The organism is Cupriavidus necator, from assembly GCF_040578825.1.
Taxonomy (GTDB): domain Bacteria; phylum Pseudomonadota; class Gammaproteobacteria; order Burkholderiales; family Burkholderiaceae; genus Cupriavidus; species Cupriavidus necator_E.
Window position 1 is genome coordinate 1 of sequence record NZ_JBEFLI010000026.1, and the last position, 56,108, is coordinate 56,108.

General features: G+C 67.5%; 53 protein-coding genes and 1 pseudogene (1 of these 54 running past the window's edge). 22 read left to right on the forward strand and 32 right to left on the reverse strand.

All coding sequences use genetic code 11. From position 1 onward, the window contains the following. The first annotated feature begins 518 nt into the window (after positions 1–518). Entirely contained in the window at positions 519–2,756 is a 2,238-nt protein-coding gene (locus AB1I47_RS14810) for an NADP-dependent isocitrate dehydrogenase (protein ID WP_354684500.1), read from the forward strand. A 130-nt stretch (positions 2,757–2,886) separates the two neighbouring features. On the opposite strand, the gene AB1I47_RS14815 is transcribed toward AB1I47_RS14810, so the two are convergent. Further along, complete coding sequence (locus tag AB1I47_RS14815) at positions 2,887–3,129, reverse strand: hypothetical protein (protein WP_354684501.1); 243 nt, start codon at positions 3,127–3,129, stop codon at positions 2,887–2,889. Positions 3,130–3,465: 336 nt separating this feature from the next. Between AB1I47_RS14815 and AB1I47_RS14820 the strand changes: the two genes are divergently transcribed. From AB1I47_RS14820 to AB1I47_RS14835, 4 genes are all read left to right on the forward strand, one after another. Continuing rightward, positions 3,466–3,669: a cold-shock protein gene (locus tag AB1I47_RS14820; protein WP_012356438.1), complete on the forward strand. Its 204-nt coding sequence runs from the start codon at positions 3,466–3,468 to the stop codon at positions 3,667–3,669. A 183-nt stretch (positions 3,670–3,852) separates the two neighbouring features. Further along, positions 3,853–4,155: a hypothetical protein gene (locus AB1I47_RS14825; protein WP_354684502.1), complete on the forward strand. Its 303-nt coding sequence runs from the start codon at positions 3,853–3,855 to the stop codon at positions 4,153–4,155. 85 nt (positions 4,156–4,240) lie between these two features. Beyond that, positions 4,241–4,567 carry a hypothetical protein gene (locus AB1I47_RS14830; RefSeq protein WP_354684503.1) on the forward strand — a complete coding sequence of 109 codons (327 nt, stop codon included), beginning with the start codon at positions 4,241–4,243 and terminating at the stop codon, positions 4,565–4,567. Between the two features lie 56 nt (positions 4,568–4,623). Beyond that, positions 4,624–4,998 (forward strand): hypothetical protein, encoded by a 375-nt coding sequence (locus AB1I47_RS14835; protein WP_354684504.1) that lies wholly within the window; start codon positions 4,624–4,626, stop codon positions 4,996–4,998. 45 nt (positions 4,999–5,043) lie between these two features. Here the strand turns inward: AB1I47_RS14835 and AB1I47_RS14840 are convergent, their stop codons facing one another. From AB1I47_RS14840 to AB1I47_RS14855, 4 genes are all read right to left on the reverse strand, one after another. Beyond that, positions 5,044–5,298, reverse strand: coding sequence for a translation initiation factor 1 (locus AB1I47_RS14840; RefSeq protein ID WP_354684505.1), 255 nt, complete (start codon positions 5,296–5,298; stop codon positions 5,044–5,046). A gap of 84 nt (positions 5,299–5,382) precedes the next feature. Continuing rightward, positions 5,383–5,604, reverse strand: a complete 222-nt coding sequence (gene infA / locus AB1I47_RS14845; protein ID WP_008646230.1) for a translation initiation factor IF-1 — start codon at positions 5,602–5,604, stop codon at positions 5,383–5,385. A 73-nt stretch (positions 5,605–5,677) separates the two neighbouring features. After that, on the reverse strand, positions 5,678–5,926 hold the full coding sequence (locus AB1I47_RS14850; protein WP_354684506.1) for an isochorismatase: 249 nt from the start codon (positions 5,924–5,926) through the stop codon (positions 5,678–5,680). A 443-nt stretch (positions 5,927–6,369) separates the two neighbouring features. Beyond that, positions 6,370–7,278, reverse strand: a complete 909-nt coding sequence (locus AB1I47_RS14855; RefSeq protein ID WP_354684507.1) for a LysR family transcriptional regulator — start codon at positions 7,276–7,278, stop codon at positions 6,370–6,372. Between the two features lie 149 nt (positions 7,279–7,427). On the opposite strand from AB1I47_RS14855, the gene AB1I47_RS14860 reads away from it, so the two are divergent. Together AB1I47_RS14860 and AB1I47_RS14865 are read left to right on the forward strand one after the other, a co-directional pair. Next, entirely contained in the window at positions 7,428–8,105 is a 678-nt protein-coding gene (locus tag AB1I47_RS14860; RefSeq protein ID WP_354684508.1) for an isochorismatase family protein, read from the forward strand. Further along, a pseudogene (locus AB1I47_RS14865) lies at positions 8,106–8,219 on the forward strand (hydrolase); the annotation flags it as partial. Positions 8,220–8,420: 201 nt separating this feature from the next. Here AB1I47_RS14865 and AB1I47_RS14870 read toward each other — a convergent pair. The 4 genes from AB1I47_RS14870 to AB1I47_RS14885 all read right to left on the reverse strand — a co-directional run bounded on the left by AB1I47_RS14870 (position 8,421) and on the right by AB1I47_RS14885 (position 13,548). Next, entirely contained in the window at positions 8,421–9,782 is a 1,362-nt protein-coding gene (locus AB1I47_RS14870) for an MFS transporter (RefSeq protein WP_354684509.1), read from the reverse strand. 47 nt (positions 9,783–9,829) lie between these two features. Further along, positions 9,830–11,434, reverse strand: a complete 1,605-nt coding sequence (locus AB1I47_RS14875; protein ID WP_354684510.1) for a benzoate-CoA ligase family protein — start codon at positions 11,432–11,434, stop codon at positions 9,830–9,832. A 93-nt stretch (positions 11,435–11,527) separates the two neighbouring features. Further along, entirely contained in the window at positions 11,528–13,075 is a 1,548-nt protein-coding gene (locus AB1I47_RS14880) for a 3,4-dehydroadipyl-CoA semialdehyde dehydrogenase (protein ID WP_354684511.1), read from the reverse strand. Positions 13,076–13,083: 8 nt separating this feature from the next. Next, complete coding sequence (locus tag AB1I47_RS14885; RefSeq protein ID WP_354684512.1) at positions 13,084–13,548, reverse strand: DUF4863 family protein; 465 nt, start codon at positions 13,546–13,548, stop codon at positions 13,084–13,086. A 90-nt stretch (positions 13,549–13,638) separates the two neighbouring features. Between AB1I47_RS14885 and AB1I47_RS14890 the strand changes: the two genes are divergently transcribed. From AB1I47_RS14890 to boxA, 4 genes are all read left to right on the forward strand, one after another. Continuing rightward, positions 13,639–14,601, forward strand: a complete 963-nt coding sequence (locus AB1I47_RS14890; RefSeq protein WP_354684513.1) for a helix-turn-helix transcriptional regulator — start codon at positions 13,639–13,641, stop codon at positions 14,599–14,601. A gap of 159 nt (positions 14,602–14,760) precedes the next feature. Beyond that, positions 14,761–16,419, forward strand: a complete 1,659-nt coding sequence (gene boxC, locus AB1I47_RS14895; protein ID WP_354684514.1) for a 2,3-epoxybenzoyl-CoA dihydrolase — start codon at positions 14,761–14,763, stop codon at positions 16,417–16,419. A 45-nt stretch (positions 16,420–16,464) separates the two neighbouring features. Beyond that, the gene (gene boxB, locus AB1I47_RS14900) at positions 16,465–17,892 is read left to right on the forward strand and encodes a benzoyl-CoA 2,3-epoxidase subunit BoxB (protein WP_354684515.1); all 1,428 of its coding nucleotides are present in this window, start codon (positions 16,465–16,467) and stop codon (positions 17,890–17,892) included. 205 nt (positions 17,893–18,097) lie between these two features. Next, complete coding sequence (boxA, locus tag AB1I47_RS14905; RefSeq protein WP_354684516.1) at positions 18,098–19,375, forward strand: benzoyl-CoA 2,3-epoxidase subunit BoxA; 1,278 nt, start codon at positions 18,098–18,100, stop codon at positions 19,373–19,375. A gap of 75 nt (positions 19,376–19,450) precedes the next feature. On the opposite strand, the gene paaX is transcribed toward boxA, so the two are convergent. Beyond that, positions 19,451–20,374, reverse strand: a complete 924-nt coding sequence (paaX, locus tag AB1I47_RS14910) for a phenylacetic acid degradation operon negative regulatory protein PaaX (RefSeq protein ID WP_354684517.1) — start codon at positions 20,372–20,374, stop codon at positions 19,451–19,453. A gap of 128 nt (positions 20,375–20,502) precedes the next feature. On the opposite strand from paaX, the gene paaA reads away from it, so the two are divergent. From paaA to AB1I47_RS14955, 9 genes are all read left to right on the forward strand, one after another. After that, positions 20,503–21,489, forward strand: a complete 987-nt coding sequence (gene paaA / locus AB1I47_RS14915; RefSeq protein ID WP_354684518.1) for a 1,2-phenylacetyl-CoA epoxidase subunit PaaA — start codon at positions 20,503–20,505, stop codon at positions 21,487–21,489. Between the two features lie 55 nt (positions 21,490–21,544). Then, complete coding sequence (paaB, locus tag AB1I47_RS14920) at positions 21,545–21,826, forward strand: 1,2-phenylacetyl-CoA epoxidase subunit PaaB (protein WP_010809321.1); 282 nt, start codon at positions 21,545–21,547, stop codon at positions 21,824–21,826. Positions 21,827–21,839: 13 nt separating this feature from the next. Then, entirely contained in the window at positions 21,840–22,604 is a 765-nt protein-coding gene (paaC, locus tag AB1I47_RS14925; protein WP_354684519.1) for a 1,2-phenylacetyl-CoA epoxidase subunit PaaC, read from the forward strand. A gap of 5 nt (positions 22,605–22,609) precedes the next feature. Further along, entirely contained in the window at positions 22,610–23,125 is a 516-nt protein-coding gene (gene paaD / locus AB1I47_RS14930; protein WP_354684520.1) for a 1,2-phenylacetyl-CoA epoxidase subunit PaaD, read from the forward strand. 3 nt (positions 23,126–23,128) lie between these two features. Continuing rightward, positions 23,129–24,205: a 1,2-phenylacetyl-CoA epoxidase subunit PaaE gene (gene paaE, locus AB1I47_RS14935; protein WP_354684521.1), complete on the forward strand. Its 1,077-nt coding sequence runs from the start codon at positions 23,129–23,131 to the stop codon at positions 24,203–24,205. A gap of 55 nt (positions 24,206–24,260) precedes the next feature. Then, positions 24,261–25,925: a phenylacetic acid degradation protein PaaN gene (gene paaN, locus AB1I47_RS14940; protein ID WP_354684522.1), complete on the forward strand. Its 1,665-nt coding sequence runs from the start codon at positions 24,261–24,263 to the stop codon at positions 25,923–25,925. Between the two features lie 77 nt (positions 25,926–26,002). Then, the gene (gene paaK, locus AB1I47_RS14945; RefSeq protein WP_354684523.1) at positions 26,003–27,352 is read left to right on the forward strand and encodes a phenylacetate--CoA ligase PaaK; all 1,350 of its coding nucleotides are present in this window, start codon (positions 26,003–26,005) and stop codon (positions 27,350–27,352) included. Positions 27,353–27,522: 170 nt separating this feature from the next. Beyond that, entirely contained in the window at positions 27,523–27,831 is a 309-nt protein-coding gene (locus AB1I47_RS14950) for a DUF485 domain-containing protein (RefSeq protein WP_354684524.1), read from the forward strand. Then, positions 27,828–29,492 carry a cation acetate symporter gene (locus AB1I47_RS14955; protein WP_354684525.1) on the forward strand — a complete coding sequence of 555 codons (1,665 nt, stop codon included), beginning with the start codon at positions 27,828–27,830 and terminating at the stop codon, positions 29,490–29,492. Before AB1I47_RS14950 ends, AB1I47_RS14955 begins: the two co-directional genes overlap by 4 nt. 16 nt (positions 29,493–29,508) lie before the next feature. On the opposite strand, the gene fusA is transcribed toward AB1I47_RS14955, so the two are convergent. After that, positions 29,509–31,563: an elongation factor G gene (fusA, locus tag AB1I47_RS14960; RefSeq protein WP_354684526.1), complete on the reverse strand. Its 2,055-nt coding sequence runs from the start codon at positions 31,561–31,563 to the stop codon at positions 29,509–29,511. A 205-nt stretch (positions 31,564–31,768) separates the two neighbouring features. Further along, entirely contained in the window at positions 31,769–32,647 is an 879-nt protein-coding gene (locus AB1I47_RS14965; protein WP_354684527.1) for an oxidoreductase, read from the reverse strand. Positions 32,648–32,837: 190 nt separating this feature from the next. Here AB1I47_RS14965 and gcvA point away from each other — a divergent pair, with 190 nt between their 5' ends. Next, positions 32,838–33,737, forward strand: coding sequence for a transcriptional regulator GcvA (gene gcvA, locus AB1I47_RS14970; protein WP_354684528.1), 900 nt, complete (start codon positions 32,838–32,840; stop codon positions 33,735–33,737). A gap of 9 nt (positions 33,738–33,746) precedes the next feature. Here gcvA and AB1I47_RS14975 read toward each other — a convergent pair whose 3' ends face one another. The 12 genes from AB1I47_RS14975 to AB1I47_RS15030 all read right to left on the reverse strand — a co-directional run bounded on the left by AB1I47_RS14975 (position 33,747) and on the right by AB1I47_RS15030 (position 45,187). Next, the gene (locus tag AB1I47_RS14975; protein ID WP_354684529.1) at positions 33,747–34,982 is read right to left on the reverse strand and encodes a CaiB/BaiF CoA transferase family protein; all 1,236 of its coding nucleotides are present in this window, start codon (positions 34,980–34,982) and stop codon (positions 33,747–33,749) included. Position 34,983: 1 nt separating this feature from the next. Beyond that, positions 34,984–35,403 carry a PaaI family thioesterase gene (locus AB1I47_RS14980; RefSeq protein ID WP_354684530.1) on the reverse strand — a complete coding sequence of 140 codons (420 nt, stop codon included), beginning with the start codon at positions 35,401–35,403 and terminating at the stop codon, positions 34,984–34,986. Continuing rightward, positions 35,400–36,383: a tripartite tricarboxylate transporter substrate binding protein gene (locus AB1I47_RS14985; protein ID WP_354684531.1), complete on the reverse strand. Its 984-nt coding sequence runs from the start codon at positions 36,381–36,383 to the stop codon at positions 35,400–35,402. Before AB1I47_RS14985 ends, AB1I47_RS14980 begins: the two co-directional genes overlap by 4 nt. A gap of 32 nt (positions 36,384–36,415) precedes the next feature. Further along, entirely contained in the window at positions 36,416–37,219 is an 804-nt protein-coding gene (locus AB1I47_RS14990) for an enoyl-CoA hydratase/isomerase family protein (protein WP_354684532.1), read from the reverse strand. A gap of 9 nt (positions 37,220–37,228) precedes the next feature. Further along, the gene (locus tag AB1I47_RS14995) at positions 37,229–37,993 is read right to left on the reverse strand and encodes an SDR family oxidoreductase (protein ID WP_354684533.1); all 765 of its coding nucleotides are present in this window, start codon (positions 37,991–37,993) and stop codon (positions 37,229–37,231) included. 1 nt (position 37,994) lies between these two features. Next, entirely contained in the window at positions 37,995–39,140 is a 1,146-nt protein-coding gene (locus AB1I47_RS15000; protein WP_354684534.1) for a thiolase family protein, read from the reverse strand. Between the two features lie 28 nt (positions 39,141–39,168). Beyond that, on the reverse strand, positions 39,169–39,531 hold the full coding sequence (locus tag AB1I47_RS15005) for a Zn-ribbon domain-containing OB-fold protein (RefSeq protein WP_354684535.1): 363 nt from the start codon (positions 39,529–39,531) through the stop codon (positions 39,169–39,171). A 255-nt stretch (positions 39,532–39,786) separates the two neighbouring features. Next, complete coding sequence (locus AB1I47_RS15010) at positions 39,787–40,716, reverse strand: LysR family transcriptional regulator (protein WP_354684536.1); 930 nt, start codon at positions 40,714–40,716, stop codon at positions 39,787–39,789. Positions 40,717–40,824: 108 nt separating this feature from the next. Then, positions 40,825–41,268, reverse strand: coding sequence for a GNAT family N-acetyltransferase (locus tag AB1I47_RS15015; protein WP_354684537.1), 444 nt, complete (start codon positions 41,266–41,268; stop codon positions 40,825–40,827). Between the two features lie 237 nt (positions 41,269–41,505). Next, positions 41,506–43,620, reverse strand: coding sequence for a xanthine dehydrogenase family protein molybdopterin-binding subunit (locus AB1I47_RS15020; protein ID WP_354684538.1), 2,115 nt, complete (start codon positions 43,618–43,620; stop codon positions 41,506–41,508). After that, a complete protein-coding gene (locus AB1I47_RS15025; RefSeq protein ID WP_354684539.1) occupies positions 43,617–44,594 on the reverse strand; it encodes an FAD binding domain-containing protein in 978 nt (325 codons plus the stop codon). The genes AB1I47_RS15020 and AB1I47_RS15025 overlap by 4 nt, the downstream gene beginning before the upstream one ends. Beyond that, positions 44,591–45,187: a (2Fe-2S)-binding protein gene (locus tag AB1I47_RS15030; protein ID WP_354684540.1), complete on the reverse strand. Its 597-nt coding sequence runs from the start codon at positions 45,185–45,187 to the stop codon at positions 44,591–44,593. Before AB1I47_RS15030 ends, AB1I47_RS15025 begins: the two co-directional genes overlap by 4 nt. A 163-nt stretch (positions 45,188–45,350) precedes the next feature. Here AB1I47_RS15030 and AB1I47_RS15035 point away from each other — a divergent pair, with 163 nt between their 5' ends. Continuing rightward, the gene (locus AB1I47_RS15035; RefSeq protein WP_354684541.1) at positions 45,351–45,836 is read left to right on the forward strand and encodes an SDR family NAD(P)-dependent oxidoreductase; all 486 of its coding nucleotides are present in this window, start codon (positions 45,351–45,353) and stop codon (positions 45,834–45,836) included. Here the strand turns inward: AB1I47_RS15035 and pdeM are convergent. From pdeM to AB1I47_RS15075, 8 genes are all read right to left on the reverse strand, one after another. After that, a complete protein-coding gene (gene pdeM, locus AB1I47_RS15040; RefSeq protein ID WP_354684542.1) occupies positions 45,821–46,540 on the reverse strand; it encodes a ligase-associated DNA damage response endonuclease PdeM in 720 nt (239 codons plus the stop codon). The two genes, AB1I47_RS15035 and pdeM, sit on opposite strands and share 16 nt — an antisense overlap. 2 nt (positions 46,541–46,542) lie before the next feature. After that, on the reverse strand, positions 46,543–49,230 hold the full coding sequence (locus AB1I47_RS15045; protein WP_354684543.1) for a ligase-associated DNA damage response DEXH box helicase: 2,688 nt from the start codon (positions 49,228–49,230) through the stop codon (positions 46,543–46,545). After that, positions 49,227–50,900, reverse strand: a complete 1,674-nt coding sequence (locus tag AB1I47_RS15050; protein ID WP_354684544.1) for an ATP-dependent DNA ligase — start codon at positions 50,898–50,900, stop codon at positions 49,227–49,229. Before AB1I47_RS15050 ends, AB1I47_RS15045 begins: the two co-directional genes overlap by 4 nt. Continuing rightward, positions 50,897–52,018: a ligase-associated DNA damage response exonuclease gene (locus AB1I47_RS15055; RefSeq protein WP_407935845.1), complete on the reverse strand. Its 1,122-nt coding sequence runs from the start codon at positions 52,016–52,018 to the stop codon at positions 50,897–50,899. The genes AB1I47_RS15050 and AB1I47_RS15055 overlap by 4 nt, the downstream gene beginning before the upstream one ends. A gap of 210 nt (positions 52,019–52,228) precedes the next feature. Then, positions 52,229–53,671, reverse strand: coding sequence for an NAD(P)/FAD-dependent oxidoreductase (locus tag AB1I47_RS15060; protein ID WP_354684545.1), 1,443 nt, complete (start codon positions 53,669–53,671; stop codon positions 52,229–52,231). A 16-nt stretch (positions 53,672–53,687) separates the two neighbouring features. Further along, positions 53,688–54,107 carry a nuclear transport factor 2 family protein gene (locus AB1I47_RS15065; protein WP_354684546.1) on the reverse strand — a complete coding sequence of 140 codons (420 nt, stop codon included), beginning with the start codon at positions 54,105–54,107 and terminating at the stop codon, positions 53,688–53,690. A 128-nt stretch (positions 54,108–54,235) separates the two neighbouring features. Then, the gene (gene pdxR / locus AB1I47_RS15070; protein ID WP_354684547.1) at positions 54,236–55,789 is read right to left on the reverse strand and encodes a MocR-like pyridoxine biosynthesis transcription factor PdxR; all 1,554 of its coding nucleotides are present in this window, start codon (positions 55,787–55,789) and stop codon (positions 54,236–54,238) included. Between the two features lie 66 nt (positions 55,790–55,855). Further along, positions 55,856–56,108, reverse strand: the 3' portion of a protein-coding gene (locus tag AB1I47_RS15075) for an amino acid permease (RefSeq protein ID WP_354684548.1). Its footprint extends 1,184 nt past the window's final position; 253 of the gene's 1,437 nt are visible here — the last part of the coding sequence; its start codon lies off the right edge, out of view; its stop codon occupies positions 55,856–55,858.

Below are 56,108 nucleotides of genomic sequence, written 5' to 3' on the forward strand. Positions count from 1 at the left end.
CCCCCCCCGCCCCCCGCGCCCCCCGCGCCCCCCCCGGCGCGGGGGGGGGGGGGGCGGCGCCCCCCCCCCCCCCCCCCGCCGCGGGGGCGCCCCGCCCCCCCCCCCCCCGCGGGGCCGCCCCCCCCCCCCCCCCCCCCCCCCCCCCCCCCCCCCCCCGCGCCCGCGCGGGGGGGCGCGGGGGGGGCCCCCCCCCCCCCCCCCCCCCCGGCGCCGCGCCCCCCCCCCCCCCCCCCCCCCCCCCACCCCCCCCCGCCCCCCCCCCCCACCCCCCCCGCCCCCCCCCCCCCCCCACGCCCCATTGTGATTCATGGGGTGCACCTTTACGGTGCAACGAGCCGCCTGACCGGCCGGATGCGAACGCCGGTGCCCGTTTTTTGCCCGATTGCCGGCCGCAGCAGCCGGGTTTTCAGACTCCTGAAAGCAAACTGAGGCAAAATTCTATTTTTCGCCTAGTTTGCTGCCCTGCTGTGACCCAGCAGGCGGATATCCCCCCACCGTTCGAGGATCTGAGAGAAGCAATGAGTACCCAGCAACCCACCATCATCTACACGCTGACCGACGAAGCTCCGCTGCTGGCGACCAGTGCGTTCCTCCCGATTATCCAGACCTTTACCAAGCCCGCCGGCATCAACGTCACCACCAGCGACATCTCGGTGGCGGGCCGCATCCTGGGCGAGTTCCCCGAATTCCTGACCGAAGCGCAGCGCGTGCCGGACAACCTGGCCGAGCTGGGCAAGCTGACGCAGCTGCCGGATACCAACATCATCAAGCTGCCGAACATCAGTGCCTCGGTGCACCAGCTGGTCAGCGCCATCCGCGAACTGCAGGGCAAGGGCTACAAGGTGCCGGACTATCCGGAAGACCCGAAGAACGACGAAGAGAAGGCCATCCAGAAGCGCTATTCCAAGTGCCTGGGCTCGGCCGTGAACCCGGTGCTGCGCGAAGGCAACTCCGACCGCCGCGCCCCGGCCGCCGTCAAGAACTTCGCGCGCAAGCACCCGCACAGCATGGGCGAGTGGAGCATGGCCTCGCGCACGCACGTGGCGCACATGAAGCACGGCGACTTCTACCACGGCGAAAAGTCCATGACCCTGGACAAGGCGCGCGACGTCAAGATGGAACTGGTCACCAAGAGCGGCAAGACCATCGTGCTCAAGCCCAAGGTCTCGCTGCAGGACGGCGAGATCATCGACAGCATGTTCATGAGCAAGAAGGCCCTGTGCGCCTTCTATGAAGAGCAGTTCGAAGACGCCCGCAAGACCGGCGTGATGCTGTCGCTGCACGTCAAGGCGACCATGATGAAGGTGTCGCACCCGATCGTGTTCGGCCACGCCGTCAAGATCTTCTACAAGGAAGCCTTCGCCAAGCACGGCGCGCTGTTCGACGAACTGGGCGTGAACGTCAACAACGGCCTGGTCAACCTGTATGAGAAGATCGAGTCGCTGCCCAGCTCCAAGCGCGAAGAGATCATCCGCGACCTGCACGCCTGCCACGAGCATCGCCCGGAACTGGCGATGGTGGATTCGGCCAAGGGCATCTCCAACCTGCACGCGCCGAACGACGTGATCGTCGATGCGTCGATGCCGGCCATGATCCGCATCGGCGGCAAGATGTGGGGCGCCGACGGCCGTCCGAAGGACACCAAGGCCGTGATCCCGGAAAGCACCTTTGCCCGCATCTACCAGGAGATCATCAACTTCTGCAAGACCAACGGCAATTTCGACCCGACCACCATGGGCACCGTGCCCAACGTCGGGCTGATGGCGCAGAAGGCCGAAGAGTACGGCTCGCACGACAAGACCTTCGAGATCACCGAAGACGGCGTTGCCAACATCGTCGACCTGGCCACCAATGAAGTGCTGCTGACGCAGAACGTCGAGCAGGGCGACATCTGGCGCATGTGCCAGGTCAAGGACGCGCCGATCCGCGACTGGGTCAAGCTGGCCGTCACGCGCGCGCGCAACTCGGGCATGCCGGCCGTGTTCTGGCTGGACCCGTACCGTCCGCACGAGGCCGAGCTGATCAAGAAGGTCGAGGCCTACCTGAAGGACTACGACACCAGCGGCCTGGACATCCAGATCATGTCGCAGGTGCGCGCCATGCGCTACACGCTGGAGCGCGTGATCCGCGGCCTGGACACCATCTCGGTGACCGGCAACATCCTGCGCGACTACCTGACCGACCTGTTCCCGATCATGGAACTGGGCACCAGCGCCAAGATGCTGTCGATCGTTCCGCTGATGGCCGGCGGCGGCATGTATGAAACCGGCGCCGGCGGCTCGGCGCCGAAGCACGTCAAGCAGCTGGTGGAAGAGAACCACCTGCGCTGGGATTCGCTGGGCGAGTTCCTGGCGCTGGCGGTGTCGCTGGAAGATGTCGGCATCAAGACCGGCAACGCCCGCGCCAAGATCCTGGCCAAGACGCTGGATGCCGCCACCGGCAAGCTGCTCGACAACAACAAGAGCCCGTCGCCGAAGACCGGCGAGCTGGACAACCGCGGCAGCCAGTTCTACCTGGCGATGTACTGGGCGCAGGAACTCGCCGCCCAGTCGGACGACGCGGAACTGGCTGCCAGGTTCGCGCCGCTGGCCAAGACGCTGACCGACAACGAGCAGAACATCGTGGCCGAACTGGCCGCGGTGCAAGGCAAGCCGGTCGACATCGGTGGCTACTACCAGCCGGACGCCGCCAAGCTCAGCGCCGCGATGCGCCCGAGCCAGACGCTGAACGCCGCGCTGGCCGCCGTGGCTGCCTGATTGGCAACCTGAGCTGCAGCCTGATCGGCCCGGCCCGCAAGGCCGGCTGGCTGATCACAACCCCGGGCCCATGCCTGTGCCTTGCCTTGCCGGTTGATCGGCAGGCAGGCGCTGCAAGGTCCGGGGTTTTTTATTGCGGCGCCGTTGGCGGGGGTTCCGCTTCGCTTTGCATCTGCCAGCCCTGTTCGGACCCGGTCTTCTGGTCGCGATAGGTCCATCGCGTGTCGCAGTCCTGGCACACAAAGGTGCTGATGGTGACCGCGGCCTTGCCCGGCGGCTTGATACGCTGGGTATCGGTGATGCGCAGCGCCGCGTGCCCGGGCGCACCGCGCAGGTGAAGTTCGATGGCCTGGCAGGCAGTGCAGAGTGTCATCCGTATCTGATCCGTTTGATGGGCCACTGTAGCACGCGTATGCTTGGCGGCTCGCTGCAAGCCCCGATATGCGCTACGCATGCGCACGTGCGCCAGCGCGCCGTTGCCACAACCCTCAACCCGCACATTACGCACTGTTTTCTGCCGATTCGGCGAAGTTCGTTGACACGGTGGGGGAGGCACCTGTATAAGTGTGAGTGCAGGATCAATCAAGCAGCAACCTAGAAGTCCAGGTGCTTGCCCACACGGCGCCACTTTTTCTCCTTGTGTCTTCCTTGATCGTCATGCCTTCCCGACGCTTTTGTCGGGCGAGAAACAATTATTGAGGAATCCAACATGGAAACCGGTACCGTCAAGTGGTTCAACGATTCGAAGGGTTTTGGCTTCATTACGCCTGATGCAGGCGGCAACGACCTGTTCGCGCACTTCTCCGAAATTCAAGGCAGCGGCTTCAAGTCGCTGGCAGAAGGCCAGAAGGTTCGCTACGTCGCCGGCGTTGGCCAAAAGGGCCCGGCCGCGACCAAGATCGAGCCGATCTGAGTCGTACGCCTGAACTGAGCGCCACGGCGCCAGTGCAATGAGAAAAAGCTCCGCTTTGGCGGAGCTTTTTTCTTTCTGTTCCCGCCATTTGCCGCGATTTCCCGCGATGGTGAAATAAAGCCACTGCGGGCCCGGCAACAGGCGTAGAGTGGGAGCAACACCACCAAGACGGCGGAGGCTGCCATGGATATCTATCCAGCTGCGACTTACAAGGGATATGACCTTTATCCCCTGGTCTACAAGCATGCCGTCACCCGCGTATGGCCCGAACCGCGGCCCGACCGTTCGTTCGATGCCGCGGTGGTGATCTGCGCCGAGGGCGAATCGCCCGAAGGCGCCCAGGCGCGTACGTTCCGCCTGCAAGCGGCGCCCTGGGACAACGTCGGTGGCGCGCGCCGCGGCGCGCTGCGCTATGCCGAGGCCATCATCAACGGCACGGTGCCGGGGATGTCGGTGGCAGCGGCCGCCATGCCGATGACGCCCTGAGCGTCTGTCACGCGCTGGTGCCGGTGTTCCGGCGCCATTGAACAACCTTTTTCATCAGCGCGGCACGATGCCGCATGGAGCCGCCGTGAGCGACAGTAGTCCGAGCCGCAGTCCCGGCAACAATATCCCCGGCAGCACGCCGTTTGCCAGCTACAAGGGTTTTGACCTTTATCCGCTGGTCTACCGCCACCGGCCCGAGCAGACCTGGCCCCGCACCCGCCCCGACAGCAGTTTCCTCGCATCGATCGTGATCTGCCGTGAAGGCTATCGCCCCGGCGGCGATCATGCACGCGTGTTTCCCATGGCCGAGGCCCGCTGGGAGAACATCGGCACCGCGCGGCGCGGCGCGCTGCAGTTCGGCGAAGACATCATCAACGGGCTGGTTGCAGGGGAGTCGGTGGCGACGCTGTAGCGGCGCCGGCTGTCACGCGGCAACAGAGCATCCGTCAGACTGCAAGGAGTCCGTTCATGGACATGCGTACGGGATCATCCGGTTTTCTGTGCACGTTGCCCGGCGAGGGCAAAGGCATCACCTATCACGTGGCAGTCTGCTTTATCGATGCGGAACGTCCTACCGGCGTGCTGTTCACCAGCTTCGTGGGCGTGGGGCGGAGGTCGTTCGGCGTGCTTGCCGAGCCCGGCGCATTGCAGGGCCAGCTAGCCGCCAGTGGCGAGGCGCTGTGCCGCCTGGCCATCGGCCAGGTGGTGCGCGACCAGCTTCATGACAAGGCGCGCGAGGGCGACTATGTGCTCGACCTCGCTGCCGTGCCATGGGACGGCGAGCTGAGGACGGTCGGCGCGGGGCTCAGGACGGCCCGGCCGCATGTGCGCGTGCTTGGGTAAGGCGCCGGCCGCAACGGCCACGCTATCTTACCTGACTGCCGAATATCAGATCTTGAACACCGGGGCGCCGTGGCGCTCCAGCAGCGCTTCGATCAGCGCCATGTCGGCGATTTCGGGGGTGCGGTCTTCCACCGCGCGCGACGGCCCGCAATAGGTGGCCGTCACATGACGCCTGACGGTCAGCACGCCGGCCGCGGGCGGCGGCACTTCCACCGCTCGCCACGGTGCATGCCGGTAGCTGCCTTCCTGCCAGCCTTCCGGCGTCAGGTGCATGGCTTCCCATTCTTCGATGACGGACATGATCGGTTCTCCTTTGCTGAGAGATGAATCGTTGCGGGACGGCACGCGCCGGCGCGGCGCATGCCAGGACGAGGACGCGCCGGCTTACGACTTGTGCCGGTAATTGATGCGTCCCTTGGTGAGGTCGTACGGCGACATCTCCAGCGTGACGCGGTCACCGGCCAGCACGCGGATGCGGTTCTTCTTCAGTCGCCCGGACGAATACGCCCAGACTTCAAAGCCGTTTTCCAGGATCACGCGGAAACGGTTGTCGGGCAGGACTTCGGATACCTTGCCGCCAAATTCGACCAGTTCTTCTTTTGCCAAGGAGGCTCCTTGCTGTAGCCGCGCCGGCATGGCGCGAGCTGTTGTGATGGCCTTGCCGGCCAGGTGAGGGTGCTTACTGCTGGCGCAGGCGCGCCGCGGCATGTTCGCCGGCACGGCGTGCCGCCTGCCTGGCGCGCGCTTCGGAGCGGTGCGTATCGTGGCGCATGGCCACGTTGGCAACGATGCGCTCGGCGCCGTTGCGGTACTCCGCGATCATGTAGGTCGCGAACCAGAGGCCGGGTTCCTGCTGGATCGGATAGACGGAAACGGTGTACGGGCTGTGACTGCGGTGATGGCTGAGGTGTTGGTTGCTTTGCTTCAATGTGTTGCCTGTTCATGGGCGCGGCCGCGCGCGGCGCGGTGCATCGGTGCGATGCATGCGGCGCAAGGTGGCGACCGTTCGCCGTTGCTGTAGGCCAGCGTCGTGGCCGGCGCGAGGCGCGGGCGGGGAGTCTGGCGTGAAGTGGACCATGCCTGCGCAAGCCGATACGCCAGGTACAGGCGCGATCGTTGCGGAGCGGACGTGCCGCCGGTCGGAAAGGGTGGTGGGCCAATCGTGAATCGTGTCGTCGATCCGGCCCGTGAAGAATCGGGTGTACTTCCCCGATTTGCCGCGGCTGTATGTCTTGTTGGGGTGTTCCGCGGCTGACGCAACGGGGTCGGGCGTGCTGCCGATCCGTGCGGAGGAAGGCCGATGATACCACGTAGGGCGCTTTCCTGCCCGGGTGACGGGCGCTGCCCCTGTAGCGGTGCCCTGTGCGTGGCTCAGTCTTCGCGGATCTGCGCAAAGCGCACGGTCAGGAAATCGATCAGCTCGCGCACCGATGGCAGCAGGCCACGGCGCGAGGGGAACACGGCGTGGATCATGCCGCCCTTGACCGACCAACCCGGCAGGATCTTCACCAGCCGGCCGCTGCGCAGCTCGTCGCTGACCATCATCGTCGGCAACTGCACGATGCCGGCACCGGCGAGCGCGGCGGCGCGCAGCATGATCATGTCGTCGGTGACCAGCCGCGGCTTGTGGGGCAGCTCGGCGCTGGCGCCGTCGGGGCCCTGCAGCGACCAGGTGTGCAGCGCGCGCGGCGGGCCCGAGTCCAGCGTCGGCAGCGCATTGAGGTCCGCCGGCGCGGACACCGTGCCGCGTCCCGCCATCAGCGACGGACTGGCCACGATGCACCAGGCGCGCTCGGCCAGCACGCGCATCACCAGGTCGCTGTCCTCCAGTGGCGGCACCCGCACGCGGATCGCCAGGTCCACCCCTTCGGCAACCACGTCGACACGCCGGTTGGTGGCCTCCAGATGCACCGTGACCTTGGGGTTTGCCGCCAGGAAGTCCGCGATCATGTCGCCCACGCGCGTATGCAGCAGCGCCACGGGGCAGGTCATGCGCACCAGCCCGCTGGGCTCGGCGCGCGTGCGCTCGATCGCGCTCTCCGCCGCCTCCGCTTCCACCAGCATCGCCTTGCAGTGCGCGTAGTAGGTCTGGCCCAGCTCGGTCACCGAGAAGCGGCGCGTCGAGCGCTGGATCAGCCGCACGCCCAGCCGCTCTTCCAGCAGCGCCACGCGCCGGCTGAGCTTGGACTTGGGGATGCCAAGCACGCGGCCCGCGGGCGCAAAGCCCTGATGGTCGACCACCTGCGCGAAGTAGTACAGGTCATTGAGGTCTGGATGCAAGGCCGGGCTCCTGTCGTCCTGTCAGTAGGACGCTGAGGGCCGATTTTCCGGCCTAGCGGGGTGTTCTGCCAAGACCTAAGCTTTTGCCACGGTCGGCACCGCACTGCCGGAGCCGACGGATCGTCAACCTCTGCCAAGGAGAATGCGCAATGACTACTCCCGCCAATTTCGACGGCAACCGCCCCGTGCTTGACCCCGCCGATACGGCCATGCTGCTGATCGACCACCAGAGCGGCCTGTTCCAGACCGTGGGCGACATGCCGATGCCGGAACTGCGCGCCCGCGCTGCCGCGCTGGCAAAGATGGCCACGCTGTGCAAGCTGCCGGTGATCACCACGGCGTCAGTGCCGCAGGGCCCCAACGGCCCGCTGATCCCGGAGATCCACGAAAACGCGCCGCACGCAAAGTACGTCGCGCGCAAGGGCGAGATCAATGCCTGGGACAACCCCGACTTTGTCGCCGCGGTGCGCGAGACTGGCCGCAAGACGCTGATCATTGCCGGCACCATCACCAGCGTGTGCATGGCGTTCCCGTCGATCAGCGCGGTGGCCGATGGCTACAAGGTGTTCGCGGTGATCGATGCGTCGGGCACGTATTCCAAGATGGCGCAGGAAATCACGCTCGCGCGCATCGTGCAGGCTGGTGTGGTGCCGATGGATACCGCCGCTGTGGCCTCTGAGCTGCAGCAGACGTGGAACCGTCCGGATGCGCAGCAATGGGCCGAGGTTTATACGCAGATCTTCCCGGCGTACCGCCTGTTGATCGAAAGCTATACCAAGGCGCAGGAAGTTGAGAAGAAGCACGAGGTGCTGGATTCGCAGCGCTGATCCCTCGTGCGGGACATCGAGCCGGACAAGTTCAAGAACAACGTGCTGGCACTGGCCGACCTCGCCAAGTACTTCAAGCTGCCGACTATCCTGACCACCAGCTTCGAGGACGGCCATACAGCATACAGCGACACGGCATAGCGTGCCGCCGGTTTGCTCCCCTCTCACGCTTGCGAGAGAGGGGCAGGGGGTGAGGGCAGGCATGTCTGCTACGACGCAACACCTTGGTCCGCGAAGGCCCGACCCTCACCCTAGCCCTCTCCCACAAGTGGGAGCGGGGACCGGTTGGTGGCAGAGAAAGCGATTTCGCTTCGCTCAAGCCTCCTTTACCGCAGCCACAGGCACAGGCGCCGCGCTAATCCCCGCCTGCGCCGACGCCGACCTCCGATTGTCAATCAGCGACACCGCCAGCACCGCAATCACTGCCGGAATCGCGATCGCCATGAAGTTCTGCTGCAACGGCAGCGACATCCCCACAAGAACGCCGATCACGATCGGCGCCAGGATTGCGCCGCTGCGGCCCACGCCCGAGGCCCAGCCGATGCCGGTGCCGCGCACCGCCATCGGATAGAACTGCCCCGCGTACGCATAGGTAACGATCTGCGTGCCGATGGTCGAGGCACCGGCCAGCCCCACCACGACAAACAGCGCGGCACTCGGCATCGGATATCCCAGCAGCGTGATCGACACCGCGGCGAGCGAGTACATGCCGATCAGCACGTACTTGATCGGCAGCCGGTCCGCCAGCCAGCCGCCACCGATCGCACCGATCATCGCGCCGAAGTTCAGCACCAGCACGAAGGTCAGCGCCGAGCCCAGGCTGTAGCCGGCACCGGCCATCAGCTTGGTCAGCCACGAGCTGAGCGCGTACACCATAAACAGGCACATAAAAAACGCCACCCAGAACATCACCGTGCTGAAGCCGCGGCCGTCCTGGAACAGGCGGCGGATCGGCGCGCTGCCGGCCTTGTCGTCAGCGGCCAGCGTGAACACGTCGCCGGCCTGCGCGCGGTACGACGGCACCAGCCGCGACACCACTGACTGCAGCGCAGCGGTCTGGCCGGTGCGGATCAGGTAAGGCATCGACTCCGGCAGCGAGCGCAGCACCAGCGGGATCATCAGCACCGGCAGGCCCGCGGCAAGAAACACCGACTGCCAGCCATAGCTCTCGATCAGTCCCTTGCCCAGCAGCGCGGCCAGCATGCCGCCGACCGAATAGCCGCTGAACATCAGCGTCACCAGTGTGCCGCGCAGCTTGCGCGGCGAGTACTCGGTCATCTGCGCCACCACGTTGGGCATCACGCCGCCGATGCCCAGCCCTGCGAGAAAGCGCGTGATGCTGAATGTCACCGGGTCGCTGGTAAAGCCCGCCGCCGCGGTGAAGATACTGAACAGCGCAATGCAGATGGCGATCGCGCGCCGGCGGCCGATGCGGTCGGCCACGGTGCCGAGGAAAATCGCGCCGAACATCATGCCGAACAGCGCCGAGCTGACCATAAAGCCCGCGCTGGTGGCGGTCACGCCCATCTGTTTCATGATCGATGGCAGCGCGATGCCGGCCACGGCCAGGTCATAGCCGTCGAAGATGATGATCAGCGCGCACCAGAACAGGATGAGCGCGTGGAAGCGGTTGAAGCGGGCCTCGTCGGCCAGCTTGTGGACATCGATATGACGCATGGTTTGTCTCCGGTATGGTGGTATGGCGGGGCGGCCGGCGTTGCCGGTCATGCCACCGCGGCGGCGCGCTCTTCGGCGGCCTTCAGTTCGCGCTCGCGCAAGACGAAGCGCTGGATCTTGCCCGTGGCGGTCTTGGGCAGTGTCTCGACAAACTCGATCGCACGCGGGTACTTGTAGGGGGCCAGGCGCTCCTTGACGAAGGTCTTCAGCTCGCCATCGCCTAGCTGCGCGCCGGCCTTCAGCACCACGAAGGCCTTGGTCTTGAGCAGCCCTTCATGATCCGGCACGCCGATTACCGCGGCTTCCAGCACGGCGGGGTGCTGCACCAGCGTGGCCTCCACCTCGAACGGCGATACGTAGATGCCGCTGACCTTGAGCATGTCGTCGCTGCGCCCGGCGTAGCTGTAGCTGCCGTCGGGATTGCGCAGGTACTTGTCGCCGCTCCTGGTCCAGCCGCCGCGGAAGGTCTCGCGCGATTTCTCGCGGTTGGCCCAGTACATCATCGCGGCGCTGGGCCCCTGGATATAGAGTTCGCCGATCTCGCCATCGGGCACCGCGCGGCCTTCTTCGTCGCGCAGTTCGATGGCGTAGCCCGGCACCGGCCAGCCGGTGGTGCCGTAGCGCACCTGGCCGGGGCGGTTGGACAGGAAGATATGCAGCATCTCGGTGGAGCCGATGCCGTCGATGATCTCGCAGCCGAAATGCGCGGTGAAGCGCTGGCCGATGTCGGCGGGCAAGGCTTCGCCCGCGGACGAGCACAGCCGCAGCGCTACCTCGCCGCGCGCGGGCAGCGCCGGCGACGCCAGCATGCCGGCGTAGCCTGTGGGCGCGCCGAAGAACACGGTCGGCTTTTGCTCGCGCCAGCGGCGGAAGGTGGCTTCCGGCGTGGGCCGCTCGGCCATCAGCACTACCGTTGCGCCCACGCTGAGCGGAAAGCTCAGGCCGTTGCCAAGCCCGTAGGCAAAGTACAGCTTGGCCGCGGAAAAACAGATGTCCTGCTCGTGCAGGCCCAGCACCGGTCCCGCATACAGTGCCGCGGTCCAGTACGGATTACCGTGGCTGTGCACCACGCCCTTGGGCTTGCCGGTCGAGCCGGACGAGTAGAGCCAGAAGCCGGGGTCGTCCGCGCTGGTGGCGGCAGGTTCCGCCAGCGGCATTTGCGCGGCAAGCACCGCATCCAGTCCGACCATGCCGTCGGGCACGGCGCCGTGCGCGCGCGACACGAACACCTGCCTGACTTCGTGATCGGGGCGCGCCAGCGCATCCTGCAGCACCGGCAGCAGCGCGCCCGACACCAGCACCGCCTGCGCGCGGCTGTGCTGCAGCATGTAGGCGTAGTCGTCGGCGGTCAGCAGCGTGTTGACGGCCACGGGCACGATGCCCGCGTACATCGCCCCGAGGAAGCACACCGGCCAGTCGCTGCAGTCGTGCATCAGCAGCAGCACCCGCTCCTCGCGGCGGATGCCGGCGCCGAGCAGTGCGGCGGCCATGCGGCGCACCTGTTGGTCAAGTTCGCCGTAGGTGAGCTGGCCGTCGTCATCGATATAGGCAGTCTTGCCGGCGCGCTGCGTATTGCCTGCGAGCAGGTATGCGGCAAAGTTGAAAGGCGTGCCCGGTGGCTGGACGGTGCGTTCAGCAGTCGTGGCGGTCATGCGTGTCTCCCCGTTTCTGGTGTACGGTGCGTGTGCTGCGTGCCGCCATGCGGACGTGGCGGCGCGCGGATGTGGAGGCTGGGGCCAGGTCGCTCAGGCGAGGCCGCCGAGCACCGCGGTGCTGGCCTGGATCGCGCTGCGCCGGTGATAGAAGTTCAGCGCGCGCAGGCCGCCCAGTTCTTCGCCGCCGCCGGCGCGGCCGGGGCCGCCGTGCAGCGATTGCGGCATCACGTTGCCGTGGCCGGTGTGGAGTTGCGCCACGTCGGGCGAGATCACATGGACGCGGCCGTGGCTGTCGGCCAGCTCCACCGCGGCGGCGCCCAGCGCGGCAGCATCGCTGCCATAGAGCGATGCCACCAGCGAGCCCTGGCCGCGGCGCACCAGCGACAGCGCGTGGGCGGTATCGCGATAGGGCAGCAGCGTGGCGACCGGGCCGAACACTTCGGTGTCGTGGACGACATCGGCGGCGTCGGCATCGGTGACGCCAAACAGCGCCGGGCCGAGGCAGCAGGCCACGGCGGCATCGGCATCGACCAGCGGCTGCCGCGTGCCGTCATGCAGCACCTGCGCGTGCTGGCGCAGGTTCTCCAGGCCCGCTTGCACGGCACGGAACTGCGCGCGGCTGACCAGCGCGCCCATGCGCACCGTGTCGCTGCGGGGATTGCCGACGGTTACCTTGGACAAGCGCGCGCCGATCGCTTCGGCGGCCTGCCCATACAGCGCATCGGGCACGAACACGCGCCGGATCGCGGTGCATTTCTGGCCCGACTTGACCGTCATCTCGCGCACCACTTCCTTGACCAGCAGGTCGAAGGCGGCGCTGTCGGAGCCGTCCTGCGGCAGCAGCACCGCGGAGTTGATGCTGTCGGCCTCGATATTCACGCGCACCGAGCGTTGTGCGATGGCCGGATGCGAGCGGATCACGGCAGCCGTATCGGCCGATCCGGTGAACGACACCACATCGAACGGTTGCAGCTGATCGAGCAACCCGGCCGAGCTGCCGCACACCACCGACAGCGCCCCGGCCGGCAGCACGCCAGCCTCGACCACGTCGCGCACCATGCGCTGCGTCAGCCATGCGGTTGCCGTGGCGGGTTTGACGATCACCGGCACGCCCGCCAGCAATGCGGGCGCGGCCTTCTCCCACAACCCCCAGCTCGGAAAGTTAAAGGCATTGATCAACAGCGCCACGCCGCGCGTGGGCACCAGCACATGCTGCGACTGGAACAGCGGATCCTTGCCAAGGCGCGCGGCCTCGCCATCAAGCAGGTAATGCCGGTCACCGAGCGTGTCGCCCAGCTTCGCATAAGTGCCCAGCGTGAAGATGCCGCCATCGATATCGACTGCCGAATCGTTCTTCACCGTGCCGCTGTTGGCGGTGGCAATCTCGTAGTACGCATCGCGGTTGGCCTGCAGCACCTTGACCACATCGGCCAGCAGCGCCGCACGCTGGCGGTAGTTCAGCGCGCGCAGTGCCGCGCCACCTTGTTCGCGCGCAAAGGCAAAGCCCGCCGCAAGGTCCAGCCCGGTGGCATCGACGCGCACCAGCTCATCGCCCAGCACCGGGTCGAACAGCGCCGTGCCGGCACCGCTGCCGGTTTGCCACTTGCCGCCGAGGTAGTTGGAAAGCAATTCAGTCATGACGGATCTCAGCGCGTGAAGTCGATGCGGCCTTCCGGCAGCAGGTAGAGCACCAGCGCGCGGCCGTTGCTGACGGTGGGGCGATGGGCGCTGCCCGGTGGGCACACGAGCCACCCCGCGGGGCGACCGTCGAACCGCGCATCGCCTTCGAGCGGCATGATCAGGTCGATCTCGCCATTGGGATGGGTATGGTGCGGGCCGGCAATGTCCTGCATGTCGACCACGTCCACCGAGAAGCCGTGCAGGTCGTCGGCGGGCTTGAAAATGCGGCCGTAGCGGATGCCGCCGCCTTCGCGCTCGCACAGCCAGCCTTCGGCTACGCCTGCCTGGCAGGCTTGCTTCAGGTTTGCATAAGTGAGGCTGCCGGCGCCATGCTCGGCATTGAGCCAGGCGTCGAGTGCGGCATCGAGCGGGCGGCCGGCCAGTTGCGCGGTGAGCTGCGCGATCTGGCTGCGGAATTCGGTCGGTGACATAAGTGAGGGGGCTCCGTCTGATTCGCCAGTTGCTATCGCTGACGTCATGCATTATTGTGCATGTATGAAAAATAGGACCACCGAGAAATCATGTCAAGCACTATATTGCATGAATCTGGGTTAACCCGGGATGAACACCTGCAAGATGATGCCGGCGTCGCCGCCGCCAATGGCGCGGATAAAAACCCGTTCCTGGTCGCGCTGGGCGAGCGCGTACGCGAACTGCGCGCCCGCCGCGGCCTGACGCGCAAGGCAGCGGCGCAGGCGGCCGGGGTGTCGGAGCGCCACCTGGCCAATCTGGAATATGGCAGTGGCAACGCCTCGATCCTGGTGCTGCAGCACATCGCCGATGCCTTGCAGTGCTCGCTGGCCGGCCTGCTCGGCGACGTGACCACGTCCTCGCCCGAATGGATCCTGTTGCGTGAGCTGCTGGAACATCGTGATGAAGCCACGCTGCGGCGCGTGCGCATTGCCGTCGGCGAAATGCTCGGCACCGGCGGCGAGAACGCCGAACAGGCCGCGCGCAGCCCGCGTGTGGCGCTGATCGGCCTGCGCGGCGCCGGCAAGACCACGCTGGGCGGCATGCTGGCCGAGGATCTCGACTTTCCCTTTGTCGAGCTGAGCCGCGAAATCGAGAAGTTTGCCGGCTGCAGCATTGCCGAGATCCAGGGCCTGTACGGCATGAACGCTTACCGCCGCTACGAGCGCCGCGCGGTGGAAGAAGCCATCCAGATCTATCCCGAAGCCGTGATCGCTACGCCTGGCGGACTGGTGTCGGATCCGGCCACCTTTAATTTGCTGCTGGCCCACTGCACCACGGTCTGGCTGCAGGCCGACCCCGAAGACCATATGGAGCGCGTGCGCGCGCAGGGCGACTTCCGGCCAATGGCGGCCAGCAAGGAGGCGATGGAAGACCTGCGCCATATCCTGGCGGGCCGGGCGGCGTTCTATTCCAAGGCGGAGTTCTCGCTCAATACCAGTGCACAGCCGCTGGAGCCGACCTTTGCCGCGCTGCGCGAGCTGGTACGCAAGGCGCTGCAGATGCCGGTGTGATGGCTGAAACGCAATAGACCGGAAGAGTGGGCAGCGGCAGACACTTCTCAAGGAATCTGCACAATAGTGCTTGCAGGAAATCTGTTTGATGAACTATAGTTCGTCTCACCAGATTCTTGTCCATGCACGATAGTGCAGTTCCGCAGAGGAGACAACGCCGTGACCATCGCCCCCCGCGTCGACTACCAGACCGACCCTTCCCAATACAAGCACCTGAAGCTGAAGTTCGAGGGCCCCCTCGCCACGCTGGCGGTGGACATCGACGAGAACGCCGGCCTGCGTCCTGGCTACAAGCTCAAGCTCAACAGCTACGACCTCGGCGTCGACATCGAACTGAACGATGCGCTCAACCGCATCCGCTTCGAGCATCCGGAAGTGCGCACCGTGGTCGTCACCAGCGGCAAGGACAAGGTGTTCTGCTCCGGCGCCAATATCTTCATGCTGGGCGTCAGCAGCCATGCGTGGAAGGTCAACTTCTGCAAGTTCACCAACGAGACCCGTAACGGCATCGAGGATTCCTCGCAGCACAGTGGCCTGAAGTTCCTGGCCGCGGTCAATGGCGCCTGCGCCGGCGGCGGCTATGAACTGGCGCTGGCCTGCGACGAGATCCTGCTGGTGGACGACCGCTCGTCGGCCGTCAGCCTGCCGGAAGTGCCGCTGCTGGGCGTGCTCCCCGGCACCGGCGGCCTGACCCGGGTGACCGACAAGCGCCATGTGCGCCATGATCTGGCCGATATCTTCTGCACCACCACCGAAGGCGTGCGGGGCCAACGCGCCAAGGACTGGCGCCTGGTCGACGATATCGCCAAGCCCGCCGTGTTCGCGCAGAAGGTGCAGGAGCGCGCGCTGGCGCTGGCCGCGCAAAGCGATCGTCCGGCCGATGCGCAGGGCGTGGCGCTCCGGCCGATCGAGCGGACGATCGAAGCGGATGCGCTGCGCTATACGCATGTGACGGTCGAGATCGATCGCGCCGGCCGTACCGCGACCTTCACCGTGAAGGCGCCCGTCGGTGCGCAACCGCAAAGCATCGAAGAGATCGTCGCCACCGGCGCCGCATGGTATCCGCTGCAACTGGCGCGCGAACTGGACGACGCGATCCTGTCGATGCGCACCAATGAACTCGACATCGGCACCTGGCTGATCAAGACCGCCGGCGACGCCGCCGCGGTACTGGCCAACGACGCCACGCTGCTGGCGCACAAGGACCACTGGCTGGTGCGCGAGACCATCGGCCTGCTGCGCCGCACGCTGAGCCGCCTGGACGTGTCGTCGCGCAGCCTGTTCGCGCTGATCGAGCCGCAATCGTGTTTCGCCGGCACCTTCCTGGAACTGGCGCTGGCCTGCGACCGCAGCTACCACCTGGCGCTGCCGGACGACGAGGCGCGCGCGCCGAAGATCACCGTGGCGGAAGTCAATTTCGGCCTGTACCCGATGGCCACCGGCCAGAGCCGCCTGGGTCGCCGCTTCTATGACGAACAGCCCGCGCTGGATGCCGTGCGCGCCAAGGCCGGCCAGCCGCTCGATGCCGATGCCGCCTACGCGCTGGGCCTCGTCACCGCCAACCCCGACGATATCGACTGGACCGACGAAGTGCGCATCGCGCTGGAAGAGCGCGTGGCGATGTCGCCCGACGCGCTCACCGGCATGGAAGCCAACCTGCGCTTCAACGGCCAGGAAAACATGTTCACCCGCATCTTCGGCCGCCTGACCGCGTGGCAGAACTGGATCTTCCAGCGTCCCAACGCGGTGGGCGACAAGGGTGCGCTCAAGGTCTACGGCAAGGGCGACAAGGCCGCCTTCGACTGGAACCGCGTCTGATCCAGCCTCACACGACAACCGAATCGTCCCACGAAGGAGACCACCATGTCCGGCATCAACTACAGCGACAAGATCCCCAACAACGTCAACCTGAGCGAAGACCGCACCCTGCAGCGCGCGCTCGAGCAGTGGCAGCCCAACTACCTGAGCTGGTGGAACGACATGGGCCCGGAAGGCTCGCACAGCCATGACATCTACCTGCGCACCGCCATCAGCGTCGATCCGCAGGGCTGGGCGCACTTCGGCCACGTCAAGATGCCGGACTACCGCTGGGGCATCTTCCTGAACCCGGCCGAAGCCAACCGCAAGATCCATTTCGGCGACCACAAGGGCGAAGACGCCTGGCAGGACGTGCCCGGCGAATACCGCGCCAACCTGCGCCGCATCATCGTGACGCAGGGCGATACCGAACCGGCGTCGGTCGAGCAGCAGCGCCACCTGGGCCTCACCGCCCCCAGCATGTACGACCTGCGCAACCTGTTCCAGGTCAACGTGGAAGAGGGCCGCCACCTCTGGGCCATGGTCTACCTGCTGCACAAGTACTTCGGCCGCGACGGGCGCGAGGAGGGCGAAGCGCTGCTGGAGCGCCGCAGCGGCCAGCAGGACAATCCCCGCATCCTGCAGGCGTTCAACGAGCAGACGCCGGACTGGCTGTCGTTCTTCATGTTCACCTACTTCACCGACCGCGACGGCAAGTTCCAGCTGTGCGCGCTCGCCGAAAGCGCCTTCGATCCGCTGGCGCGCACCACCAAGTTCATGCTGACCGAGGAAGCGCACCACATGTTCGTGGGCGAGTCCGGCGTGTCGCGCGTGATCCAGCGCACCTGCCAGGTGATGAACGAACTCAAGACCGACGATCCCGCCAGGCTGCGCGCGGCCGGCGTGATCGACCTGCCGACGCTGCAGCGCTACCTGAACTTCCACTACAGCGTCACCATCGACCTGTTCGGCGCCGATGAGTCGAGCAACGCCGCCACCTTCTACAGCACCGGCCTGAAAGGCCGCTACGAAGAAGGCAAGCGCATGGACGACCACGTGCTCAAGGGCCAGACCTACCGCATCCTGCAGGCGCAGAACGGCCAGCTGACCGAGAAGGAAGTGCCGATGCTCAACGCGCTCAATGAAGTGCTGCGCGACGACTACATCAAGGACAGCATGGGCGGCGTGGAGCGCTGGAACAAGGTCATCGAGAAGGCCGGCATCCCGTTCCGCCTGAAGGTGCCGCACAAGGCCTTCCACCGCAATATCGGCGCGCTGGCCGGCGTCAAGGTATCGCCGGACGGTCGCGTGATCTCCGACGCCGAATGGCGCGACTTCCGCGACCAGTGGCTGCCCAGCGAAGGCGACCGCGCCTTTGTCGCCAGCCTGATGGGCCGCGTGGTCGAGCCGGGCAAGTTCGCCAACTGGATCGCGCCGCCGGTAATGGGCATCAACCGCCAGCCGGTGGATTTCGAGTACGTGCGCTTCAACTGATCTACAGGGCTTTTTTCCGCGCTGCCGGTTTGCTCCCCTCTCCCGCATGCGGGAGAGGGGCGGGGGTGAGGGCGGGAGTTTCAACGAAGCGCCGGTGCTTAAACCACCCCTCACCTGCCCTCTCCCCTGAGGGGAGAGGGGAACACCGAGGGCAGGGATGTAGGCCCTATGCCCTGGAAGCATGCTGAATCATCCGGAGACCGCCATGGACATGGCAGAAATTCAAGTCATCAAGCAGCACCTGATCGATCCCGAGATCTGCATCCGCTGCAACACCTGCGAAGCCACCTGCCCGGTGGGAGCGATCACGCACGATTCACGCAACTATGTGGTCGATGCCGACAAGTGCAACCTGTGCATGGCCTGCATTTCACCGTGCCCGACGGGCTCGATCGACAACTGGCGCGCCATGCCGCGGCTGCGCGCCTACAGCATCGAAGAACAGTTCGGCTGGGATGCGCTGCCGGAAGAGTTGTCGCCTGAGCAACTGGCTGACCTTGCGCCCGGCGCCGACGTGCAAACCGCAGCGCCCGAAGCCGCCGTATCGCCGCTGGCCGGCACCGGCGAAGAAGTGTTCAACAGCACCCGCTACGGCGCCACCGTACCGCCGTGGTCCGCCGCGCATGCCTACACCAACCTGTACGGCGCCAAGTCCGCGGACAAGACCATCACCGCAACCGTGACCGGCAATGTGCGCGTAACCGAAGTCGGCCGCGAGTACGACACCCACCATATCGTGCTCGATTTCGGCACCACGCCGTTCCCGGTGCTGGAAGGCCAGTCCATCGGCATCGTCCCGCCGGGCACCGACGCCGGCGGCCGCCCGCACCATGCGCGCCAGTACTCGATCGCCAGCCCGCGCAACGGCGAGCGTCCCGGCTACAACAACCTGTCGCTGACCATCAAGCGCGTGCTGCAGGATCATGACGGCAACCCGGTGCGCGGCGTGGCCTCCAACTACATGTGCGACCTCAAGGTCGGCGACAAGGTGGAAGTGATCGGACCGTTCGGCGCCAGTTTCCTGATGCCCAACCACCCGCGCTCCAGCATCGTGATGATCTGCACGGGCACCGGCAGCGCGCCGATGCGGGCCATGACCGAATGGCGCCGGCGCCTGCGCAAGGCCGGCAAGTTCGATGGCGGCAAGCTGATGTTGTTCTTCGGCGCGCGCACGCAGGAGGAGCTGCCTTATTTCGGCCCGCTGCAGAACCTGCCCAAGGACTTTATCGACATCAACCTGGCGTTCTCGCGCACCGCCGGGCAGCCGAAGCGCTATGTGCAGGACCTGATGCGCGAACGCGCGGCGGACCTGGCGGCGTTGCTGGCGAGTCCCGATACGTACTGCTATGTGTGCGGGTTGAAGAGCATGGAAGAGGGCGTGGTGCTGGCGTTGCGCGATGTGGCGCAGCAGGCCGGGTTGAATTGGGAGTCGCTGGCGGAAGGGCTGAAGCGCGACGGGCGGTTGCATCTGGAAACGTACTAAGCCGGTATCCATTCCCACAGACGCGCTCCCTCTCCCGCGCGCGGGAGAGGGAGCAGACAAGCGGGCTGCGGGACGTCAGGTGTGTGTAAAGCGCTTGTGCAGCTCACGCTTCGCGTCCAGCAGCACACCATCTGCGGCCTCAACCACCGCGTGCAGATGCGCCTCGCTCGCATCCAACAACGCCGCATACATCGCACTACACACGCCCCGCGCCGTCCGCCCCGGCCAGTCCTGCGGCAGCAGCGCCTCCGGCAAGTTGGGATCGCGCAGCAGCACGCGCCGATACTCATGCACCAGCAACGTCCGCACAAAGAACGCATCGGCCGGCGCGAACTGCGCCGCGTCCTCCGCCAGCGGTGAAAACCGCCGCAGCAGCGCCTGCCACGCGTCGGCCACATCGCCCAGCTTGAAAGTCTGGTGCATCAGCGCCTGCAAAGGCCGCAGCGAGAACGCCTCCAGGCTGCTGGCCTCCATCACCGCCACATATTCCTGCGCACGCGCCGCCTGGATGATCTCGCGCAGCGAGGCCAGGTCGGCATTGGGGTGCGCCAATACGCCGGGCGCGATCGCGCCGAATCCTTCCCACAGCAGTTCCCGCTTCAGCTTCTGCCGCACCGTGGCGCGTACATCACCGCGCACCAGCACCAGTGTCCAGCGCCCGTCCCATTCCGGCGCGTCGCCCGCATAGATGCGCTTGCCCGCGTGCAGCACGCGCTGCAAGCCGGCTTCGGACAGCCCGTAGTAACTGCGCCGGCCAATGCGCGTGGCGGCCAGCCAGTCGTCGGCGGTCAGGCGGAAGGTGGCAGTGCGCACCAGCCGGTCATTGATGCCGAACGGCGCCGCCAGCCGGATCAGGCTGCCCAGCCACACCGCCTGCGGCCGCGGCGCGACCACATCGCCGAACAGCGTGACCAGCAGCGAATTGGCGCCCAGCTTGAGCCCACGTGCCAGCCGCGCCACGCGGGGAGAAACCTGGTCGGTATCCGGGAGAGTCGGCATCGGGGTCTCGCAAAGTGATACACAAACGTCGATTGCTTGAATCAAATTGTATCACTACCATGCATTTCAACTTACGAGATTGACGCGGATCAAGCCCTCGAGCACGACCAAAACAAGTGGAGCAGGCGATGTACGCACAGCTGGTGGAAACAGGAGCAACAAGGCTCCGCGCGATAGAAGACATGGATCCGCAGGAGCGCGAGTTCCAGGCCCGCGTGGATGCCGGCATCAAGATCGAGGCCAAGGACTGGATGCCCGAGGCGTATCGCAAGACGCTGGTCCGCCAGATCTCGCAGCACGCGCATTCCGAGATCGTCGGCCAGCTGCCCGAGGGCAACTGGGTCACGCGCGCCCCCACGCTGGCGCGCAAGGCGGTGCTGCTGGCCAAGATCCAGGACGAGGCCGGCCATGGCCTGTACCTGTACAGCGCGGCCGAGACGCTGGGCGTGTCGCGCGACCAGATGCTGGGCGACCTGCACACCGGCAAGGCCAAGTACTCCAGCATCTTCAATTACCCCACGCTCGGCTGGGCCGATATCGGCATGATCGGCTGGCTGGTGGACGGCTCGGCCATCATCAACCAGGTGCCGCTGTGCCGCTGCTCGTTCGGCCCGTATGCGCGAGCCATGGTGCGCGTGTGCAAGGAAGAATCCTTCCACCAGCGCCAGGGCTACGACATCCTGCTGTCGCTGTGCAACGGCACGCCGGAGCAGAAGCAGATGGCGCAGGACGCGCTCAACCGCTGGTGGTGGCCGGCGCTGATGATGTTCGGCCCGTCCGACGGCGATTCGCCCAACAGCGCGCAATCGATGCAATGGCGCATCAAGCTGTTCTCCAACGACGAGCTGCGCCAGAAGATGGTCGACCAGACCGTGCCGCAGGCCGAATACCTGGGGCTGACCATTCCCGATCCGGCGCTGAAGTGGAACGAAGAGCGCGGCCACTATGACTTCGGCGAGATCGACTGGTCCGAGTTCTACAACGTGATCCAGGGCAACGGCCCTTGCAACCGCGACCGCCTGCGCACCCGCGTGCAGGCCTGGGAAGACGGCGCGTGGTTCCGCGACGCGCTGGTGGCCCACGCCGACAAGCACGCGCAGCAGGCCGCCGCCTGACCCCGCGGCGCCCGGCGCCGCTCCCCATCGAACACGTATGACACAGGAGGTTGCCATGAAAGAGTGGCCGCTTTGGGAGATCTTTATCCGCAGCCAGCACGGCCTGGCCCACAAGCACGTGGGCAGCCTTCACGCGCCCGACGGCGAAATGGCGATCAACAATGCCCGCGACGTCTACACGCGCCGCAACGAGGGCGTCAGCGTCTGGGTGGTGAAGGCCGGCGACGTGGTCGCCAGCAGCCCCGGCGACAAGGGCCCGCTGTTCGAGCCGGCCAACAGCAAGGTCTACCGCCACCCGACGTTCTTCCCGATGCCGGAAGCGGTCAAGCACATCTGATACGGCGCGCATCATGGACAACCACAAGCTCGCTCATCTTCACGAGTACCTGCTGCGCCTGGGCGACACCACGCTGGTGCTCGGCCAGCGCCTGTCGGAATGGTGCGGCCGCGGTCCGGCGCTGGAAGAGGACATCGCGCTGACCAACGTCGCGCTCGACCTGGTGGGGCAGACCCGCCTGTGGCTGGGCTATGCCGCCGAGGTGGAGGGCGCGGGGCGTACCGCCGACCAGCTTGCCTACCTGCGCGACGCGCAACAGTTCCGCAACCTGCTGCTGGTGGAGCAGCCCAACGGCAGCTATGCCGATACGCTGGCGCGCCAGTTCCTGTTCGACGCCTGGCATTACTTCGCGCTGGAGGGCCTGCAGCGCTCGACCGATGCGCGCATCGCCGAGATCGCCGCCAAGTCGCTCAAGGAAGTCACCTACCACGTGCGCCGCAGCGCGGACCTGGTCGTGCGCCTGGGCGACGGCACCGAAGAGAGCCACCGCCGCATGCAGGACGCCTTCGACGACCTGTGGATGTTCACTGGCGAACTGTTCGAGGCCGATGCGGCCGAGGCCGCGCTGGTGCGGGACGGCGTGATGCCGGATCCGGTCTCGCTGGCCGAGCCCTGGCAGCGCTACGTCACTGACGTGCTGGCAGAAGCCACGCTGCGCGTGCCCGCCAGCCAGTGGGCGCAGAGCGGCGGCCGCCATGGCCGCCATACCGAACACCTCGGCTATCTGCTGGCCGAAATGCAGTTCCTGCAACGCGCCTATCCCGGCGCGCAGTGGTGAGCGCCATGACCGCGCAAGCGCTGGCACGCCCCGCCCTCGAACAGGTCTGGCGCTGGCTCGATACGGTGCCCGATCCGGAGATCCCGGCGATTTCCGTGGTGGACCTTGGGATCGTGCGCAACGTGGTGTGGGTCGGTGAGACCTGCGTCGTCACCATCACGCCGACCTATTCCGGCTGCCCGGCGATGACGGTGATCCGCGAAGGCATCGAAAGCGCGCTCGCGGCACACGGCGTGGATTCCGTGCGGGTGCAGACGCAACTGGCGCCGGCCTGGACCACCGACTGGATGACCCCGCGCGGCAAGGCCAGCCTGACCGGCTACGGCATCGCGCCGCCGGCGCAGCAGGTGATCGACATCAGCGGTATCAGCCGCAAGGCGGCGTCCGCGCTGGTGGTGGCCTGCCCGCACTGCGGCTCGCGCCATACGCGGCTGGTCAGCCAGTTTGGCTCGACCGCGTGCAAGGCGCTGTACCGCTGCGGCGACTGCAAGGAACCGTTCGATTATTTCAAGGCGCATTGAGCCATGAGCAAATTCCATGAACTGACCGTGGCCTCGGTCACGCGCGAAACCCGCGACGCCGTGGCCGTCACCTTCGCCGTGCCGGATGAACTGGCCGACACCTACCGCTACGTGCAGGGCCAGCACCTGACGCTGCGCACCGGCATCGGCGGCGAGGACGTGCGCCGTTCCTACTCGATCTGCTCGGCGGTGCAGGACGAACAACTGCGCGTGGCGATCAAGCGTGTCGACGGCGGCCTGTTCTCCAACTGGGCCAACGAGCAGCTGCAGCCCGGCATGAAGCTGGAAGTGATGCCGCCGTCCGGCCACTTCAACGTGCCGCTGTCCGCCACGCACGCCAGGCACTACGTGGCCTTCGCCGCTGGCAGCGGCATCACGCCGATGCTGTCGATCATCAAGACCACGCTGCAGGCCGAGCCGGAAAGCCGCTTCACCCTGTTCTACGGCAACCGCGCCTCGTCGTCGGTGTTGTTCAAGGAAGAGCTGGAAGACCTGAAGGACAGCTACCTGCAGCGCTTCAACCTCGTGTTCGTGCTCAGCCGCGAGCAGCTTGATATCGACCTGTTCAATGGCCGTATCGATGGCGAGAAGGTCAATGCCTTGCTGAAGCACTGGGTGAAGCCACAGGACATCGACGTCGCCTTTATCTGCGGCCCGCATTCGATGATGGAAGAGGTGTCGCAGGCGCTGCAGGACAACGGCGTCGACAAGGCCCGCATCAAGCGCGAACTGTTCGCCACCAGCATCCCTTCGGCGCGCCCGGCGGCGCATGCGCACAAGCAGGCCGGCCAGCAGCAGTGCGAGGTCACCGTGATCCAGGACGGCCGCACGCGCAGCTTCACGCTGGAGAAGAACAAGGAGACCGTGCTGGACGCGGCGCTGGCGCAAGGCATCGAGCTGCCTTACTCGTGCAAGGGCGGGGTCTGCTCGACCTGCCGCTGCAAGCGCATCGAAGGCGAGGTCGACATGGACGTCAACTTCGCACTGGAAGACTACGAAGTCGCGCGCGGCTTCATCCTGAGCTGCCAGAGCTATGCCGTCAGCGACAAGCTGGTGATCGACTTCGACCAGGAAACCTGAAGCGTCTCCTGTCATCCCCAAACATTCAGAACCCATTTCGCCCCCGGAGCAAGCCGTGTCCCATCCGTTTTTCGAGCGCCACCAGGCGCTGCTGGAACAAGCCACCCAAGCCATCGCCGCGCGCGGCTACTGGAGCCCGTTCGCCGAAATGCCGAGCCCCAAGGTCTATGGCGAGAACGCCAACGCCGACGGCAAGGCCGCCTTTGAAGCCCGCCTGAACCAGCCCTTTGCACTGTCGCAGCCGGGCACCGTCGGCCAGGCCGGCAAGGAAGTCTCGCCCTATGGCCCGGAACTGGGCATCACCTATCCGAAGCCGGACCTCGACCAGCTCTTTGCCGGCGTCGCCGAGGGTATGCCCGCCTGGCGCAAGGCGGGGCCGGAAGCCTGGGTCGGCGTTTCGCTGGAGATCCTGCAGCGGCTGAACCGCCGCAGCTTCGAGATCGCCTACGCGGTGATGCACACCACCGGCCAGGCCTTCATGATGGCATTCCAGGCCGGCGGCCCGCACGCGCAGGACCGCGGACTGGAAGCCGTCGCCTACGCCTGGGACGAGATGCGCCGCATCCCGAAGCAGGCGGTCTGGGAAAAGCCGCAGGGCAAGAACGAGCCGCTGCGCATGGAGAAGCGCTACACCGTGGTGCCGCGCGGCGTGGGCCTGGTGATCGGCTGCTGCACCTTCCCGACCTGGAACGGCTATCCGGGCCTGTTCGCCAGCCTGGCCACCGGCAATGCGGTGGTGGTCAAGCCGCACCCGGGCGCGATCCTGCCGCTGGCGATCACCGTCGAGGTGGCGCGCGAGGTGCTGCAGGAAGCCGGCTTCGACACGAACCTGGTCACGCTGGTGGCCAACGATCCGACCGAGCGCATGGCGTCGAAGCTGGCGCTGCGCCCCGAAGTGCGCCTGATCGACTTCACCGGCAGCAGCGCCAACGGCGACTGGCTGGAGCGCAATGCGCACCAGGCGCAGGTCTACACCGAGAAGGCCGGGGTCAACCAGATCGTGATCGACTCTACTGCCGACTTCAAGGGCATGGTGCGCAATATCGCGTTCTCGCTGTCGCTGTATTCGGGCCAGATGTGCACGGCGCCGCAGAACATCTACGTGGCGAAGGATGGCATCGATACGCCGGAAGGGCGCGTCAGCTTCGACCAGGTGGCCGCGGCGATTGGCGAAGCGATCGGCAAGCTGAGCAGCGATCCCGCCAAGGCAGTGGAACTGCTGGGCGCGATCCAGAACGACGGGGTGGTGGAACGCATCGAATCGTCGCGTGCGCTGGGCGAGATCGTCGCCGACAGCCGCGCGCTGGAACACCCGGAATTCCCCCGCGCACGCGTCCGCACGCCGCTGGTGCTGAAGGTGGATGCCAGCGACGAGGGCAAGATCATGCAGGAACTGTTCGGCCCGATTTCGTTCATCGTTGCCACCGACAGCACCGCGCACAGCATCGCGCTGGCGCACCGCGGCGCGAAGGAACACGGCGCGCTGACGTTGTCCGCCTACACCACGGATGCCGGCGTGACTGAAGCCATTCGCGATGCCGCGGAAGATGCGGGCGTGGCGCTGTCGCTGAACCTCACCGGCGGCGTGTTCGTGAACCAGTCGGCCGCGTTCAGCGACTTCCATGCCACCGGCGCCAACCCGGCGGCCAATGCGTCGCTGTCGGATGCGGCCTTTGTCGCCAACCGCTTCCGCGTGGTGCAGAGCCGGTCGCATATCTGAGGCACAGCCTGCAGTCGTAGTACCCCGGCGCCAGCCCCCCTTGCTTGCGGCGCCATCATAACGAGATGGAGCAGACAATGGTTCAACGCATACCCAACCTCAACGAGCTGGAGCCGATCGAACGCGCCAGCCGCGACGAACTGCAGGCGCTGCAGCTGGAACGGCTGAAATGGAGCGTGCGCCATGCCTATGACAACGTGCCGCATTACCGCAAGGCCTTTGCCGCGGCGGGGGTGCATCCGGACGACCTGCGGTCGTTGTCGGACCTGTCGAAGTTCCCGTTCCTGACCAAGCAGGACCTGCGCGACAACTATCCGTTCGGCATGTTCGCGGTGCCGCGCGAGAAGGTGGCGCGCGTGCATGCGTCGAGCGGCACCACGGGCAAGCCGACCGTGGTCGGCTACACGGCCAAGGATATCGATACCTGGGCCAGCGTGGTGGCGCGTTCCATCCGTGCCGCTGGCGGGCGTGCTGGCGACCTGGTCCATGTCAGCTACGGCTACGGCCTGTTCACCGGCGGCCTGGGCGCCCACTACGGCGCCGAGAAGGCCGGCTGCACCGTGATCCCGATGTCCGGCGGGCAGACCGAGAAACAGGTACAGCTGATTCGCGAGTTCCAGCCCAACATCATCATGGTGACGCCGTCGTACATGCTGAACCTGATCGAGGAGATGGAGCGCCAGGGCATGGATCCGTCGGAAAGCTCGCTGAAGGTCGGGATCTTCGGTGCCGAGCCGTGGACGGATGCGATGCGTGCAGAGATCGAGGCGCGTGCCGGTATCGACGCGGTCGACATCTATGGTCTGTCCGAAGTCATGGGGCCCGGTGTTGCTTCTGAGTGCATCGAGAGCAAGGACGGTCCGGTGATCTGGGAAGACCATTTCTATGCCGAGATCATCGACCCGGTGACCGGCGAGGTGCTGCCCGACGGCGAGGAGGGCGAACTGGTGTTCACCTCGCTGAGCAAGGAGGCGCTGCCGGTGATCCGCTACCGCACGCGCGACCTTACCCGCTTGCTGCCGCCGACTTCGCGGGCGATGCGCCGCATCGGCAAGATCACCGGGCGCTCGGATGACATGCTGATCATCCGCGGCGTGAACGTGTTCCCGTCGCAGATCGAGGAACTGATCCTGAAGGCGCCGGCGCTGGCGCCGCAATATCAGCTGGTGGTGACCCGCGACGGGCACCTGGACAAGCTGGAGGTTCGCGTTGAGACGCGGCCCGAGCGGTCGGCATCGCTCACTGCCGACGACCGGGCAGCGCTGGAGCGCGACCTGAAGGACCGGATCAAGACCTATGTCGGCGTTACCACGCGTGTGCAGGTGGTGGCGGCCGAGGGCATCGAGCGCACCAATGTCGGCAAGGCGCGGCGTGTGGTGGATATGCGGCCGAAGGTTACGCACGAGCAACCGGTCGGCGCTATCTGAGGCGCTGCTTTCTACCGCCCACCCCCGGCAAACGCTCCCCTCTCCCGCAAGCGGGAGAGGGGAGCAACTCCCGCAGCGAGATAACACCTCGGCCACGACAAACTCATTCTCTTTATCCGATGGCGCCCACCAAGAGACGCCACACCACCCCTGCACCAAAGGAGACAACCATGGACCCCCGACAACTGGAATCCATCCAGAACCACCCCGATTTCATCCGACTGACCAACGGCCGTGCCCGCCTTGGCTGGTCGCTGACTTTGGTAATGCTGGCGATCTACTTCGGTTTTATCCTGCTGCTGGCCTTCTCGCCAGCCACGCTAGGCACGCCATTGGGCGCGGGCGTGATGACCGTTGGCATTCCCGTGGGCGTGGCGGTGATCTTTGCGGCCGTGCTGCTGACCGGCATCTACGTGCACCGCGCCAACCGCGACCTGGACCCCCTCAACGAGCGCGTGCGCCAGGAGTGCAAAGCATGAAGCCCGCAAACCGTTTCCTGTGCGCGGCGGTGCTGGCCCTGACCAGCACCGCCGCACTGGCTGCCCCCGCGATCCAGTCCGACGCCGTACAGCGCCCGCTGAACTGGAGCGCCATCGTGATGTTCCTGCTGTTCGTGGTGTTCACGCTCGGCATCACGCGCTGGGCCGCGCGCCGCACGCGCTCGGCGTCGGACTTCTACGCCGCCGGCGGCGGCCTGACCGGCTTCCAGAACGGCCTGGCGATTGCCGGCGACATGGTTTCGGCGGCGTCTTTCCTGGGCATCTCCGCGATGATGTTCGACAAGGGCTATGACGGCCTGATCTACGCACTGGGCGTGGTCGCCGGCTGGCCCATCATCCTGTTCATCGTTGCCGAACGGCTGCGCAACCTCGGCCGCTATACCTTTGCCGACGTGGTGTCGTATCGCCTCGCGCAAAAGCCGGTGCGGATCACCGCCGCCTGCGGCACGCTGACCGTGGTGATCATGTACCTGGTGGCGCAGATGGTCGGCGCCGGCAAGCTGATCGAATTGCTGTTCGGTACCAGCTATGAATCGGCGGTGGTGATCGTCGGCGCGCTGATGGTGCTGTACGTGATGTTCGGCGGCATGCTCGCCACCACCTGGGTGCAGATCATCAAGGCGGCATTGCTGCTGGGCGGCGTGACCTTCATGGCTGTGATGGTGCTGGCGTACTTCGGTTTCAGTCCCGAGGCCATGTTCGCCGGCGCCGCCAGGGTCCACGACAAGGGCGCGGCGATCCTGTCGCCGGGCGGGCTTGTTTCCAACCCGATCGATGCGATCTCATTGGGCGTCGGCATGATGTTCGGCACCGCCGGCCTGCCGCACATCCTGATGCGCTTCTTCACCGTTGCCGACGCCAAGGAAGCGCGCAAGTCCGTGCTCTACGCCACCGGCTTTATCGGCTATTTCTACCTGCTGATCCTGGTGGTGGGCTTCGGCGCGATCGTGATGGTGGGCGCGGACCCGGCCTACCGCGACGCCGCCGGCAAGATCATCGGCGGCAGCAATATGGTGGCGGTGCACCTGTCGCATGCGATCGGCGGCGACCTGTTCCTCGGCTTTATCTCGGCGGTGGCGTTCGCGACCATCCTGGCGGTGGTGGCGGGCCTGGCCCTGTCGGGCGCGTCGGCGGTCTCGCATGACCTGTACGCCAACGTGTTCCGCCGCGGGCAGGCCAACGAGAAGGACGAAATCCGCGTGTCCAAGGCGGCCACGCTGGTGATCGGCGTGCTGGCGATGGTGCTGGGCGTGATGTTCGAGAAGCAGAATATCGCCTTCCTGTCAGGACTGGTGCTGGCGATTGCCGCCTCCGTCAACTTCCCGGTGCTGTTCCTGTCGATGTTCTGGAAAGGACTGACCACGCGCGGCGCCGTGGCGGGCAGCCTGGCCGGCCTGGCCTCGGCGGTGGCGCTGCTGGTGCTGGGCCCGACCGTCTGGGTCGGCATTCTCAAGCATCAGCAGGCGATCTTCCCGTATGCCAACCCGGCGCTGTTCTCGATGACGCTGGCCTTCGCCTGCGCCTGGCTGGTATCGGTGCTGGACCGCTCGGCGCAGGCGAGCGCCGAGCGCCAGCGCTATGGCGCGCAGTTCGTGCGCGCCATGACCGGGATCGGCGCGGCTGGCGCCAGCCAGCACTGAGACTGGCACACAGCGCTCAGTCGGTGTCCTGCTGCTGCTTGTGGCGGGACGCCATCTTTTCCTGCTGACCCGGCGGCACGCTGTCGTAGTGGCTGAACTGGATGGTGTAGCTGCCGTGGCCGCCGGTCAGGCTGTTCAGCCGTGACTGGTAGTCGTTCAGCTCCGACAGCGGCACCTGCCCGGCAACGATCACCGCATTGCCCGCCGCCGTACGCGTGCCATGCACCTGCCCGCGCTTGGCCGACAGGTCGCCGATGATGTCGCCCATCGACGTGCCCGGCACCGTGACCTCGATATCGACGATCGGCTCCAGCACGCTGGGCCGGGCTTTCAGTACCGCATCGATAAATGCCTTGCGGCCCGCGGTCGCGAACGCGACTTCCTTGGAATCGACCGGATGGCTCTTGCCGTCGTACACGGTCACGCGCACATCCTGCATCGGGAAGCCCGCCAGCGGGCCGTTGTCCAGCGCCTGGCGGATGCCTTTCTCCACCGCGGGAATAAACTGCCCGGGGATCGCGCCGCCCTTGACCGCATCGACAAACTCGAAGCCCTCGCCACGCGCCAGCGGTTCCACGCGCAGCATCACTTCGCCGAACTGGCCGGCGCCGCCGGTCTGCTTCTTGTGCCGGTGATGGCCCTCGGCCTTGCCGCCGATGGTTTCGCGATAGGCGATCTTGGGCGGGCGCGTCACCACCTCGAGCTTGTATTGCTCGGTCAGCCGCTCCAGTGCGCAGCGCAGGTGGAACTCGCCCAGGCCGAACACCACGGTTTCATTGGTCCCGGCAGGATGCTCGACGCGCAGGCAGGGGTCTTCGGCACTGAGCTTGTGCAGCACTTCGGCCAACCGCTGCTCGTTGCCGCGGCGCGCCGGCTCGATCGCCAGCCCATAGATCGGCGTGGGGAAGTCCAGTGGCGTCAGGTGGATATCGCCATCCTCGCTGGCATCGTGCAGCACGGCGTCAAAGGCAAGCTCGTCCACCTTGGCCACCGCGCAGATTTCGCCCGGGCCGGCGCGCGGCACTTCCTGTGTTTCCTTGCCCTGCAGCCGCAGCAGGTGCGCCACCTTGAACGGCTGGCGTCCCTCGCCGATATAGAGCTGGCTGTCGCGCGTGACCGTGCCCTGGTGGATGCGGAACACGGCCAGCTTGCCGACATAGGGATCGATCACCACCTTGAAGACGTGGGCCAGCACATGCTTGTCCGGCACCGGTTCGGCGCGCACGGCCTTGCGGTGTTCGCTGCCTTCACCGGTATCGCGATAGAACAGCGGCGGGTTGCCTTCGGTGGGATTGGGCAGCAGCTTCACGAATACGTCGAGCAACTCCTGGATGCCTGCGCCCGTAGCGGCAGAGGTAAAGCAGATCGGCACCAGGTGGCCTTCGCGCAGCGCGCGTTCGAACGGCGCGTGCAGCTGCTCCGGCGTGATCGCCTCGCCTTGCTCCAGGTACAGCTCCATCAGCTCGGGATCGATCTCGATGACCTGGTCGATCAGTGCATCGTGCGCGGACGCCACCGATAAAAAATCCGACTCGCCGGCCGGATTGAAGAAGCAGTCCACCACCCTGCTGCCGTTGCCGGCAGGCAGGTTGATCGGCAGGCATTCCTTGCCGAAGGCTTCCTGGATGTCCGCCAGCAGCGCGGGCAGGTCGACCTTCTCGCCGTCGATGCCGTTGATGATGATCATCCGGCATAGCTGGCGCGACTGCGCCCACGCCATCGCCCGGCGCGTGGTCATCTCGATGCCGGTCTGCGCATTGATGACGATGGCGGCGGTTTCCACCGCCGCCAGTGCGCTGATGGCCAGCCCGGAGAAGTCCGGGTAGCCAGGGGTATCGAGCAGGTAGATGCGGGCGTCGCGGTAGTCCACGTGGGCGACGGCGGAGGTCAGCGAGCGTTTGTACTTGCGCTCCAGCGGATCGGTGTCGCACACCGTGGTACCGCGCTCGACGCTGCCGGGCGAGTGCAGCGCCCCGCCCTTGTACAGCAGTGCCTCGACCAGCGAGGTCTTGCCGCACCCTGCGTGGCCGAGCAAGGCGACGGTGCGGATGGCATCGGGACTATCGTGCATGGTGGCTCTCGGTTCGTCCGGCAATGACTCTCTGGGCATTATTGGCGAAATTCGGCGGAAGCGACATACGCGCGTGCCCGATACCGTGCAATGCCTGACGCAACAAGCCCGCAAGTGGTGAGACCGGCTCTCCGCCGGTCTCATTTCCTGGTCGTAGGGCTTGCCCGCACTGCAGCAAACCGTGCGCTGGTGCGCTGCAGCAGGATCAGCGGCGCGCGTCGGCGTGGTCGGTCGAGACCGCCACCGCATGCCACGCGGCCAGTTCGCTTTCCACCTTGCGGTTCTTGTCCGCGATGCGGGCGATCGTGTCCGAGCCCAGCGGCAGGCGCACCGGCGGGGTATCGCTGTCGGCAAGCGCCAGCAGGGCAGTGGCCAGCCTGGCAGGATCGCCGGGCTGCTGGTGATTGGCCGACGCCATATGCTCGCGCATCGCGCCGACCGTATCGGCGTATTCCGCGATCTCCGTGCCGACGCGCACCAGCGAGCTGGCATCGAGGAAGTCGGTGCGGAAGAAGCCAGGCTCGACCACGGTGGCGTGGATGCCCAGCGGCGCGAGTTCCGCGGACAGGGCTTCGGTCAGCCCCTCCACCGCGAACTTGGTGGCGCCATAGACGCCCCAGCCGGGATATGCCGCATAGCCACCAATCGACGAGATATTGACGATATGGCCGCTGCGCTGGCGGCGCATCTGCGGCAGTACGGCACGCGTCACCGCCAGCACGCCGAACACGTTGGTGGCGAACTGCTGTTCGACTTCCTTCGCCGAGGCCTCTTCAACCGCGCCCAGCAGGCCGTAGCCGGCATTGTTGACCAGCACGTCGATGCGGCCGAAGCGGGCTACCGCGGCCTCGGCGGCGGCGACGGCCTGGGCTTCGCTGGTCACGTCCAGCGCCACGCCCAGCAGGTTGTCGTGTTCGCCGACCGCGGCGGTGATGGTTTCAGGGCGGCGCGCCGTGGCGACGACACGATCGCCGCGGGCGAGCGCAGCGCGGGTCAGTTCGAGGCCGAAGCCGCGCGAAGCGCCGGTGATGAACCAGACCTTGCTGGTGGCGTTGATGGTGTTGTTGGTGGTGGTGGCGGACATGGTGGATCTCCTGTCAGGGTGCTTGGCTTGTGCTGCGATGTTGAATGGCGGGGGCCACGGAGACAAATTTAGGCTGGCGAGGATCGCAACACTAGGCCGAGCAATCGCGTTTCAATAACAACTGAAAGTTGTTAATGAGGTCAATGAGCTTCGGTTGAGCAAACCTCAACCGTATGGCAGACTCGCCGGCATGGACAAACTGCCCCCACTGAACGCGTTGCGCGCCTTCGAGGCGGCCGCCCGGCATCTCAGCATCACCGTCGCCGCCGAAGAGCTGCACGTCACGCCCGGCGCGGTCAGCCGCCAGATCCGCGCGCTGGAAGACGGGCTGGGCGTACAGTTGCTGCATCGCGGCCACCGCCAGATCTCGCTGACCCGCACCGGCGAGGACTACTACCGCGCGGTGACCAGGGCGATGGACGACCTGCGCGAGGCCACGCGCCGCCTGAGCAAGCGCGCCAAGCGCAAGCAGCTCAAGGTGCGCGCCTATACCACCTTTGCGATGCGCTGGCTGATCCCGCGGCTGTCGAGCTTCCATGCCGCCAATCCCGGCATCGAGGTGCTGCTGACCGCGTCGCTCGATCCGGTCGACTTCCGTAAAGAAGATATCGATGGCGCAATCCGGCTGGGCGACGGCAAGTGGAGTGGCGTCAATACCTACCGGCTGGTGTCGAACATCCTGGTGCCGGTATGCAGCCCCGCGCTGCTCGCAAGCGGGCCGAAGGTGAAGAAGCCCGCCGACCTGCAGCACCAGACCCTGCTGCACTCGATCGCGCGGCCCGACGACTGGGCCCACTGGCTCAAGGCCGCGCGCGCCGACAAGGAGGTCGATGCGCGCAGCGGCATGACCTTCCAGAGCTCGGCCATGGCCTATGCGGCCGCGGTCGAAGGGCAGGGCTTCGCGATCGCGCAGCGCTTCCTGGTGGCGGCGGATCTCGACGCCGGCCGGCTGGTGGCGCCGTTCCGCCAGACCGTGGACATGGGCGACTTCACCTACTACCTGCTGACGCCCGCCGACCGCAAGGAAAGCGCGAGCATGGCGGTGTTCCGGCAGTGGCTGCTCGCGCAGTTTGACGCGCAGGGTCGATAGCGCCCGGGCTTACGATGCCGCCGCGACTGCGCGCCGCTGCGGCGCGATCTCGCCGCAGTGGATAGCGCCCGATGACGACAGTGCGGCGATTTCGTCGCGGCTGTAGCCCAGTTCGGCCAGCACCGCCTGCGTATGCTGCCCGCAAGCCGGCGCCGGCCGCGATGGGAATGCGTTCTCCTGCGCGCTGTTGATCGGGAAGCCCGGCATGCGGATCTCGCCCAGCGTGTCGTGCCGCACGCGCTGCACCATGCGGTTCGCCGCCACCTGCGGATGCGCCATGACATCCTCGTAGGTCGCCACGGGCGCGCACAGGATGTCGGCGTCCTGCAGCAATGCCAGCCAGGTGTCGGTCGTGCGGGTGACGAAGACGCTGGTCAGCGCCTCGACCATCGCGGCGCGATTGGCCACGCGCAGCGGCGAGGTGGCAAAGCGCGCATCGTCGGCCAGTGCGGGCCGGCCCAGCACCTCGCACAGCCGGCGCCAGCGCTCGGGCATATAGGCGGCCACCATGACCCAGCCGTCGGCAGTGCGGAAGGCCTGGTTGGGCGCGGAATAGGGCGCCGCGCTGCCCACGCGCTCCGGCAGTTGACCGTCGGCGCAATAGCTGGTGATGGACGACTGCTGCAGCGCCAGCGCCGCATTGAGCAGGTTGACGTCGAGATGGCCGCCCAGGCCGTCGCGGGCCCGCTGCGCGAGCTTCGCCAGCACGCCCACGCAGGCCACGTAGCCGGTCATCACGTCGACCACCGGCGCCTGCACCTTGCACGGCTCGGCGTCGGGCAGGCCGATCAGGCTCATCAGGCCGGAATCCGCCTGCATGATGCCGTCGACGCCGGCGCGATGCGCATACGGCCCTTGCTGCCCGTAGGCGGAGATCGAGCAGTAGATCAGCGCGGGGTGCTCGTCCCCCAGTTGTGCATGGCCAAGACCGAGGCGTTCCATCACACCGGGCCGCATGCTTTCCACCACGATGTCGGCACCCGCGATCAGGCGGCGGGCCACGGCCACGCCGTCGGCGGACTTCAGGTCGAGCGCCACGCCCAGCTTGTTGCGGTTGAAGCCGTGGAACAGCGCGCTGTCGTCGCCGAGCCAGCCGGGGCCGAGGCCGCGGCCCAGCTCGCCGCCGGGCGGTTCCACCTTGATGACCCTGGCGCCCATGTCGGCCAGCAGCATGGTGCAGGTCGGCCCGGCTCCGATCTGCGTGAAGTCGATGACGGTCAGGCCGTCCAGTGCGTCGCGCAACATGTCATGCCTCCGGAAGGGTGCGGGATCGTTTGAACGTGCCTTGCGCGGTGGCCACCAGCACGCCTGCGTCGGTGGTCAGCTCCGCCGAGGCAAAGTACAGGCTCTTGCCGGCGCGGGTGAGTTGCGCCGTGGCGCGCAGCCGGCCCGTGCTGGCCTTGCTGAGATAGCTGATCGCCAGCATGACGGTGACCGCGTGGCCGAGCGTGCCGTCCGGGCCGGCGGGCAGCCCGGCATAGCCGCAGGCGGCGTCGAGCAGCGTGGCGGCGACGCCGCCCTGTACGCTGCCCTGCCGGTTCAGGTGGCGTGGCTCGAGGTCGAGCTCGAAGGTGCAGCGGCCGTCGCCGACGCTGGCCAGGCGGATGCCGAGGTAGTCCAGCAGCGGGTTGTCGGTTGGCGGCACCGTGGCCGGATGCGTGTTCATAAGGCCACCTTGATGCCGTTGTCCTGGATCAGCCGCTGCCAGCGCGCCATTTCCTTGCCGATATAGGTCTTCAGCTCGGCCGGCGACGAGGCCTGCGGCTCGAAGCCTTGCTTTGCCATTTGGTCAGCGATGTCGGGCGATTTCAGCGCGGCCACCAGCGCGGCGTTGAGCTTGTCGACCACCGGCTTCGGTGTCTGCGCCGGCGCCAGCAGGCTGTACCACAGCTCGGCGTCGTAGCCGGCCACGCCGGCTTCCGCAAACGTCGGCAGATCCGGCATCAGCGCGGTGCGCTTCTTGCCGGCGATGCCCAGCGCGCGCAGTTTGCCGGCGCGCACATACTGGATCGCCGAAGCAAAGGTCGCGAACGAGATCTGCACCTGCCCGCCCATCAGGTCGGTGATCGACGGCCCGGTGCCGCGATAGGGCACGTGCAGCAGTTCGGTCTTGTTGAGCTTGGCAAAGACCTCACCGGCCAGGTGCTGCGGCGTGCCGTTGCCAGGGCTGCTGTAGCTGAGCTTGCCGGGATTGGCGCGGGTATACTGGATAAAGTCCTGCAGCGTGCGGAACGGCTGGTCGGGGTTGGCGACCAGCATGATCGGCACTGACGCGATCCGCCCCACCGGCTCGAAGTCGCGTTCGATGCTGAACGGAATCTTGGTGCCGAGAAACGGGTTCATCGTCACCTGGCTGGATGCGATCACCAGCGTATAGCCGTCCGGCGCCGCGTGGGCGACATAGTCGGCGCCGAGGTTGCCGCCCGCGCCGGGCTTGTTCTCGATCACGACGGTCTGGCCCAGCAGCTTGCCCATCTTTGGGGCGATCAGCCGCGCGAGGATATCGTTGCCGCCGCCGGGGGCGAACGGCACCACCAGCGTGATCGGTTTCTGCGTGGGGAAGGGCGCCTGCGCCGCGGCCCCTAGCGCCGTGGCTGCCAGCATGCCGGCCAGCGCCACGCGTGCGAATCGGGTAATGCGAGTCATGGTCTGTCTCCTGTCTGTCTGTTCGCGAACGCTTAGCGCCCGGTGTAGCGGGGCTGGCGTTTCTCGGCGAAGGCCTGCCGGCCTTCGGTGCGGTCCGCGGTATCGCGCAGCACGCCCCAGTAGAGTTCGGTCAGTTGCTGCGCGTCGGCTTCGCTGAGGTGGCTGGTCTGGCGCGACAGCTTTTTCACCGCTTGTACCGCCAGCGGCGCATTGGCGGCGATGCGGGTGGCGATCGCCAGCGCACGGTCGAGCAGCGCGGCAGGCGCCACCGTCTCGGTGACCAGGCCGATGCGCGCGGCCTGCGCCGCGTCGATCCGCTCGCCGGTCAACACCATCTGCATCGCATGCGCCGCCGGCACAGCCTTCAGCAGGCGATGCAGGCCCGAGACAGCGGGGATCGAACCGACCGCCGCTTCGGGCAGGCCGAAGCTTGCCTGCTCGGACGCGATCCGCACATCGCATTGCAGCGCGATCTCAAGCCCCGCGCCAAGGCAATGGCCGTTGACCGCCGCGATCAGCGGCTTGCACAGGCCCAGGCCGGTCAGGTCCATCAGCCGGACATAGAGCCCCAGGTCGGCGGCCTGCTCCGGCGCGCGGAACAGTGCTTCCGGATAGGTGGCGGGCGAGCTGCGCGTGCCTTTCAGGTCGGCGCCCGCGCAGAAGGCGCGCGTGCCGGCGCCGGTCAGTACCGCCACGCGCAGGTCGTCGCGGTCGCGCACGTCGGTGAGGTGCGCGCGCAGTTCGCGCAGCGCGGTCACGTCCAGCGCATTGAGTGCCTCGGGCCGGTCGATCGTCAGCACGGCGACCGCGCCTTCGGTGTGGAGTCGTACGGTCATGGCGGCTCCTTACACGCTGGGCGACGACAGGCTGCGCCCGCCGCACACATAGAGCACCTGCCCGGTCACGTATGACGACTGCGGGGCGAGGAAGAAGCTGACCGCGTTGGCGATATCGCCGGCGGTGCCGATGCGCTGCACCGGGACCGACTTCTGCAGCCGGGCCTGGACGTCGGGCGCGAAGCCGCGGAACAGCGGGGTATCGACGATGCCCGGCGCCACTGCGTTGACGGTGATGCCCTTGCTCGCAAACTCGATCGCCAGCGAGCGTGTCAGGCTGACCACGCCGCCCTTGGCCGCGGAGTAGTTGGCCTGTCCGAAGCCGCCCAGCCACGCCCGCGACGAGATATTGACCACGCGCCCGTAGCCGCGCTCGACCATGCCGGGCAGCGCCGCGCGGCAGCACAGGAACTGCGAGCGCAGGTTGGTATCGATGACCAGGTCCCAGTCCTCGTCGGTCATCTTCAGGAAGCGCATGTCGCGCACGGCGCCGGCGTTGTTGACCAGGTAGTCGACGCGGCCGGTGCGCGCCTGGATTTGCGCGAAGGCATCGTTGACGGCGGCCGAGTCGGTCAGGTCGGCGCTGGCGCCGAAGGCGTTGAAGCCCTCGGCAACCAGCGCGCCGACGGCGGCATCGAGCGCGGCGGCGTCGCGGTCTAGCAGGGCCACCGCCAGCCCCTGGCGCGCCAGTTGCGTGGCAATGCCCAGGCCGATGCCGCGCGCCGCGCCGGTGACCACGGCCACGTGCGAAGGATCGAAGCGTTGCGTGTTCATCTCAGACTCCCAGCAGGTGGACGGAAGAAGCGGCGTGGTCCACGCCCGCGATGCCGCCGCCGGTGCATTGCGTCAGGCCGATGCGGGCATCCGCCACCTGGCGTTCGCCGGCGCGGCCCTGCAGCTGCCACAGGATCTCGACCATCTGCGCCACGCCGGTGGCGCCCAGCGGATGGCCCTTGGCCAGCAGGCCGCCGCTGGGGTTGACCGGCACGCGCCCGCCCAGGCGCGTCGCGCCGGACTTGAGCAGCGCCACGGCGTCGCCGCGTGGTGCCAGGCCGAGGGCTTCGTAGTAGAGCAGTTCGGCGATGGTGAAGGCGTCGTGCAGCTCGACCACGTCGACGTCCTGCGGGCCGAGCCCGGCCTGTTCGTAAGCCTGGCGCGCGGCGCGCGCGGTGATCTCGGCATCGAGGATGTCGTCGTCGGCCTCCTCGCGCATGCCCGACACCACTACAGACGACAGCACCTTCACCGGCCTCGCCTGCGCCGGCCGGCGCGTGCTCAGCACCACCGCCGCCGCGCCATCGACCTGCGACGGGCAGCACTGCAGCAGCGTCAGCGGGTCGGCGATCATGCGCGAGGCCAGCACTTCCTCGACCGTGGTGGTCTTGCGCTGCTGGGCATACGGGTTCAGCGAGCCGTGGTAGCGGTTCTTCACGGCCACTTCAGCGAGGTCGGACGGATTGGCGTCGCGCTCGTGCAGGAAACGCGTGCCGCGCATCGCATACACCGCGGGCAGCACCATGCCCGACTTCGCATAGAGCTCGGTCTTGTGGTCATTGCGCTGCAGCGGGATGGTGCCGCCGCCGAGCGCGGTGAGCTGCTCGATGCCGAAGACCAGCACGGTGTCGTATTGCCCGGCCAGCAGCGCATGCCGCGCCAGGTGCACGCCGGTGGCGCCGCTGGCGCAGGCGTTCTCGATGTTGTAGACCGGGATGCCCTTGAGCCCCAGGTCGCGCACGATCAGCTGGCCGAGGATCATGCCGCCCAGCACGTTGGCGCAGTAGACCGCCTGGATGCGGCCGGCCGGCACGTCGGCATCGGCCAGCGCCTTCAGGATGGCCTGTTGCGCCAGTTCCGGCGCCAGCACGCCGGGGTGGCGGCCGAACGGCGTCATCGCGCCGCCGTGGATGTAGATGTCCTGCATGTTGCTTACCTGTCCTTTTCTCGATCGTTCAGGCCGTGACGGCCTCGAAGACATAGCCAAACTCGGCGTCATGCCGCTGTGCGTAGCGTTCGCCGATGACGGGACGCGCGGTGCCCAGCAGGCGGCCGAAGATGCGCACCGGGCCGACGAAATCGACATAGCCGAGCGCATACGGCGGCTGCCCGCTCTTGGGCGCCGGGTGGATCACGGTGAAGCTGTAGAGCACGCCCGTGCCGGTGATGGCGACGGTCTCGTGGCCGTCGGCCAGTGGCGAGCCGGCGGGCAGTGCCGGGAAGATCCACTCGCCGGTGGCGCGGTCGCGCGAGGCGAGCAGGTGGGGAACGGGTTCCGCGCTCCAGAGCGGGTAGAGCGGGTAGGGCTGGTCTGACATGGCTGTCTCCTGTGGGGTGGGCTTGGTGTAATGGTTGTCGCCGGCGGGCGGCGCGACAAACGATATTTCGGGCGCTTTCGGTTGAGGAAAAGTCAAGCGAAAGGGGGTGGAGGGCGTTTGGAGAGGGGTTTGGTGGCGAGCAGAAGCGGGCGGTGTTTGGTGCTTGCGGGAGAGGGTTGGGGTGAGGGCCGGAGCGTCGCGGCCTTACGCCGCTTGTCGCGAGGCACAGGCCTGCCGCAAGCGTCGCCAACAGGCTCAGTCCACGATCCCCACCAGCCGCGACAACGACTGCTCCGCCCCGCGTCCGGCCTCCACCACGAAGTCGATAAACCGCCTGACCCGCACCGGCATCTGGGTGCGATGGGGGTAGTACATATACAGCCCGACATTGCTGCTGCGGTATCCCGGCAAGATCGCCTTCAGCCGCCCGCTGACCAGGTCGCCGTGGACCATATACGCAGCCAACTGGCCGATCCCCATGCCCGCCCGCACCGCTTCGACCTCGGTTTCGACGTCATTGAAGCTCGCCACCGCAGGAACCTCCTGGTAGACCAGGTCGCCGTCCACCTGCAGCTCCCACGGCACCATGCGCCCGGTCGAAGGACGCCGGAAGCCGGTGCACTGGTGCTGCAGCAGTTCGTCGAGGGAAGCCGGCTCGCCGTGCCGCGCCAGGTAGTCCGGCGTCGCGCAGATGACCAGCGGCACATCGCACAGCCGCCGTGCCACCAGGTTCTGTCCGGGGCTGGTGCCGACGCGGAAGCCGACATCGATCCTCGCTTCAACCAGGTCGGTAAAGAGGTCGCTCAGCACCACATCGAAGGTGATGCCGGGGTATTGCTCGCGAAAGCCCCGCACCAGCGGGACCAGCACGCGGCTGCCGAGCGAAGGCGGCGCGGTCAGGCGGACCAGGCCGTCGTCGTCGCTCCTGCTGCCGCGGACCTGTTCCAGCGCCTCGTCGAGCTGGCGCATGCCGGGCGCGGCCAGTTCGAACAGGCGCGCGCCGTCTTCGGTCAGGCTGAGCTTGCGTGTGGTCCGGTGCAGCAGGCGTACGCCAAGATGGTCCTCCAGCGTGCGCACGGCCTTGCTGGCGGCCTGCGGCGTGACGCCGGCCTCGACCGCTGCGCGGTGGAAGCTGCCGGCGCGCACCACGCCAAGGAAGAGGGTGAGGACACGGGCCTTGTCCATGACTGGCAACGGATGGTTGAGAATCCGGCCATCATAGTGCGAATCCGGAACCAGCCGGAACGATGCCTGCGAACTACCGAGAGAGCGGATAGAGAAAGGGAGAAGCTGCTACTTCAGCTCGCAGTGCATGCACAGCCCGGGCGGTATGCCCGCGATCCTGAGCGTGTGCGAGGCACGGACTTCAGCGGGAAGGGTTTCCGCGGAGACCAGCTGGAATCCATATCGGGCGAAATGACTCGGGCAATTGCTGGTCGCCAGCACCGCGCGACGCACGCCTTGCGCGCGAGCCCGCATCAATACCGCGGAGACCAGGTGAGTCGCCACCCCAAGCTGGCGATACTCGGGCATCACGGCCACAGACCGGATGACGACGAGATCGCCGTATCGCTCGGCCCCGGCGCATCCAACGATGCGGCCTTCCAGTACCGCGACGTGGAAGGCGTCCAGATGGTCTTCGAGCTGGTGGTCGTCCAGCCCGCATTGCGCGAGGACCATCGAAACTGCCGGCAAATCCTGCGTGCCCGCAGCACGAATGCGTAGATCTTTGATCATGAAGAAGCTGTCGCCGGCGGTCCCTGACGCGTGGGCGATTAGGTGTGTGTTGATGTTGCGGGGAGAAAAGTACCCTATCCAACCCTCGGCGGGATAGGGTTTCGGACACTAGAAAACCCTAGGATTGCGGGTAAGTCCTGATAAGAAATACATCGAAAGCTGCCTTGGAGCCCGCTGACATCCGCCCACGCCGTCGGTACAGGCGGCGTGGGCGGCATGTTTCTGCATCTGGCCCGACTAGTGCTCCACCAAGTGCTCGATGCGGATCGGCAACTCCCGCACGCGCGTTCCGGTGGCGTGAAACACGGCGTTGGCCACGGCCGGGGCCACGCCCACCAGCGCGACTTCACCCAATCCCTTCACGCCCAGTTCGTTCACATGGGGATCGACCTCGTCGACAAAATGCGCCTCCAGTCCCTGGATATCCAGGTTGACCGGCACGAGGTAATCCGCCATGTGCGCATTCACCGGCCGGCCATCCCGCCGGTCCAGCCCGGTTCGCTCCATCAGCGCCATGCCGATGCCGCCGACCATCCCGCCCGTGCACTGGCTGGCTGCCAGCCGCGGATTCACGATACGGCCCGCGCCATATGCGCCGACCAAGCGCCGGACCCGGATCGTGCCGACATCGGGATCGATGGCGACTTCGACGAAGACCGCGCCGAAGGCATGCATGGAAAACCGGCTGCGCGCCTCGGCATCGGGGCCGGCCGTGGCGCTGGCTTCGATGATGCCGTCCGCGCCCTTCGCGCGCGCCTGGCGCTGGTCCAGCGCGGCCAGGCAGGCCGAACGCACGGCCGAGCCGACCGACGCCAGGGTCATCGAGCCGCCATGTGGCGGGGTCGGCGGGAAATCCGATCGGCCCAGGCTGAAGCGCACGCTGGCCATCGGCAATCCCAGCGTCTCGGCGGCAATCTGCGTGATCGAGGTGTAGGTGCCGGGCCCCATGTCGCTGGCGGCGGCTTCCACTTCGGCCGTTCCGTCGGCAAGCAGGCGCACGCGGGCGCTGGCCTGGCCATGGAACACCGGGTAGCTGGCACAGGCCATCCCCCAGCCGATACGCAGGCGGCCGTCCCGCATCGAGCCGGGCGCGAGCGTGCGGCGCGACCAGCCGAACGCGTCGGCGCCGCGCGCATAGCACGCCAGCATGGAGCGGCTGGAGAAGGGCAATTGCATGCCTTCGTCGAGCTCGGGTTCATTGCGCCGTCGCAGTTCCAGCGGATCCATCCCGAGGGCGTGGGCCAGCTCGTCCATCGCACATTCCAGCGCAAAGACGCCGGTAGCCTCGCCCGGACCCCGCATATAGGTCGGCGTGCCGATGTCCAGCGGCACCAGCCGGTAGCGGGTGCGCACATTGGGGCAGCGATAAAGGAACGGCGTTACCGCAGTGAGCGCCTCGGTGAACTGCTCATACCGGCTGGTTTCGCCGGTGCCTTCGTGCACGATGCCGGTCAGCCTGCCGTCGGGCGTCGCCGACAGCGCGATGCGCTGCACGGTGCGCGGCCGGTGCCCCGTCAGATGGAACATCTGTCGCCGCGACAGCACCAGCTTGACGGGCCTGCCCACTTCGCGCGCGGCCACCGCCGCCAGCGTGACGTGCGGCCAGGTGCGCAGGCTGGTGCCGAAGGCGCCGCCGATAAACGGGCAGACGACGCGGACGTTGTCGGCGGGGATGCCGAAGACCGCCGCGATCTCGGCCTGCTCGTTGACCACGAACTGGCTCTTGCTCCAGAGCGTGAGCCGCTCGCCTTGCCAGGCGGCAACGGTGGCGTTCGGCTCGATCGGGAAGTGATTCTCGCGCGCGGCATCGTAGGTGGCGTCGATGCTGACGGCTGCCGCCGCCAGCGCGGCCTCGGGGTCGCCGCGGACCCGGTCCGCCGAATGAGGACCTGGCTCGCGTCCCGCCTCCGGCACCACGGCCTCGGCGCGCTGGTCGAGGGGGTCGGAGACCGGCGTCTGTTCTGCATAGCGAATCTGCAGCAGGCACGCCGCGTGCTCGGCCTGGTCCAGCGTCTGCGCCACGACCACGGCAACCGGCTGGCCGTAGAAGCGGACGCGATCGTCCTGCAGGACATGCAGACGTTCGCCGTGCTCCGGATCGATAAAACCCTTGTGCGGGGCGTACGCCAGTTTCGGCGCGTTGTCGTGCGTCAGTACCGCCAGTACCCCTGGCAACCGGCGCGCGGCTTCGGTGTCGAGTGCGGTCACGCGACCCAGTCCGATCGACGCGCCCACGATCACCGCGTAGGCCTGCCCGGGTTGGTTGAAGTCGGCGGCATACCGCGCGCTGCCGGTCACCTTGGCGCGCCCGTCGACGCGGGCATGCGGCTGGCCGATATGGTTTGCGTTCATCTGCCTTCTCCTGCGAGTTCGAGGGCCCGTACCACGGTTCGTTGCAGCAGCGCGACCTTGTAGCGGTTGCCTGGCAGCGGCGTGGCGCCTGCGATCGTGGCAAGCGCTGCCGCCTCGAAGCTCGCGCGCGTGGGCGGCTTGCCCTGCAGCGCGAGTTCGGCGGCGCGCATGCGCCACGGGCGGGTCCCGACGCCACCGCAAGCGAGGCGAGCGGACTGGATCGCGCCATCCCTGACCTCGAATGCCGCCGCCGCCGATACCAGTGCAAACTCATACGAGGCCCGGTCCCGCACCTTCAGGTAGCGCGCTGTCCGTGCATACGCGAGCGGTGGGACCCGGACCTCGACGATCAGTTCGCCGGGCTGCAAGGTGTGTTCGAGATGCGGCGTGGTGCCGGGCAGCCGGTAAAGGTCTTCCACGGGGAAGTGGCGCGCGCCGTGCGGTCCCCGTACATGGACCACCGCGTCCAGTGCGACCAGCGCCACCGCAAGGTCGGACGGATGCGTGGCGGAGCAATGGTCGCTGACGCCCAGGATGGCATTGCCCGCGTGCAGGCCGTCAACGGCGGCGCAGCCGCTGTCCGGCGAGCGCTTGTTGCAGGCGGCATCGAGCATGCGGAAGTAAGGGCAGCGCACGCGCTGGAGCAGGTTGCCGCCGATGCTGGCCATGTTCCGCAACTGGGGTGAGGCGCCCTCGACCAGCGACTCGGCGATCACCGGGTGGAGCCGGCCAACGTCGGCATGCGCGGCGACATCGGACATGCGCGCCAGCGCACCGATGACCAGCTCGTCGCCCTCCACGCGGATATGGTTCAGCGGCAGCGCGTTGATGTCGACCAGTTGCGCGGGCTGTTCCACGTGCTCGCGCATCAGGTCCACCAGCGTGGTGCCGCCGGCGATAAAGCGGGCCCCGGCCGCGGCCGCCGCCAGCGCTTCGGCTTCGGAGCCGGCTTTCTGCAGTGTGAACGGGATCATGGCAGCTTCCTCCCGCCCACCTCGGCAACGGCGGCCACGATGCCCGGGTAAGCCCCGCAGCGGCAGATATTGCCGCTCATCCAGAAGCGCACCTCGTCGTCGGAAGTGGCATGGCCCTCGTTGATGCAGGCCACACCGGACATGATCTGGCCAGCCGTACAGAATCCGCACTGAAAGCCATCGTGCGCGATAAACGCGGCCTGCAGCGGATGCAGGTCGCCATCGGCCGACGACAGGCCTTCGATCGTGCTCACCTGGGCATCGTTGTACATGGCGGCGAGCGCAAGGCAGCTGTTGATGCGGCGCCCGTCCACCAGCACCGTGCACGCCCCGCACGCTCCCTGGTTGCAGCCCTTCTTCGTGCCCGTGAGATCCAGGCGCTCGCGCAGCACGTCAAGCAGGGATTCGCGCGGATCGATATCGAGGCGATGCAGCGTGCCGTTGACCGTCAGGCGCAGCGGCATCAGTGCCGAGCCGGCAGGGGTGGTGCCCGGGGTGGCATCAAGTGCAAGGGTGCCGCGCATCTCCTGCCCGGCAGGCGCGTCATCGCCGGGCTGTGGTTGGCTACCGTCGGAACGAACAGAACTGGACATAGTCGACATTCCTCCTGGGATAGCCCAAGGGGCTTGGGCTGTTGGGGACGACAGGAAGGGCCTGCGGACGGGTGGGGACTCGTCCGAACGCTGCAGGCACCGGCGGTCATCGCAACGGAACGTCGTGGCGCTGCAGTGGACGATGTTTGCGGTGACGCGTTGGATGATAGGAAAGAAAAAGGGGACTCCGTCGGCCGGTTACATCGCGCCGTGGCGATTGTGCTGGCCGGTCGACTTAGGCAGCGCTGCCACGGCAAGTTGCGCGGCGGTGCGGCAGATGCTGGCGCAGGGGGAGGGCGGGGTGCCGTGCACCACGGCGTCGGTGGCGGCGATCGAGGGCGCGCCGCGCTCCGAGCACTATGCCGCGACCAAGGGCGGCGTGATTGCGATGATGCGCGGGCTGGCGGTCGAGTATGCGCGCAAGGGCATCCGCGCCCATTCCATCCTGCCGGGGTGGATCAGGACCGAGATGACCGGCGCCGCCCAGGCCAACGATACCTTCCAGGAGATGGTGCACAAGCGCGTGCCGATGCGGCGCTGGGGCGAGGGCAGCGATTTTGCCGGCATTGCGGTCTACCTGATGAGCCCGGCTTGGGCGTACCACACCGGCGATACCTTCGTGATCGACAGCGGCTATACGCTGTTCTGAGCGGTACGTCTGGCTGAACCGACGGGCCAGACCCGGCCGCCGCCCACCACGTAGGCGCGCTCATCCGGCTGCGGCCGCACCGTGGCGTGGCCGGTAAACGCGCCGAAGGCCGGCAGGATGGCGCCGTGCCGGCCGAACAGGAAGCAGGGCAGGCGCAGGCTGTCGGCGCCGGTGCCGCGTATGCGGCAGGCGGGATGCAGGTGGCCGGCGAGCACATAGCCCTGCGCGGACGCCCCGGGCATATGGCATAGCGCGAACGGGCCCGCCACGGCGGGCTCGGTCACTACGGCGATGTCGAGCGACTCGGGCGGGTCGCCGGCGCGCGCATCGTGGTTGCCGCGCACCAGCGTGCAGCGCACCTGCCGCGGCAGGCCGTGGCGCCAGTCGTACAGCGCCTGCAGCACTGCCTGCGTGCGCGCCGCGCGTGCGTGCAGGAAGTCGCCGAGAAACACCAGTTCATCGACCGGCAGGTATCGCGTCAGCCGCGTCAGCATCGCAAGGTTGTCGCCGGTGGTGCCGTGCGGCACCGGCTGCCCCAGCGCGCGGAACGCGGCGGCCTTGCCGAAATGGACGTCAGCCACCATCAGCATGCCGGCACCGGGCCACCAGATCGCATGCTCGGGCAGCAGCCACAGTGTTTCGCCGGCGGCGTTGACGGCGTGGGCGCCGTGGTCTTCCAGCGCGCGGGCGTCCGGTGCGTCCATCGTCACAGCAGCGGCAACGGCTTCGACGGCTTGCGCGCGCGCCGCGGCTTGCGCGGCGTGCGCCCGGACGGACCGGCGTGGTCGGCCATGCCGAACCTGGCCGCTTCGGCCACCGCTTCGGCCGGCATGCCGGCGGCCTCGCCCGGCTCGGGTCCCGCGGCCAGTTCCAGGTCGGCCAGCATCCGTGCGATGCGGTCGGCCAGTTTCTCGGTGCTCAGCTTCTCGCGCAGGAACTCCACCACCAGTGGGAACGACAGGGGCGTCGGCCGCTTCAGTTCATGCAGGTCGAGCTTCAGCGCCGCCAGGCGCTCCAGCGTGGCGGCCAGCCGGTGCGCATCCAGCTCCTGCATCAGCACCTCGCGCTCGGCCTGGCCAAGCAGCAGGTTGCGCGGGTCGTGCTTGCGGAACACCTCGTAGAACAGGCTCGACGACGCCTGCAGCTGGCGCGCGCTCTTGGGCGCGCCGGGATAGCCCTGGAAGATCAGGCCGGCAATGCGCGCGATTTCCCGAAAGCGCCGCAGCGACAGCTCGCCGGCGTTGAGGCTGCCCAGCACGTCGGCGGCGAGGTCGCGCTGGCGTTCTTCGGCCAGCACCTGCGGCAGCCAGTGGGCCCAGTCCAGCGGCGCCGACGCCAGCAACTCCAGCCCGTAATCGTTGACCGCGACCGAGAACGTCGCCGGCACCTTCTGCCCCAGCCGCCATGCCAGCAGGCTGCCGAGTCCGAGATGGACCGAGCGCCCGGCGAACGGATAGAGAAACAGATGCCAGCCCTCGCGCGATTGCAGCGATTCGGCCAGCAGCGTCTGGCGCGTGGGCAGCGCCGACCACTGCGCCTGCAGGTCCACCAGCGGCTGGATCAGCGGCAGCTCTGGCGTGGTGCGCGGATCGAGCCGGCCCGCGGCGGCGGCCTCCAGGGTGTCGATCACGGCCTCGGCCAGCTCGGTCGACATCGGCATCTTGCCGCCGTTCCAGCGCGGCACCACCGGGCGCCTGCCGCTGGCACGGCGCACGTAGGCGGTCATCTCCTGCACCCGCACCAGTTCCAGCAGCCGGCCGCCGAACAGGAAGCAGTCGCCGGGCGCCAGCCGCGCGATAAACCCTTCTTCCACGCTGCCAAGCGACGAGCCGCCGCTGCCGGCGCGGCTCCAGTAGCGCACCTGCATGGTCGCGTCGCTGACGATCGTGCCCACGCTCATGCGATGGCGCCGCGCCAGCCCCACGTCCGGCACGCGCCAGACGCCTTCATCGTCCGGCACCGCACGGCGGAAGTCCGGATAGGCCGACAGCGTGGCGCCGCCCTGGCGCACGAAGTCCAGGCACCACTGCCATTCGTCGTCGGTCAGGTGGCGGTAGGCCCAGGCGGCGCGCACTTCGGCCAGCAGCGCTTCAGGGCGGAAACCGCCGCCCAAGGCCACCGTCACCAGGTGCTGCACCAGCACGTCGAGCGGCTTGTCCGGCGATTCGCGCGCTTCGATGCGGCCGGCGCGTACCGCGTGCCGCGCGGCCACCGCCTCCACCAGTTCCAGGCTGTGGGTGGGCACTACCGTCACGCGCGAGGCGCGTCCCGGCGCATGGCCGGAGCGCCCGGCGCGCTGCAGCAGCCGCGCCACGCCCTTGGGCGAGCCCACCTGCAGCACGCGCTCCACCGGCAGGAAGTCGACGCCGAGATCCAGGCTGGAAGTGCAGACCACCGCGCGCAACACGCCGTTCTTCAGGTTCAGCTCCACCCATTCGCGCACTTCGCGATCGAGCGAGCCGTGGTGCAACGCGATCTCGCCGGCCCAGTCCGGCCGCGCGTCGAGCAGCGCCTGGTACCACAGCTCGGCCTGCGAGCGGGTGTTGAGGAACACCAGCGTGGTGCCGCTGTGCGCGAGTTCTTCCACCACATGCGGCAGCATCGACAGCCCGAGGTGGCCGGCAAACGGAAAGCGGCTGGCGTTGTCGGGCAGCAGCGTGTCGATCAGCAGCGTCTTGGGGGTGTGCCCGTGCACCAGCACACGCTGGTCAGCGGGCGCGCCGGACAGCAGCACGTCGGCCGCATGCGGCAGGTTGCCGAGCGTGGCCGACAGCCCCCATACCATCAGCGCCGGCTGCCATTGCCTTAAGCGCGCCAGCGCCAGCTGCACCTGCACGCCGCGCTTGTTGCCCAGCAGTTCGTGCCATTCGTCGACCACCACCATGCGCACGTGCCGCAGCGTCTCCTGCGCGTCGGCGCGGGTCAGCATCAGCGTCAGGCTTTCCGGCGTGGTGACCAGCGCGGTCGGCAGCCGGCGCTGCTGCGCGGCGCGCTCGGCGCTGGTGGTGTCGCCGGTGCGCAGCGCCACGGTCCAGTCGAGGTCGAGCTCCGCCAGCGGCGCCTGCAAGGCGCGCGTGGTATCGGCGGCGAGCGCGCGCATCGGCGTCAGCCACAGCACGGTCAGCGGCGGCGCGGGTTTGCCGTGCGAGGGCGCGACACGCGGCGTGCCGAATGCCATCAGCGCACCCAGCCACGCCGCGTAGGTCTTGCCGGTGCCGGTGGTGGCATGCAGCAGGCCGCTGTGGCCGCGCGCGATCGCGGTCCAGACCTCGCGCTGGAATTCGAACGGTTGCCAGCTGCGCGCGGCGAACAGCGCCGGCACCGCCTGCGCGACGGTGAGCGGCGCGGCGGCATGGTCCGCCGCCGGCTGGCGGGCGGCGCGCGGCGGGCTCATGCGGCGTCCTCCCGCCTTGCGGTGGCGCCGGGCAGCATCGCTTCCAGCGTGGCCAGCGTATCGGCCTCGTCGACGGCCTTGTCGGTGCGCCAGCGCAGCATGCGGGGGAAGCGCACCGCGATGCCGCTCTTGTGCCGGCCGCTGCGGGCAATCCCCTCGAAGCCGAGCTCGAACACCTGCGTCGGCTCGACGCTGCGCACCGGACCGAACTTCTCCACCGTGGTCCGGCGCACGATGGCGTCGACCGCGCGCATCTCTTCATCGGTCAGCCCGGAATACGCCTTGGCGAACGGCACCAGCGCGCGGCCCGGCGTGCCGGGCGGCGCGTTCCAGACCGCGAAGGTGAAGTCCGTATAGAGGCTGGCGCGGCGGCCATGGCCGCGCTGCGCATAGACCAGCACCGCGTCGACCGAGTACGGGTCGATCTTCCACTTCCACCAGACCCCGACGTCCTTGGTGCGGCCCGCGCCGTAGGCCGCGCTGGCGGCCTTCAGCATAAAGCCCTCCACGCCAAGCTCGCGCGAGGCATCGCGCAGCCGCCCGAAATGCTCCCAGCTTTCGGCCTCCACCAGGGGGCTCAGTTCGAGCGAGGGATGCACGTAGTCCGCCACCACTTGTTCCAGCCGCGCGCGCCGTTGCGCCTGCGCACGCATGCGCCAGTCCTCGCCTTGCCATTCGAGCAGGTCATAGGCCATCAGGATGGCGGGCGCTTCGCGCAACAGCCTGGCGCTCAGTGTCTTGCGGCCGATGCGCTGCTGCAGCAGTGAAAACGGCTGCACGCGGCCCTGCTGCCAGACCACAATCTCGCCGTCGAGCACGGTGCCGTCCGGCAGTTGCGCGGCGGCTTCGACGATCTCCGGGAAGCGCTCGGTGATCAGCTCCTCGCCACGCGACCACAGCCAGGTCTGTCCGCCGCGGCGTACCAGTTGGGCGCGGATGCCGTCCCATTTCCATTCGACCAGCCAGTGCTTCGTTGCACCCAGCACGCTGTCGAACTGCTCTGGCGGCGCCTGCAGCGGATGCGCGAGGAAGAACGGATAGGGCTGGCCGCCGCCGCGCAGTTCGCGGTGGTCATCGCCCTCCGGTGCGATCAGCGCGAGGAAGTGCGCGGCATCGGGGCGGGCCGACAGGTCGGTGTAGCCGACCATGCGCTCGGCCACGCGCTTGGGATCGATGCCGGCCACTTCGCCCAGCGCGCGCGTCACCAGCAGCCGCGACACGCCCACGCGGAAGGCGCCCGTGATCAGCTTGAACAGCACCAGCCGGCCGTGCGCGTCGAGCGGCCGCCACAGTGCATCGAGACGCGGCATCAGCGCTTCGGGCGCCAGGCCGCGCAATGGCAGCAGGCGCTGCTCGACCCATTCGGCCAGGCCGGCGTGGTCGGCGTCCATCGGCTCGGGCAGCAGCAGCGCGATGGTCTCGGCGAGATCGCCCACGGCCTGGTAGCTCTCCTCGAACAACCAGTCAGGCAGGTCCGCGGCCTGGCGCGCCAGTTCGCGCAGCAGCGAGACCGGCACGATCTGCCGCGGCTTGCCGCCGGCGAGGAAGTAGACCGCCCAGGCAGCGTCTTCCGGCGGTGCCACGCGCAGGTAGTCGACCAGCGCGGCGAGACGGGCCTTGGTCGAGGTGGTGCCGTCGAGCGTGGCGTAGAGGTCGGCAAAGGCTTTCATGACGCGGCCTCATCGTTGCCGGCGTCTGGCTTCTCTTCGGTGTCCGCCGCCTGCGCTTCATTGCGCGCGGATTCATCGTCGTCGCCGTATTCGGTCTCGAACGCCTGCGCCTGCCAGCCGCGCTCGCTCAGGTAGCGCACCATCACCGGCACATTGCCGTGGGTCACGATGATGCGGCCGGCGCCGGTCGCCTCGATGGCGCTGAGCAGTCCCGGCCAGTCCGCATGATCGGACAGCGCAAAGCCGCGATCGACACCGCGGCGCCGGCGCGTGCCGCGCAGTTGCATCCAGCCGCTGGCGAAGGCGTCGGACGCATCGCCGAAGCGCCGCAGCCATGGCGAGCGCTGCGCCGACGGCGGCGCCACCACCAGCGCCTGGCGCAGCAGCGGGCTGCGCGGCGGCAGCGCAGAAGCCAGCGCCATCTGGGGCAGCGCCACGCCCGCTTCGATATAGGCGGCGTTGAGCGAGATCAGCGCGCCGTGCACGATCACCGGGCCGGGCATGCCGTCGGCGCCGGCATGGCGCAGCATGCCGTGCAGGATGCGCTGCGCCTTGCCGAAGGTGTAGGCGTAGACGATGCTGGCGCGGCCAGCCTGTGCATTGGCTTGCCACCAGTGGAAGATCTCCTCCAGCAGCGTGGCTTGCGGCGGCCAGCGGTAGATGGGCAGGCCGAAGGTGCTTTCGGTGATGAAGGTATCGCACGGCACCGGCTCGAACGGATCGCAGGTGCCGTCGGCTTCGAGCTTGTAGTCGCCGGAGGCCACCCACACCTGCCCGCCATATTCGATGCGCACCTGCGCCGAGCCCAGCACATGCCCGGCGGGATGCAGGCTCAGCGTGACGCCGTGGTGGCGGATGCGCTTGCCGTAGGGCAGGGTATTGAGGTCAATGCCGGGCAGGCGCGCCAGCAATACGCCGCGGCCTGGCTCCGCGCACAGGTAGTGCGCGTGGCCGAAACGGGCGTGGTCAGAGTGGGCATGGGTGATTACGGCGCGCTCGACCGGGCGCCACGGATCAATATAGAAGTCGCCCGGCGGGCAATACAGGCCCTCCGGCCGGGCGACGATCAGGTCGCCGGCAGGGGAAGGCGCGGGCGGTAGCGGCCGGGGCAGGTCCAAGCGTGCCTCCTGATGCACTGCGGCCGCTTAGCGAGGGGCTCGGCGGCTGCGATGCTCCCGGGGCGGGAGACTTGGGAATCATACTGCTGCGTGGCGCGGGCCGGGGAGGCGGTGGGGTCCGGTTTGGGTGTCGGTGGGGGTCCGACATGGGGCTGGCGGCAGCAACTGCGGACGCTCCCGGCAAGCAGTTCCGCCATCAGAACGCCCCGCTCACAACACGTCGTCCTTCAAGTGATACCAGTGATACAGCACCCGCTGCCCCATCCTCCGGAACGGCGCGAACATCCGGGACTCCACCATCTCGCGCACATTCGGAAACGGCAGCGGCGAACGGAAGATCGGCAGTTCCGGCAGCGATGACGCCTTGCCGGCGATCAGCGCCGCCAGCCGCTTGCCGGCCTGCGCGGAGTACATCACGCCATTGCCGCCATACCCCATCGCGTAATAGATCGATTGCGCCGGATCGGGCTGCGTGATGCGCGGCATCATGTCGTGGCTGACGTCGACCCAGCCCCACCACGAGTAATCGACCTGGATGCCCTGCAGCGCCGGGAATTTGCGGTACATGTCGCCGATCAGCTTTTGCTTGTACTGCTCCTGCGGCGCGTCGTTGCCGGTGATGGCGCTGCGGCTGCCGATCTGCAGGCGGCCGTCGGGCATCAGCCGGTAGTAGTGGCGCAGGATGCGCGTGTCGGTGATGACCTGCGTCGTGCGGAAGTTGCACGCGGCGCGTTCCTCGGCGGTCAGCGGCCGCGTGACGATGGAGTTCGACAGGATCGGGAACAGGCGGTTCTTCAGTTCGCGGTGCAGCGTCTGCGAGGTATAGCCGCCGGTGGCCACGCCCACCGCGCGGGCGCGCACGATGCCGCCGGGGGTGCGCAGGTAGTGCACGCCGTTGCGGGTTTCCCAGCCGATCACGGGGCTGGACGGATGCACCGTGGCGCCCAGCTCGCGCGCACGGCGCAGGTAGCCGAAGGCCAGCTTGCCGGCGTGGATGCCGATGCCTTCGGGCTCATGCATCGCGCCCGCGGCTTCCTTGTCGTCGACGTACTGGCGGCGCACGGTGTCTGCGCCGAGGATGCGCGCGTCGTAGTGGAAGACCTCGCGCAGCACCCTGGCTTCCTTTTCCAACACAGGCATCACCTTGTCGCGATGCGCGATATAGAGGTGGCCACCGGGCTGCGGATCGCAGTCGATGTCCTTGATCAGGCCCTTGAAGGTCTCCATGCCGGCGCAGACTTCCTCGTGCAGCCGCAGCGCGGTATCGAGCCCGTAGCGCTGGATCCACTGCGAGCGCTTGAGCCGCCCCGATGCGCACTGCGCTTGCCCGCCGTTGCGCGTGCTGCAGCCCCAGCTCACGCGGTTGGCTTCGAGCACGGTGGCCTTGATGCCGTGTTCCTGCGCCAGGAAGATGGCGCAGGTGAGGCCCGTAAAGCCGGAACCGATGATGGCGACATCGACGTCGATGTCATGCGTGATCGGGCCGTCGTCGGCGGGCGGCGCGCCGGCGGTGCCGATCCAGTAGGTCGGCGCGTATTCGCGTCCCTGGCCGGGATTGGGGGTGTGCAGCGGATCGTAGGCGGGATCGTAAGGCCGGGTGGGCGCGGTGGACTGCTCGCCGGCAAGGAGGCTGCGGGGGACTACGGCTTCCATGGCACGTCTCCTGGATTCAGGCTGCGGCTGCAGAAGTGGCTACAACTACGGGCGGGCGGTCCTTGCGGTACGCGTTCTTCACCGCGATCTTGCCGTCGCGGAAGGTAAAGACATCCACCATGCGCGCTTCGATGCGGGCGCCGTCGGTGCGGGTGCCGCGGAAGGTGGACTCGCTGACGCCGCGGTCGCCGGCGACGAAGTGCTCGCCATCGAGCCACTGCGCATCGGGGAAGGTTTGCCACGCAAGCTGGAAGCCTTCGCGCACTGCGTCGCGGCCGATAAAGCTGCGGCCCAGCAGTTCGGCGCCGGCCACGCCGTGGAACGCGCAGTCATCGGCCATGAAGCCCATCAGCGCGTCGATGTCGTGGCGGTTCCAGGCGTCGTTGAAAGCCTGCAGCAGTTTGATGCCGGCGGCGGTGTGGTTCTGGTCGGACATGGCTTGGTCTCCTGAGTGTTGTCTGCCGATCCGTTCAGGACCGGCCATGACTCGAGGATAGGGAAGCCGGCCGTGGCGCTGTAGCGCCAGTTGGGGACAATCGCTTGGGCCAGCGGCGGTGCCGCCGGTCAGGCCGCCGGGCGCGCCCGGGAAGTGACCGCCGGGGCGCTGCCGGCGGTAGCCTGCAGCTCACGCGCCACGCCGGCCAGCACGCGGATGCCAGGCTCGATGCGATCCAGCGAGATCGATGAATACCCCAGCCGGAAGCAGTTGCGTGGCGCCGGATCCGCCATGAAGAAGACGCTGCCCGGCTCGATCAGCACGCCTTGCAGTTCGGCCAGCCGCGCCAGCGCATCGGCATCGAGCCACGGCGGGCCTTCGATCCAGCACGACGCGCCGCCTGCGATGGGCACCGCGCGGAAGTCGGGCATATGCGTGGCCAGCGCCGCCAGCACCGCCTCGGCGCGCTCGCGGTGCGCCGCCGACAGCCGGCGCAGGTGCGCGTCATAGTGGCCCAGTGACAGGAACAGCGAGAACGCGCGCTGGATATACGCGGAGGGATGCCGCAGCATCAGCCGGCGCGCGCCGCGCAGCTCGGCGATCAGCGCCGCCGGCCCGACGATATAGCCGATGCGCAGCCCCGGCGCCAGGCTCTTGGACAGGCTGCCGACGTAGATTACGCGGTTGCTGCGGTCCAGGCTCTTCAGCGTAGGCGTGGGATCGCCTTCGAAGCGGCTCTCGCTTTCGTAGTCGTCCTCGATCAGCACAAAGTCCGCTTCCTCGGCCTGGCGCAGCAGCGCCTGCCGGCGCGCCAGCGGCATGGTGACGGTGGTGGGGCACTGGTGACCGGGGGTCACATAGACATAGTCGCAGGCGCGCTGCACATCGGACAGCGCCAGGCCGTCGTTGTCAACCGGCAGCGGCACCAGTTGCGACGTATGCGAGCCGAAGATATTGCGCGCATCCGGATAGCCCGGCTCCTCGATGCCAACCGGCGTGTCGGGGCTGACCAGCAGGTCGGCGAGGAGGTACAGCGCCTGCTGCGCGCCCACGGTCACCACGATCTCGTCGGCGCCGGCCCAGACGCCGCGGCGCGGCAGCACGCGCGTGCGGATCTGCTGCACCAGCGATTCGTCGTCGCGCAGGATCATGTCTTGCGCCCAGTCGTGGATATCGAGCACGCTGAGCGCCTTCAGGCAGCATTCGCGCCAGTCGGCGGTGGGGAACAGCGCCGGGTCGTACTGGCCGTAGATGAAGGGGTAGGGATAGTCGCGCCAGTTGGCGCGCTTGACGATATTGCGCTGCTGGGTGGGGCGGAACACGAAGCGCCGCTCCCAGTCCGGTTCGCCGGTGCGCGCGGGCACCGCTTCGCCGCGCAGCGACGCCACGCCGCTGACGCGCGTGCCCAGAATCTCGGGGTTGACGAAGTAGCCGCTGCGTTCGCGCGCCACCAGGTAGCCTTCATCGACCAGCTGCTGGTAGGCCAGCACCACCGTGTTGCGGGCCACCCGCAGCTGCGCCGACAGCTCGCGGCTGCTGGGCAGCGGCTCGCCTTGCGGAAGTTGCTCGTCGAGGATGGCCGAAACCAGCATCTGGCGGATCTTGCCCTGCAGGCTCAGGCCCGACAGCGCGTGCTGCTGGAACAGCTGGAACCACATCGTGGTGGGGGACTTGAGGCTCATGGGGCGAGGCCTTTGCCGCAATGGCGAAGCGCGCCAGCATATCGCACTGGCGCGCTCCTCAACATATCAAGACTCGTGCAGGTCTGGCCTGGGCATCTCTGCCATCGGCACTACCGGATCTCCGCCACGGCGAAACAGTTGCCGCGCCGCGTACGCCAGCAGCAGGATCGCCAGGCTCACGACGCCCAGCGCAAGCGGCGTGCGCTGGTCAGGGATAAAGGCCATCGCGATCACGATGCCGAGCATGCCGACGATCGCCACGTAGGTCAGGTACGGGTAGCACCACATCCGCACGCGCAGCCGGTCCGGGGCTTCGCGC

What these genes read in the sequence shown, in the direction of transcription:
- AB1I47_RS14835 (WP_354684504.1), top strand. Translation starts at nt 4,624, where the DNA reads ATGGACATGCGTACGGGATCATCCGGTTTTCTGTGCACGTTGCCCGGC.
- AB1I47_RS15065 (WP_354684546.1), bottom strand. Translation starts at nt 54,107, where the DNA reads ATGTCCGACCAGAACCACACCGCCGCCGGCATCAAACTGCTGCAGGCT.
- AB1I47_RS15020 (WP_354684538.1), bottom strand. Translation starts at nt 43,620, where the DNA reads ATGAACGCAAACCATATCGGCCAGCCGCATGCCCGCGTCGACGGGCGC.
- AB1I47_RS15050 (WP_354684544.1), bottom strand. Translation starts at nt 50,900, where the DNA reads ATGAAAGCCTTTGCCGACCTCTACGCCACGCTCGACGGCACCACCTCG.
- AB1I47_RS14965 (WP_354684527.1), bottom strand. Translation starts at nt 32,647, where the DNA reads ATGTCCGCCACCACCACCAACAACACCATCAACGCCACCAGCAAGGTC.
- pdeM (WP_354684542.1), bottom strand. Translation starts at nt 46,540, where the DNA reads ATGGACGCACCGGACGCCCGCGCGCTGGAAGACCACGGCGCCCACGCC.
- AB1I47_RS15025 (WP_354684539.1), bottom strand. Translation starts at nt 44,594, where the DNA reads ATGATCCCGTTCACACTGCAGAAAGCCGGCTCCGAAGCCGAAGCGCTG.
- pdxR (WP_354684547.1), bottom strand. Translation starts at nt 55,789, where the DNA reads ATGAGCCTCAAGTCCCCCACCACGATGTGGTTCCAGCTGTTCCAGCAG.
- AB1I47_RS15035 (WP_354684541.1), top strand. Translation starts at nt 45,351, where the DNA reads ATGATAGGAAAGAAAAAGGGGACTCCGTCGGCCGGTTACATCGCGCCG.
- paaE (WP_354684521.1), top strand. Translation starts at nt 23,129, where the DNA reads ATGAGCAAATTCCATGAACTGACCGTGGCCTCGGTCACGCGCGAAACC.
- gcvA (WP_354684528.1), top strand. Translation starts at nt 32,838, where the DNA reads ATGGACAAACTGCCCCCACTGAACGCGTTGCGCGCCTTCGAGGCGGCC.
- AB1I47_RS14810 (WP_354684500.1), top strand. Translation starts at nt 519, where the DNA reads ATGAGTACCCAGCAACCCACCATCATCTACACGCTGACCGACGAAGCT.
- boxB (WP_354684515.1), top strand. Translation starts at nt 16,465, where the DNA reads ATGTCCGGCATCAACTACAGCGACAAGATCCCCAACAACGTCAACCTG.
- AB1I47_RS14990 (WP_354684532.1), bottom strand. Translation starts at nt 37,219, where the DNA reads ATGACCGTACGACTCCACACCGAAGGCGCGGTCGCCGTGCTGACGATC.
- paaD (WP_354684520.1), top strand. Translation starts at nt 22,610, where the DNA reads ATGACCGCGCAAGCGCTGGCACGCCCCGCCCTCGAACAGGTCTGGCGC.
- AB1I47_RS14955 (WP_354684525.1), top strand. Translation starts at nt 27,828, where the DNA reads ATGAAGCCCGCAAACCGTTTCCTGTGCGCGGCGGTGCTGGCCCTGACC.
- AB1I47_RS14860 (WP_354684508.1), top strand. Translation starts at nt 7,428, where the DNA reads ATGACTACTCCCGCCAATTTCGACGGCAACCGCCCCGTGCTTGACCCC.
- AB1I47_RS14815 (WP_354684501.1), bottom strand. Translation starts at nt 3,129, where the DNA reads ATGACACTCTGCACTGCCTGCCAGGCCATCGAACTTCACCTGCGCGGT.
- paaA (WP_354684518.1), top strand. Translation starts at nt 20,503, where the DNA reads ATGTACGCACAGCTGGTGGAAACAGGAGCAACAAGGCTCCGCGCGATA.
- AB1I47_RS14980 (WP_354684530.1), bottom strand. Translation starts at nt 35,403, where the DNA reads ATGAACACGCATCCGGCCACGGTGCCGCCAACCGACAACCCGCTGCTG.
- paaB (WP_010809321.1), top strand. Translation starts at nt 21,545, where the DNA reads ATGAAAGAGTGGCCGCTTTGGGAGATCTTTATCCGCAGCCAGCACGGC.
- AB1I47_RS15005 (WP_354684535.1), bottom strand. Translation starts at nt 39,531, where the DNA reads ATGTCAGACCAGCCCTACCCGCTCTACCCGCTCTGGAGCGCGGAACCC.
- boxA (WP_354684516.1), top strand. Translation starts at nt 18,098, where the DNA reads ATGGACATGGCAGAAATTCAAGTCATCAAGCAGCACCTGATCGATCCC.
- AB1I47_RS14840 (WP_354684505.1), bottom strand. Translation starts at nt 5,298, where the DNA reads ATGTCCGTCATCGAAGAATGGGAAGCCATGCACCTGACGCCGGAAGGC.
- AB1I47_RS14875 (WP_354684510.1), bottom strand. Translation starts at nt 11,434, where the DNA reads ATGACCGCCACGACTGCTGAACGCACCGTCCAGCCACCGGGCACGCCT.
- AB1I47_RS14975 (WP_354684529.1), bottom strand. Translation starts at nt 34,982, where the DNA reads ATGTTGCGCGACGCACTGGACGGCCTGACCGTCATCGACTTCACGCAG.
- AB1I47_RS14820 (WP_012356438.1), top strand. Translation starts at nt 3,466, where the DNA reads ATGGAAACCGGTACCGTCAAGTGGTTCAACGATTCGAAGGGTTTTGGC.
- paaX (WP_354684517.1), bottom strand. Translation starts at nt 20,374, where the DNA reads ATGCCGACTCTCCCGGATACCGACCAGGTTTCTCCCCGCGTGGCGCGG.
- AB1I47_RS14890 (WP_354684513.1), top strand. Translation starts at nt 13,639, where the DNA reads ATGTCAAGCACTATATTGCATGAATCTGGGTTAACCCGGGATGAACAC.
- AB1I47_RS14885 (WP_354684512.1), bottom strand. Translation starts at nt 13,548, where the DNA reads ATGTCACCGACCGAATTCCGCAGCCAGATCGCGCAGCTCACCGCGCAA.
- AB1I47_RS15000 (WP_354684534.1), bottom strand. Translation starts at nt 39,140, where the DNA reads ATGCAGGACATCTACATCCACGGCGGCGCGATGACGCCGTTCGGCCGC.
- AB1I47_RS14870 (WP_354684509.1), bottom strand. Translation starts at nt 9,782, where the DNA reads ATGCGTCATATCGATGTCCACAAGCTGGCCGACGAGGCCCGCTTCAAC.
- AB1I47_RS14825 (WP_354684502.1), top strand. Translation starts at nt 3,853, where the DNA reads ATGGATATCTATCCAGCTGCGACTTACAAGGGATATGACCTTTATCCC.
- AB1I47_RS14995 (WP_354684533.1), bottom strand. Translation starts at nt 37,993, where the DNA reads ATGAACACGCAACGCTTCGATCCTTCGCACGTGGCCGTGGTCACCGGC.
- AB1I47_RS15010 (WP_354684536.1), bottom strand. Translation starts at nt 40,716, where the DNA reads ATGGACAAGGCCCGTGTCCTCACCCTCTTCCTTGGCGTGGTGCGCGCC.
- AB1I47_RS14985 (WP_354684531.1), bottom strand. Translation starts at nt 36,383, where the DNA reads ATGACTCGCATTACCCGATTCGCACGCGTGGCGCTGGCCGGCATGCTG.
- AB1I47_RS14950 (WP_354684524.1), top strand. Translation starts at nt 27,523, where the DNA reads ATGGACCCCCGACAACTGGAATCCATCCAGAACCACCCCGATTTCATC.
- paaK (WP_354684523.1), top strand. Translation starts at nt 26,003, where the DNA reads ATGGTTCAACGCATACCCAACCTCAACGAGCTGGAGCCGATCGAACGC.
- AB1I47_RS14880 (WP_354684511.1), bottom strand. Translation starts at nt 13,075, where the DNA reads ATGACTGAATTGCTTTCCAACTACCTCGGCGGCAAGTGGCAAACCGGC.
- AB1I47_RS15045 (WP_354684543.1), bottom strand. Translation starts at nt 49,230, where the DNA reads ATGAGCCCGCCGCGCGCCGCCCGCCAGCCGGCGGCGGACCATGCCGCC.
- AB1I47_RS15015 (WP_354684537.1), bottom strand. Translation starts at nt 41,268, where the DNA reads ATGATCAAAGATCTACGCATTCGTGCTGCGGGCACGCAGGATTTGCCG.
- paaC (WP_354684519.1), top strand. Translation starts at nt 21,840, where the DNA reads ATGGACAACCACAAGCTCGCTCATCTTCACGAGTACCTGCTGCGCCTG.
- AB1I47_RS15030 (WP_354684540.1), bottom strand. Translation starts at nt 45,187, where the DNA reads ATGTCCAGTTCTGTTCGTTCCGACGGTAGCCAACCACAGCCCGGCGAT.
- fusA (WP_354684526.1), bottom strand. Translation starts at nt 31,563, where the DNA reads ATGCACGATAGTCCCGATGCCATCCGCACCGTCGCCTTGCTCGGCCAC.
- AB1I47_RS15060 (WP_354684545.1), bottom strand. Translation starts at nt 53,671, where the DNA reads ATGGAAGCCGTAGTCCCCCGCAGCCTCCTTGCCGGCGAGCAGTCCACC.